51 protein-coding genes and 1 pseudogene (1 of these 52 only partly in view) are annotated in these 57,671 nt (G+C 54.7%); 20 read left to right on the top strand and 32 right to left on the bottom strand.

Annotation, left to right across the window (positions count from 1 at the left end; genetic code table 11):
• The 6 genes from AC07S6_RS03040 to AC07S6_RS03015 form a co-directional block, all read left to right on the top strand.
• Nucleotides 1-4,089: the 3' portion of a TcdA/TcdB pore-forming domain-containing protein gene (locus AC07S6_RS03040; RefSeq protein ID WP_495111658.1), read on the top strand. 2,004 nt of this gene lie to the left of the window's left edge; only the last 4,089 of its 6,093 coding nucleotides appear in the window; its start codon lies beyond the left edge, outside the window; the stop codon is at nt 4,087-4,089.
• Nucleotides 4,090-4,421: 332 nt separating this feature from the next.
• Nucleotides 4,422-5,135, top strand: coding sequence for a DUF1120 domain-containing protein (locus AC07S6_RS03035; protein ID WP_491790564.1), 714 nt, complete (start codon nt 4,422-4,424; stop codon nt 5,133-5,135).
• A 92-nt stretch (nt 5,136-5,227) separates the two neighbouring features.
• Entirely contained in the window at nt 5,228-6,016 is a 789-nt protein-coding gene (locus AC07S6_RS03030; RefSeq protein WP_491790565.1) for a fimbria/pilus chaperone family protein, read from the top strand.
• A gap of 48 nt (nt 6,017-6,064) precedes the next feature.
• A complete protein-coding gene (locus AC07S6_RS03025; protein ID WP_495111657.1) occupies nt 6,065-8,587 on the top strand; it encodes a fimbria/pilus outer membrane usher protein in 2,523 nt (840 codons plus the stop codon).
• 10 nt (nt 8,588-8,597) lie between these two features.
• Nucleotides 8,598-9,197 (top strand): DUF1120 domain-containing protein, encoded by a 600-nt coding sequence (locus AC07S6_RS03020; RefSeq protein WP_495111656.1) that lies wholly within the window; start codon nt 8,598-8,600, stop codon nt 9,195-9,197.
• A gap of 160 nt (nt 9,198-9,357) precedes the next feature.
• Nucleotides 9,358-9,978 carry a hypothetical protein gene (locus tag AC07S6_RS03015; protein WP_495111655.1) on the top strand — a complete coding sequence of 207 codons (621 nt, stop codon included), beginning with the start codon at nt 9,358-9,360 and terminating at the stop codon, nt 9,976-9,978.
• Between the two features lie 660 nt (nt 9,979-10,638).
• On the opposite strand, the gene AC07S6_RS03010 is transcribed toward AC07S6_RS03015, so the two are convergent.
• From AC07S6_RS03010 to AC07S6_RS02945, 14 genes are all read right to left on the bottom strand, one after another.
• Entirely contained in the window at nt 10,639-11,649 is a 1,011-nt protein-coding gene (locus AC07S6_RS03010; RefSeq protein WP_495111654.1) for a fimbrial protein, read from the bottom strand.
• 56 nt (nt 11,650-11,705) lie between these two features.
• Nucleotides 11,706-12,224 (bottom strand): fimbrial protein, encoded by a 519-nt coding sequence (locus AC07S6_RS03005; protein ID WP_495111653.1) that lies wholly within the window; start codon nt 12,222-12,224, stop codon nt 11,706-11,708.
• On the bottom strand, nt 12,224-14,860 hold the full coding sequence (locus tag AC07S6_RS03000; RefSeq protein ID WP_495111652.1) for a fimbria/pilus outer membrane usher protein: 2,637 nt from the start codon (nt 14,858-14,860) through the stop codon (nt 12,224-12,226). Before AC07S6_RS03000 ends, AC07S6_RS03005 begins: the two co-directional genes overlap by 1 nt.
• Nucleotides 14,861-15,128: 268 nt before the next feature.
• A complete protein-coding gene (locus tag AC07S6_RS02995; RefSeq protein ID WP_495111651.1) occupies nt 15,129-15,818 on the bottom strand; it encodes a fimbria/pilus periplasmic chaperone in 690 nt (229 codons plus the stop codon).
• 48 nt (nt 15,819-15,866) lie between these two features.
• Nucleotides 15,867-16,433, bottom strand: coding sequence for a fimbrial protein (locus AC07S6_RS02990; protein WP_495111650.1), 567 nt, complete (start codon nt 16,431-16,433; stop codon nt 15,867-15,869).
• Nucleotides 16,434-16,514: 81 nt separating this feature from the next.
• Nucleotides 16,515-17,117 (bottom strand): fimbrial protein, encoded by a 603-nt coding sequence (locus AC07S6_RS02985; protein ID WP_495111649.1) that lies wholly within the window; start codon nt 17,115-17,117, stop codon nt 16,515-16,517.
• Nucleotides 17,118-17,496: 379 nt separating this feature from the next.
• Nucleotides 17,497-17,970: a hypothetical protein gene (locus tag AC07S6_RS02980; protein ID WP_202691801.1), complete on the bottom strand. Its 474-nt coding sequence runs from the start codon at nt 17,968-17,970 to the stop codon at nt 17,497-17,499.
• Nucleotides 17,967-18,848 carry a winged helix-turn-helix domain-containing protein gene (locus AC07S6_RS02975; protein ID WP_495111648.1) on the bottom strand — a complete coding sequence of 294 codons (882 nt, stop codon included), beginning with the start codon at nt 18,846-18,848 and terminating at the stop codon, nt 17,967-17,969. Before AC07S6_RS02975 ends, AC07S6_RS02980 begins: the two co-directional genes overlap by 4 nt.
• Before the next feature lie 139 nt (nt 18,849-18,987).
• Nucleotides 18,988-20,070, bottom strand: coding sequence for a fimbrial protein (locus AC07S6_RS02970; RefSeq protein ID WP_495111647.1), 1,083 nt, complete (start codon nt 20,068-20,070; stop codon nt 18,988-18,990).
• Between the two features lie 26 nt (nt 20,071-20,096).
• A complete protein-coding gene (locus tag AC07S6_RS02965; protein WP_495111646.1) occupies nt 20,097-22,625 on the bottom strand; it encodes a fimbria/pilus outer membrane usher protein in 2,529 nt (842 codons plus the stop codon).
• Nucleotides 22,626-22,660: 35 nt separating this feature from the next.
• Nucleotides 22,661-23,404: a fimbrial biogenesis chaperone gene (locus AC07S6_RS02960; RefSeq protein ID WP_495111645.1), complete on the bottom strand. Its 744-nt coding sequence runs from the start codon at nt 23,402-23,404 to the stop codon at nt 22,661-22,663.
• Nucleotides 23,405-23,486: 82 nt separating this feature from the next.
• The gene (locus AC07S6_RS02955) at nt 23,487-24,032 is read right to left on the bottom strand and encodes a fimbrial protein (RefSeq protein WP_495111644.1); all 546 of its coding nucleotides are present in this window, start codon (nt 24,030-24,032) and stop codon (nt 23,487-23,489) included.
• 226 nt (nt 24,033-24,258) lie between these two features.
• The gene (locus AC07S6_RS02950; protein ID WP_495111643.1) at nt 24,259-24,822 is read right to left on the bottom strand and encodes a fimbrial protein; all 564 of its coding nucleotides are present in this window, start codon (nt 24,820-24,822) and stop codon (nt 24,259-24,261) included.
• Nucleotides 24,823-24,997: 175 nt separating this feature from the next.
• The gene (locus AC07S6_RS02945) at nt 24,998-25,630 is read right to left on the bottom strand and encodes a LuxR C-terminal-related transcriptional regulator (RefSeq protein ID WP_495111642.1); all 633 of its coding nucleotides are present in this window, start codon (nt 25,628-25,630) and stop codon (nt 24,998-25,000) included.
• Nucleotides 25,631-25,896: 266 nt separating this feature from the next.
• Here AC07S6_RS02945 and AC07S6_RS02940 point away from each other — a divergent pair, with 266 nt between their 5' ends.
• The gene (locus AC07S6_RS02940) at nt 25,897-26,094 is read left to right on the top strand and encodes a carbon storage regulator (protein ID WP_495111641.1); all 198 of its coding nucleotides are present in this window, start codon (nt 25,897-25,899) and stop codon (nt 26,092-26,094) included.
• Nucleotides 26,095-26,515: 421 nt separating this feature from the next.
• On the opposite strand, the gene AC07S6_RS02935 is transcribed toward AC07S6_RS02940, so the two are convergent.
• Nucleotides 26,516-27,976, bottom strand: a complete 1,461-nt coding sequence (locus AC07S6_RS02935; protein ID WP_495111640.1) for an MATE family efflux transporter — start codon at nt 27,974-27,976, stop codon at nt 26,516-26,518.
• Nucleotides 27,977-28,370: 394 nt separating this feature from the next.
• Here AC07S6_RS02935 and AC07S6_RS02930 point away from each other — a divergent pair, with 394 nt between their 5' ends.
• From AC07S6_RS02930 to AC07S6_RS02915, 4 genes are all read left to right on the top strand, one after another.
• Nucleotides 28,371-28,859: a hypothetical protein gene (locus AC07S6_RS02930; RefSeq protein ID WP_495111639.1), complete on the top strand. Its 489-nt coding sequence runs from the start codon at nt 28,371-28,373 to the stop codon at nt 28,857-28,859.
• Nucleotides 28,860-28,902: 43 nt separating this feature from the next.
• A complete protein-coding gene (locus tag AC07S6_RS02925) occupies nt 28,903-29,724 on the top strand; it encodes an MBL fold metallo-hydrolase (RefSeq protein ID WP_495111638.1) in 822 nt (273 codons plus the stop codon).
• 113 nt (nt 29,725-29,837) lie between these two features.
• Nucleotides 29,838-30,215 (top strand): SGNH/GDSL hydrolase family protein, encoded by a 378-nt coding sequence (locus AC07S6_RS02920; protein WP_047710955.1) that lies wholly within the window; start codon nt 29,838-29,840, stop codon nt 30,213-30,215.
• A gap of 439 nt (nt 30,216-30,654) precedes the next feature.
• Complete coding sequence (locus AC07S6_RS02915) at nt 30,655-31,182, top strand: GNAT family N-acetyltransferase (RefSeq protein ID WP_197900219.1); 528 nt, start codon at nt 30,655-30,657, stop codon at nt 31,180-31,182.
• Nucleotides 31,183-31,189: 7 nt separating this feature from the next.
• On the opposite strand, the gene AC07S6_RS02910 is transcribed toward AC07S6_RS02915, so the two are convergent.
• Entirely contained in the window at nt 31,190-31,396 is a 207-nt protein-coding gene (locus tag AC07S6_RS02910) for a hypothetical protein (RefSeq protein WP_034127516.1), read from the bottom strand.
• A gap of 176 nt (nt 31,397-31,572) precedes the next feature.
• Entirely contained in the window at nt 31,573-31,944 is a 372-nt protein-coding gene (locus tag AC07S6_RS02905; protein ID WP_495111637.1) for a hypothetical protein, read from the bottom strand.
• Nucleotides 31,945-32,077: 133 nt separating this feature from the next.
• Between AC07S6_RS02905 and AC07S6_RS02900 the strand changes: the two are divergent.
• Nucleotides 32,078-32,296, top strand: a pseudogene (locus AC07S6_RS02900) (hypothetical protein); the annotation flags it as partial.
• On the opposite strand, the gene AC07S6_RS02895 reads toward AC07S6_RS02900, so the two are convergent.
• Entirely contained in the window at nt 32,293-32,931 is a 639-nt protein-coding gene (locus AC07S6_RS02895; RefSeq protein ID WP_034127517.1) for an NAD(P)H-dependent oxidoreductase, read from the bottom strand. The pseudogene AC07S6_RS02900 and the gene AC07S6_RS02895 overlap by 4 nt on opposite strands.
• A 94-nt stretch (nt 32,932-33,025) precedes the next feature.
• Here AC07S6_RS02895 and AC07S6_RS02890 point away from each other — a divergent pair, with 94 nt between their 5' ends.
• Nucleotides 33,026-33,493, top strand: coding sequence for a MerR family transcriptional regulator (locus tag AC07S6_RS02890; RefSeq protein WP_256220273.1), 468 nt, complete (start codon nt 33,026-33,028; stop codon nt 33,491-33,493).
• A gap of 155 nt (nt 33,494-33,648) precedes the next feature.
• Here AC07S6_RS02890 and AC07S6_RS02885 read toward each other — a convergent pair whose 3' ends face one another.
• The 9 genes from AC07S6_RS02885 to AC07S6_RS02845 form a co-directional block, all read right to left on the bottom strand.
• Complete coding sequence (locus AC07S6_RS02885) at nt 33,649-35,508, bottom strand: calcium-binding protein (protein WP_495111636.1); 1,860 nt, start codon at nt 35,506-35,508, stop codon at nt 33,649-33,651.
• 369 nt (nt 35,509-35,877) lie between these two features.
• Nucleotides 35,878-36,495 (bottom strand): hypothetical protein, encoded by a 618-nt coding sequence (locus AC07S6_RS02880; protein ID WP_020302730.1) that lies wholly within the window; start codon nt 36,493-36,495, stop codon nt 35,878-35,880.
• Complete coding sequence (locus AC07S6_RS02875) at nt 36,495-37,193, bottom strand: hypothetical protein (RefSeq protein ID WP_073521544.1); 699 nt, start codon at nt 37,191-37,193, stop codon at nt 36,495-36,497. Before AC07S6_RS02875 ends, AC07S6_RS02880 begins: the two co-directional genes overlap by 1 nt.
• Before the next feature lie 56 nt (nt 37,194-37,249).
• Nucleotides 37,250-38,011 carry a phosphate ABC transporter ATP-binding protein PstB gene (gene pstB, locus AC07S6_RS02870; RefSeq protein WP_019817112.1) on the bottom strand — a complete coding sequence of 254 codons (762 nt, stop codon included), beginning with the start codon at nt 38,009-38,011 and terminating at the stop codon, nt 37,250-37,252.
• 76 nt (nt 38,012-38,087) lie between these two features.
• Nucleotides 38,088-38,981 (bottom strand): phosphate ABC transporter permease PstA, encoded by an 894-nt coding sequence (gene pstA, locus AC07S6_RS02865; RefSeq protein ID WP_014718563.1) that lies wholly within the window; start codon nt 38,979-38,981, stop codon nt 38,088-38,090.
• Nucleotides 38,981-39,946 (bottom strand): phosphate ABC transporter permease subunit PstC, encoded by a 966-nt coding sequence (pstC, locus tag AC07S6_RS02860; RefSeq protein WP_127881570.1) that lies wholly within the window; start codon nt 39,944-39,946, stop codon nt 38,981-38,983. The genes pstA and pstC overlap by 1 nt, the downstream gene beginning before the upstream one ends.
• Nucleotides 39,947-40,020: 74 nt before the next feature.
• On the bottom strand, nt 40,021-41,052 hold the full coding sequence (gene pstS / locus AC07S6_RS02855; protein WP_089041766.1) for a phosphate ABC transporter substrate-binding protein PstS: 1,032 nt from the start codon (nt 41,050-41,052) through the stop codon (nt 40,021-40,023).
• Nucleotides 41,053-41,496: 444 nt separating this feature from the next.
• Nucleotides 41,497-42,123 (bottom strand): isochorismate family cysteine hydrolase YcaC, encoded by a 627-nt coding sequence (gene ycaC, locus AC07S6_RS02850; protein ID WP_003191542.1) that lies wholly within the window; start codon nt 42,121-42,123, stop codon nt 41,497-41,499.
• A gap of 66 nt (nt 42,124-42,189) precedes the next feature.
• Nucleotides 42,190-42,876: an isochorismatase family protein gene (locus tag AC07S6_RS02845; RefSeq protein WP_057975819.1), complete on the bottom strand. Its 687-nt coding sequence runs from the start codon at nt 42,874-42,876 to the stop codon at nt 42,190-42,192.
• Between the two features lie 339 nt (nt 42,877-43,215).
• Between AC07S6_RS02845 and AC07S6_RS02840 the strand changes: the two genes are divergently transcribed.
• Nucleotides 43,216-44,112 (top strand): LysR family transcriptional regulator, encoded by an 897-nt coding sequence (locus AC07S6_RS02840; RefSeq protein ID WP_495111635.1) that lies wholly within the window; start codon nt 43,216-43,218, stop codon nt 44,110-44,112.
• A 66-nt stretch (nt 44,113-44,178) separates the two neighbouring features.
• Here AC07S6_RS02840 and AC07S6_RS02835 read toward each other — a convergent pair whose 3' ends face one another.
• Entirely contained in the window at nt 44,179-44,637 is a 459-nt protein-coding gene (locus tag AC07S6_RS02835; RefSeq protein WP_014718573.1) for an Hsp20 family protein, read from the bottom strand.
• A 227-nt stretch (nt 44,638-44,864) separates the two neighbouring features.
• Between AC07S6_RS02835 and AC07S6_RS02830 the strand changes: the two genes are divergently transcribed.
• Nucleotides 44,865-45,293 (top strand): glycine zipper domain-containing protein, encoded by a 429-nt coding sequence (locus AC07S6_RS02830; RefSeq protein ID WP_495111634.1) that lies wholly within the window; start codon nt 44,865-44,867, stop codon nt 45,291-45,293.
• 163 nt (nt 45,294-45,456) lie between these two features.
• Here the strand turns inward: AC07S6_RS02830 and treS are convergent, their stop codons facing one another.
• A complete protein-coding gene (gene treS / locus AC07S6_RS02825) occupies nt 45,457-47,520 on the bottom strand; it encodes a maltose alpha-D-glucosyltransferase (RefSeq protein WP_495111633.1) in 2,064 nt (687 codons plus the stop codon).
• 153 nt (nt 47,521-47,673) lie between these two features.
• Complete coding sequence (locus AC07S6_RS02820; RefSeq protein ID WP_495111632.1) at nt 47,674-48,483, bottom strand: PAS domain-containing protein; 810 nt, start codon at nt 48,481-48,483, stop codon at nt 47,674-47,676.
• A gap of 187 nt (nt 48,484-48,670) precedes the next feature.
• Between AC07S6_RS02820 and AC07S6_RS02815 the strand changes: the two genes are divergently transcribed.
• The 5 genes from AC07S6_RS02815 to AC07S6_RS02795 all read left to right on the top strand — a co-directional run bounded on the left by AC07S6_RS02815 (nt 48,671) and on the right by AC07S6_RS02795 (nt 55,203).
• Nucleotides 48,671-50,296: an APC family permease gene (locus tag AC07S6_RS02815; protein ID WP_197880620.1), complete on the top strand. Its 1,626-nt coding sequence runs from the start codon at nt 48,671-48,673 to the stop codon at nt 50,294-50,296.
• A gap of 11 nt (nt 50,297-50,307) precedes the next feature.
• Entirely contained in the window at nt 50,308-51,234 is a 927-nt protein-coding gene (locus tag AC07S6_RS02810; RefSeq protein WP_103452413.1) for a 4-hydroxyproline epimerase, read from the top strand.
• A gap of 37 nt (nt 51,235-51,271) precedes the next feature.
• Nucleotides 51,272-52,219 (top strand): dihydrodipicolinate synthase family protein, encoded by a 948-nt coding sequence (locus tag AC07S6_RS02805; protein ID WP_495111631.1) that lies wholly within the window; start codon nt 51,272-51,274, stop codon nt 52,217-52,219.
• A 162-nt stretch (nt 52,220-52,381) separates the two neighbouring features.
• Entirely contained in the window at nt 52,382-53,953 is a 1,572-nt protein-coding gene (locus AC07S6_RS02800; protein WP_495111630.1) for an aldehyde dehydrogenase (NADP(+)), read from the top strand.
• Nucleotides 53,954-53,955: 2 nt separating this feature from the next.
• Nucleotides 53,956-55,203 (top strand): NAD(P)/FAD-dependent oxidoreductase, encoded by a 1,248-nt coding sequence (locus AC07S6_RS02795; protein WP_495111629.1) that lies wholly within the window; start codon nt 53,956-53,958, stop codon nt 55,201-55,203.
• A gap of 110 nt (nt 55,204-55,313) precedes the next feature.
• On the opposite strand, the gene AC07S6_RS02790 is transcribed toward AC07S6_RS02795, so the two are convergent.
• Both AC07S6_RS02790 and AC07S6_RS02785 read right to left on the bottom strand, forming a co-directional pair.
• Nucleotides 55,314-56,297 carry a GlxA family transcriptional regulator gene (locus AC07S6_RS02790; RefSeq protein WP_495111772.1) on the bottom strand — a complete coding sequence of 328 codons (984 nt, stop codon included), beginning with the start codon at nt 56,295-56,297 and terminating at the stop codon, nt 55,314-55,316.
• Nucleotides 56,298-57,004: 707 nt separating this feature from the next.
• Nucleotides 57,005-57,613: a LysE family translocator gene (locus AC07S6_RS02785; protein ID WP_495111628.1), complete on the bottom strand. Its 609-nt coding sequence runs from the start codon at nt 57,611-57,613 to the stop codon at nt 57,005-57,007.
• Nucleotides 57,614-57,671 lie beyond the last annotated feature (58 nt).

Genomic DNA, 57,671 nt, shown 5'->3' with positions numbered 1-57,671 from the left:
GTGTTTGAGTCCGCAGGAGGTCACCTTGCAAAAGCAACCAGCCTCAAGCTCAACCTTGTCGGCTGTGCACTGTACGATGCTGCGCTCCCCATTACCGACACGCTGCCAGGGCATGTTACACAATGGATGAAAAACCAATCAGAGACGCTGGGCATTGCCCGTGACAAGTTTTCAATCGTGGCTTATCAATATCCGCTTCGGGTAACCGAAAACGGTAAAAAAGAAATCTACTTCAATGGCCAGTGGCTGGATAAAGAAGTGGCCGCCATTGAAGGCTTGCTAACCAAGGTCGAGCTGTCGTGGGACGCTAAAACGGACAGTATTACCAAGCTGCCCATTAGCATGGCGGAGATTACAGAGGCCGCTCACGGTATTGATGCAGCCATGAAATCTTTTCCACAGTTAGGCGCTGCCTCTCAGGAGCAACTTAACGTGCTCCATGAAATGAACAGCCAGCAAATACGCGAACATCTGTTCCTTCAGGACAAACCAGCGTCTTATCGAACCGATGTGGAAAAGAAAGTCATTCAAGCGTTAACCCTCACCAACTTAAGCGAAGAGTGGAACGAGGCAGCCGCTGATTTACATGCCAGCAATAACCTCGACAAAGAGTGGCATGCTACCTTTACGACGCGCCCCATAGAAACGGGGCACGAGGTGTTGTTCATTCACGAAGCAACAGGGGACCACCAGTGGCTCCCTACTCAAGAGGACATATTCGAAGAATTTGGATCGCAACATGAGCAACTCAGCGCACTGCTGGGCAGTACGCTGCAACTGGATCCGTCGTCTGGTCATATCAGTGCCAAACCTGGTATTGGCGAAGCAGAAGCTATTCACACGCTCAATGCCGCATTTTTGCTGCAAGCCATCATGGGCGAACACGACACAGCCTTGTCCTGGTCTTCTCAGTTGCAAAACTATGTGGGCCTGATTCAACCATCATTAGGCCTGCTTGAAGATGTTGCACACTTGGCCAGCTTGGTTACAGGTGCAATGAATATCGAAATCAAGCCATTAACACAAGCGCTGACGCTACTGCACGCCGCCGCACCTGCACTGAGTGTTGCTGGGTTATTTTTGGATGCAGCTAATATCGTCGGCATTATCGGCGACTTGACCAACACCAAAGATCCCGTTGTCATTGCTGCCAGCAGCACCAACCTGGTATTGGCAGGGCTGTCTTCCGGGGTGAATGTCGCCGCCATCGTTACCAGTTTTATACCGGCAGCCGCTGGTGCCAGCGCACTTTTGGGCCTCGTTGCTGTTCCATTGGCAGGCATCTCCGCGGGTTTGCCCGCAGTTGTTTCGGGGTTCAGCACTATTGCCAAGTCATGCCAGGACACCTTTGATGAATTTGACCACGTGCAAGCACAAGTCGCAACGCCGTCACAACTGCAAATAATCGGTCCCAAAGACGCCACGCAACCGCTATGGGGGTTTGCTGAAGGCGCGGTTGTTACACAGATCAACTTCCAGAACAACACCGTGCAATACGGCAACGTGACCATGATGGGTACCCAGCCCGGTTCAGGGTCGGGCCATACCCGCGTGGGGGGCTTCGACAGTTACTTGTCTGGCCCGGCACTCGACACGCGAGCCAAACTGGATGTGTATACCGGTTTAGGGGTCAATCCCAAACTACAGCCCATCAACATGGCAGACACTGCGCTGCTTTCTCTGCCCTCAGGCCTGAACAAGCACTACACGTTTGATTACGACTATTACTCCTTTCACCGGGGCGCCGCCGCACCCGCACTAAGACGTTTGAGCGCTTACCACGGCAAAGCGTTGATCTGGCATTTCAATGCGTTTGTTTCTGATTACGCAGTTTGCCACCATGCCGCTAAGACATTCGTAACAGCAATCAACGTTACACTGGATCAAAAGAATCGAACCTTGATTCTCCCGGCAATTTCAGACGATGACACACGAAGCAAACTGTCCTATCACATGGTGGGCGGCGGCGGAAAATACGAATTGATACTGGCTTATAAGCCACTGGCCATTGAGATTTCTGCCAGCCCTAACGCCAGTGAGCAATGGACTATCGATGTCGAATATGTACTCAAAGCCACCACCATCAAGGATGGCAAAGTCGTTTTAGGGGGGCTGCAGCCGGCATTACTCAAAACAATGAAAGTCAGCTCATCAGAGCTGCGTATTGGCAATCAGCGCATCACGTTTGCGACCAACCACTCGCCCAGCGAGCTATTGCTACTGTGCAGGCTAGATCTACCCGCACAGAGCCCAACTCAGCAAAAACTGCTGCAAAGCCTGAGCCTGGGTATAAACGCCAATCTCAAAACAGCCCAACAGCAAGCCTTTCTGATATTTGCAAGCGACGGTGTTCAACCCGTGCGGGCGCAGGTATTAGCCGCTGCCGCGAACGCTTTAGAATTAAGCGGTATTCTTCCAATTTTGGTCAATGGCAAAAATGGCTTGCTCAATATCAGTGAGGCAAGTGCTGCATGGGTCGCCAGTGCAGGGCCGAACTCAATCTGGTTTAGCCAACATACGGTAAGCCGTGAATTTTGCATTCCGGGCAATGTTCAACTGCTGTCCAGCGCACATGACATTTTGCTGACCACCACCTTTAAACCAATCCCTTCCCAGCAGGGGGATATGGCATTTACTTTCCAGCCTGAGTACAGCCACGCCGACATCAACTTGGTCTTCAAGAGCGCCGATGTCGATGACCACGTTGCCACCAAAGAACTCGAAAAACTGTTAGGCGCCCCTTTTGAAGCCACACATTTTGTGGGTTGGATTAACAGCATGTCCGGCACCGCTTGCAAACTAGAAGCGAGTGCATGGCGTCTAGCTGAGGATATGCCCTTGCGGACAAAAACAGCCTCAGGCAAACAACTGGCTTTTGTCTACAAAAATCAATCCGCACCGGGTAGCACAATGGGCCACTGCGTCTTGACGTCAGCCCACTGGTTAGCGCCAGACATAACGTTTACCTATTCAATGACCCCCGCCCCAGTGTTTGTTATAAACGCAACCCATGTCACTACACTCGCGCTCAGCCCAGCCGATATTGACCTTAAATGGCGCTCGGCAAACACGGAGCTGATACTGAACGTCAGTACCAAAAAAGCCACTTCAGCCCTCACATTGCCTCACGAAACAACCCTCTACTCAAAAACGCTTATATTGATGCCAGAGAACAGTACATTTGAACTGACCCTCAGCGGCATCCTATTTACAAAGGATATGTTCCAACTGGTAGGGCTTGACCTGGCGATTCAATATGGCACAGGCGGCATGCTGGAGATTGCAAATGCGATAAAACCGGGCGTGAAGTTGATCATGCACTTTGAGAACCGGAAAAATGTGACCGTCGATGACATTATCGCCGTGGCGCTCATGGACAGTGAGTTTGCAATTAAAGAGGTCAATAAATACTTCACGCTTGAAAAAATCACAACAGCTTTTGAGCGTGAAGATAAAGTCATACAGTTTACAGGCCCGTCTGGCCTGAACTATGAAATGCGGCCCAATGAGGATGAAGTGTCCATTCTCAAAGGATTTCCGTATAGGCGCGTGCTCACCGACTACAAGGGCGTAGAAAAAATCACCTTGGCCCGTGCCGAAACGTTTAATTATATTCCAGCCATTATTGCAATTGCCACGCGCCGAGCGCTGTTCAAGAAAGCACCTATATTGCAATTGCAGAGTATTGGCAACACTGGAAACCTGCAGCTGTACTGGCATAACAAACAACTTACATTCTCAAGTATTGAAATTCAATCCCTGATAAGTCGAAAGCTACTTACAGTGCCATCCAACAGCGGCTGGGTGGGCGGATCGCATGTCTATGGAGAATGCACACTTGATATCAGCGGTCTGTACGCAACGCCACAGTGCGCTGTTGATTTGATCGGTGCGCTTGAACGCGCGGAGCTCTCGGAGCTTAGCCCTGTGATTGCTAAATGGTTGGTCTCGTTGAAACTACGTCCTGCCGAAAGCGCTATCAATGCTGGTATTTTAGCCAAGCCTATTGCTTATGAAGTTAATGAGCAGCTGGCTTATCAATCAGGACAACCACCTATTCTGTCTTGGGAAACAGTCATAAAACCTTAAAATCTCTTAACCCCTCCCTCCGCGCCCGCCTGTGAAAAGGTCGGGCGCGTCTCGGCATTTAGCCTTGCCCCCTCTATTTCAAGCCTCTGGAAGCATCAACAACAGTGAATTCACATCTATTCACTCCGGGTATTAGCGTTTGCTCGTTATGCTCTGCGGTGTCACTTTCACCTTCAGGGACTACAGGGACTACAGGTCTGTGACCCGGCTCTATTTGATGCAATATCGAGAGCGGGCTTAACGTAAACGGATTGGCAAAGGATTGGCTTTCGTCACATAAGTTTAAGGTTCTTAGAACCTTGGCCAACTTTGGACACACCGGAGCTGCACACGTGAAACAGGCTTTTTTACTATCAGTGCTCGCCCTTGCTATGGGTACGTCAACCTTTGCCAATGCTGCGCTTCAACAGACAGGCTCTGATGAGAACGAAAAACTCAAGGTAAATATCAATATCCGTGCACCGGTCTGCAACCTTATCTTAAACAGTGGTGCGAATGTCGAGTTAGGCATCATCAACCCAAGCCAGCTAAGCAAAGATCACGCTTTCACGCTTCCAACACAAAAAAAAATCAGCCTTAACGTGGACTGCGAGGCCAAGGCATTCGTGTCCATGAGCCTTGTCGATACCTATGCCAATACGCTGCTTAACGGCTCATACAGGACGATGCACGGCGGTGCTGGCCCCTCTACGCAGTTTGGTCTTGTTGATGCTAACAATAAGGACAGTGTGTTGATCGGCAGCTATCGCATGCATATGACTGATGTTCGTGATACGGATAACGGTCGTCATTTCAACCTGAAAAGTGCGAACAACGGCTTCCGTAGAGACCAATTCTTTCAGTCCAGCATTAATGATGAAAACAGAGCGCCAGATATCATATTTTTTTCCGATAAAGATAAATCAGAAACGCTGCACCCTTCAAAAAATCTGGTTATCGAATTCGACCTATACCCCGAAATACTGCCCACCAGCAAGATCAATGCCGAGTTGAATACCGTCGTTGATGTTGTCGGCGAAACAACGTTCAAAATGGTTTACCTGTAAATCTTTGCAAAAAACCAACAAGCAACGTGCACGTTTGCTATCGCGTCGATGGTAAACGTGCGCATGGCCTACGCAACATCAGCCATCGCACCATGACTTATTTGCTCTTCGAGCAGATTAAGGACACCTCAACAATTAACGCTTCAACACGTCGAACGATAGGTTCCATAATGAAAACTTGTTTTAAATTCCCGTTATCTCTCACCGCGCTGTTATTCCCTGTTTTAATGTTGGGTTTTACCCAGGCTCACGCCAGCGGCATGAGCCCGGATAGAACCGTGCTCCTGATTGATGAAGGTCAAGGCGAGGCAACAATTAATGTCACCAATACGGACAAAGGGCCTTCGTTGTTAGTCAGTGCCGTTTACAATTTGGACAGTGATAACGAGGACATCATTGTGGTGAGCCCGCCCATGGCTCGGGTAGAGGCAGGAGACACACAATCGGTTCGCTTCATTTTGGAGCAAAAAGAACCCTCCACCGTACAACGCTTGCGCCGTGCGACTTTTGAGGGCATCCCGCCCAATACTGATTCAGGGTCATCAAAAGTGGGCATGACGCTGATGCATGACATGCCTGTCATCATCAGTCCAAAAGGATTAAAGAAAGACCTGACCCCATGGAAAAACTTGACGTGGACTTCGTCGCCAGGAAAGTTAGTGGTTAAAAACCCAAGCCCTTATGTAATTCGATTGCTGCCTGTTGTGGAACTGTTGCCTGGCGACCAGACCGTGACGCTGCCCAATACCTATATTTTGCCGGGCCAAACGTTGAGCCTTGATCTGCCCAAAGATCAGCGCACAGCCGCGACCCACATCAAAATTAAACCGGCCAACTTGCACGGTTACGCGGCCGACCCGTTCAGTGCACCTATCGAGTAAGTGCAGTTTCCCTTAGCAACTGACACTCGATCACTGATTAAAACCAACATGAATGCATCCGTTTACCGAGCTCTTTTGTTACGCCCTGCTGCACGCCTGATTGGGTTTGTGTGCGTCAGTACCTCGGTACAGACTGCCGTCGCCCAAACAGTAAAGCCTGACAGCGGTGCAAGCTCAGTTAAAGAAATTACCTACGACTTGGGCAGACTGAAGGGCCGGAAATTGGACCCCAAACAGGTGGCATTCTTTTCGCGTTCTGCACGCTTCCTCGCAGGACGCCAACCCGTGAGCTTATTCGTAAACAGTAGCCGCAAAGCCGATATGATCGCCTCGTTCAATCAAGAAGGGCAGTTGTGCCTAAACGCCGAATTGTTGGAAAACGCCAATCTGATAACACCTGAAGGCGCATCCGATAAGGATGCAGCCTGCGACTCAGTCGAGGGCGTTGACAGCCTTGGTTTTTTGTCCCGGTTCCCAAAAACCGTCGTTGACCTGCGCCCAGGAAAATCAGAAGTACACCTGATCGTGCCAGTCAATGCGTTGCGACCTCGCGAGTCAGAGGATCGCTATTTCAACCGGGGTGGCACGGCGGCCATGCTTAATTACGAGGTTTTTACTTCGCAGAGCGAGTCAAAAGGCAACGCCAAGTCGTACCAGAACGTGAATACCGTGGCGGGGCTCAACACCGGTGATTGGCTATTTCGCAGTGGCCAGAATTACAGCACCTCGACCTCCGGCGGCCAATGGAATCATCTGTACGCGTATGGCCAACGCACCTTCAGCGCCATCGACTCTACCGTTCAGGGCGGCCAGATCAACATTGCCAACTCGGTTTTTTCAGGAATCGCACTTTCCGGTATTCAAGTAGTACCCGAAGACAGTCTGCGACTGGGTGCAGGCGAAAGCCCGGTGCGCATCGAAGGCATGGCACGCTCGCCAGGCCGGATTGAAGTGCGGCAAAACGGCAATCTGATTCACACCTCAGTGATTGCCGAAGGCCCTTACTTATTGACCGACCTTGCGCTCAATAAACGCCTTGATGTGCTCGTCACCGTGATTGAAGACAACGGCTCACGAAGCTCATTTACATTGCCAGCCGCAAGTCTGGACGGCAGTGCGTTTGACACAACGCCCGGCTACTCATTTGCCGCCGGGCAGTATCGCTCGACCGATGACCAAAGCGAAAAACCCTTGCTAATGAGTGCCAGCGGTACTTGGCCCGTGAGTCAAAGTACTCAACTGACGGCCGGGGTATTGGGCAGCGCCCACTACCAGGGGCTCGCGTGGTCGGCAGGGTATCGGCTAACTCCAGAAACCACCTTGGCCATGTCACAGTCAGCCTCCAGCAGCACCAAACTGGGGCAACGCGGCACCCAAATCAGCGCCTCTATGTCAACCCGGCTACATAAGAACGTGTCCTTGGGACTGAGCACTACGCAACAAACCGAAGGCTATCGTGACTTTTTGGACAGCGTTTATAACGCAGACGATGTTGAAGACATTCTTGAAACCAGCGGAGCACTAAAGACTGTTGACAGCTTCAAAAGCCAAAACCGTGATCAGTACGGCCTCTCTCTGGGTGTGGGGAATACCGTTGTTGGCAACTTTAATCTGTCGACCTCTTACTCGCGCACCTTTGACAATCAAAGCGCACAAAACTTGTCTGCCTCATGGTCTGCGTCTTACAAACGTGCCACTTTCAATGCCAGTGTACGCAAAAACATCGGTAACAGCGCCTACGACAACGGCCTGACCACCTCACTAAGCGTCAGTGTTCCTTTCGGCGACAACATAAGAACCTATGCCAATGCCGACAAAAATGGCACGCGCAGTGGCGTAGCACTCAACAAAAAGCTCAACGAGAGCGTCAACTATCAGCTTCGGGCTGATCATGACGACTTCACCCACCGTACCAATTTTTCAGCGTCGACCAGCCTGTTGCCGCGCTACGCGCAAGCCAATTTGGGCTATGCCAGATCAAGCGAGGGCAGCACCAATTACAACGCACGTCTGACCGGTGCGGTGGTGGCTCATGGGAGTGGCGTGACATTGTCACCCTACCCTGTTGACGACACCTTCGGCGTGCTCTCGGTAGGCGACTTGGCGGGGGTAAAAGTGATGACCCCGCGCGGGCCAGTATGGACTGATATGTTTGGTCAGGCCATCGCCCCTAGCCTTACACCTCACCGTGAGAGTCAATTGGCAGTCAGCGGTGCATCACTGCCGCGCAATGTTGACATCAATAATGGGATAAAAAAATTGAAGCCCAGCCGAGGCTCGGTTAACCACATCAAATTCGACGTCAGTACCACACGGCGCACCATGCTGGTAGTCACAGACTCCCAAGGCACACCGTTGGTCAAAGGCCTCGCTGTACAGAACGAACACAAACAGTACGTCACAACCACTATCGGCAACGGCAAAATTTATTTCCCAACCCTAGAGCCGGGCAAAACGTTAAACGTCGTCCTCGACGAGGAACAAACCTGCCAGGTCCGTTATTCACAACCCAAGTATGCCGATCAGTCAAAAACCATCGAAACCATCAAAGCAACGTGCGTGGCTATTTAAGGTGAACACATTGAGACCAGTACTGAGCACACTCACCCCCCGGAAAGTCTTCCAACGCCTGTTGCGAGTATTGGCCGTCCTTGCGGTCTTGGGTCTTGGGGTGGTTAAGAACCCTACACATGCACAGCCGCAATGCCAGCTACAGCTCAACGAAACAACGATCGACTTAGGATCCTTTAGCCGCGACCAACCTACGCAGATCCCGGGAATGTCCTTGCTGAGCCTTGGCAAAAGAACGATCAACCTGACTGCTAGCTGCGGCACAAACACTGTAATTGCCTTGTCTTTTAGGGCCTCGCAAGGCAGCGAGGTGGGTTATCGCTTCGCAAAAAACGGTGTCTTTACCTTGAAAATCATCGACGCCCAACTGGATGGAAAACCGGTTCGGTTACGCACACTTGACACAACCACCTCTACTTCCAACCAGCCGCTTCTACGGCCTGGAGATAAACTTGCCCCCTACTCAGGGCCCGTGCTGGCATCAGGTGAACACCTGAGCCTACAAATCGAGATCGAAACGATGATTGATCGTGAAGGTACTCGGGTGAGCGCAGATGAAGAATTAGAAGGTATGGGTCGCTTTGAAGTGCATGCCATACAACCTGATTAAAATCTAAAAGCGTTTAAAAACGGGAGCACGATGACTCATTCTCGTACAATAAATTCTAACGAGCTAAACCTCTCAAAACACAAACCCCACCTGTTAAGTGGCACATTCAAATCTAAATAAATACGCGCTGCTTTAACCCCCTACCCAGAGGAAATAAATAATGATTCCAACAATAACAAGTAAAGTCACCAACGACACACGAAAATCCGTCACATCTATTCCGGACATTGATGAGAGCAATATAATTAGCCTATTAAAATGCCCAATTGAATGTCCAGACATCACACCTGAAACGCTAATACAAGAAATTGTTCTAGAAAAACGCAGTTTGAAACCATCAGCACACTGGGCAGTGTATGTGCCCTATCGAACAGGCACCCATTATGTAAAGGTAGACCTTAGGTCGGACACCTATCTACTTTTGTATCATGCAACACTGCCAAAACTCACCGACAGCATCAGAATGTATAACTTGAAGCTAGATCACCCAGTCCCCCTTTCATTTATCTATAGTGCGGCCTATGAGCTGGCCAAGAAGCACGGCGAATGGAAAGGCGGCGACGTATACAACTGCCAAGACTTTGCAATCATGCTAATGGAAAAGTTGAATATAGAGGGTAAAATGCTCAATAGGTTTAAGGGTGAACGGACTCTTGCAAAAGACATCTATCTTTGGTGTGCGAATGTGCGTGCCCAATTCAAAACTAAGGATACTTATACCAAGAGCATTGATTCCGAAGCCGATGCCCGTTACGCGAAACATGAGAGACTAAGATTCTAGTGTATTTAACACGGCTAAACGCACACACATTTCAGTATGATTCACGCCCCATAAGGGGTTCTATATTGAGTACAACGCGGCACACCCGTGAGGTAATAACTCCACGGGCAAACATCCCCATCAAGAATTGCATGTTTAGTATCACCGTCTGCCGTAGAAATATAAAACCCAGCGACAGGGTGTTTACTCGGCATTGAAGCGCTTCGAAATTTCATGGGTGTACGTCTGGGAGCGCGCCAGTGAGCACGCAAGGGCATCGGAAGCTGCACCCTATTAATGCAATAACTTAACTTCGCGGCCGGCCACACACTCACCCATCACTTTGGGCTGCTTGTGACCTGGGACACCCACAAACGTAATCAGCGCCTGGCTCATTGAGAGACCGGCCCCAAGGACAATAGACGGTAACTGAAAAGCGGTCGTAAAGTAATTGATTAGCCAAGGCTCGCGTATCGTGAATACAGCCGCATGATAGAAGTGATGAGCAGGCCTCACACTTTGCGAAATGTAGGATCCAGCTTATTCGAAGCTCTGATTTGGGTGGCTAGAATAGATCAGATCGAATGCTGACTAGGGTGACGAGCGATGAATTCGCAATTATTCACCACTCATCGAGTGGGGTTTCGCGTTTGGCGTATTGCGCAAACAGTCGGCGCTTAATTAGTCATAGGCAAACGTTATGCTCGCGACAGCATTTGCCTCCCCTGGTGTAACAACAGATTCCGTTTGAATATACTGCGCCATTAAGGTAAACGAAAAATTATTGCTGTCTATAGACGACTTGATACGCCATTGGCCTGGCCCACCGCCAACTACACTTGAGCTCGGTCCATACTGAACAATTCCGCCATCATCTTTGATAAATTGCACACCAATGCCTGAAGCCTTATTAGGTACATCTGTCAGCGTGAGCGTTGTTTTATCGCTCCCAGGGTCATTTTGATCCGTCATCATCGCGTGTACGCCGAGTCCATCGTCACACAAAAGATTGATTGTTGTGGCTGAATGCGCAGTGACCGTAGCCCCTACCCCATTAAATTGATCGAGCGGTATAACCCCCATATAAATATTCGGTGGAAAACTTGCTACACAACCCAACTTCTCATACGTAAGGGTAAAACCGTCAAGCGTAACAGCGCCTGTATCAGCACATCCCCCTGCCCCGCACATGACAGCAGTGGCAATCTCTTGGGGGGAAACTGATACGTCGCTCTGAATAAAATCTGAACTTAATGCAATGAATTTTATATTATATTGATACTCTAAACCTGACGCGACGAAGCCTCCATTCCTGAACGATTGAAATTCATTTTGCCCAACGGTGATTGCATAAGGCCCGGAAGGATGCCAAATACAAGTGAATAACCAATAGCAATCACTGGAGACAATACTCAACACAAACCCAATATTGGGCGAGCTATTTAAGGCGTATACCGTATAAGCTACACCTCCTTCAGAATAAGGTATCGCCGTCGGGCTAGCACGCATCGTTAAACCGAACTGTCCCCAGGGGCCCGTCACGCCAACAGTTCTGTATGGCGTATTGATCCAGCCGGTTATCGCTTCGCCAACAATAGAGTTGGTCAGGGCTGGTTTTTTTATTAAAATATTTTGAGCTGATACAGTTGAAGGCCTACCGTTATTAATAGCAGCTTCAACTCGGTCAATCATGCTTGACGACAGAATCGAGACTATAAGCATTACGCATGTGCTTATTGTAGCTCTCATTATTGATACTCCAATACAAAATTCGCCGTCGCGTTAGCTGCCCCAGCTGTTACAGGCCCCGTGGAACGGTATTGAGCCTGAAACTCTAGCTGGTTTGTTGCCAGCGCCGGATTAATTAGCAACTCAGAGTCCAATTGAACACCGAGAGGAATGAGCACACCGTTCATATCTAGGAATTCAACTCCAACCCCTGTGGCAAAATCGCCCTCTTGTTTGACCGCGAGCAATTTTGGATTCACCAAGTCAGCATCCCCTGTAAAAGTCACTTTCACGCCTTTCGCAGCAGGACCACAACTTTCAAGGTCAATGACAAATTTACGTTTCGCCCAAGGTATGTTTTCCGAATAAAATTGTTTAGTCGACACATTGCCAAAATCCACAGTCATGTTTTGTGAATTTATTGATACGCGGCAACCGTTATCTGCAACCGCGCCATACACATAAATCAAGGCGTCATAGGCGGCTGCACTGTGATAGAAAAACATGCCCGCAATTGCACAACAATAGCGCCAGTTCATCACAAACACTCCGCATCTAACTTACTGATGTCCTTATATTCACTGCCTTCATCCAATTGATAGTCAACGGTACATTGCCCTTCCGGACCGTCACTCCAGCGCACGTTTAACCGTCCCTCAAGAGCCAGCCCCGAGAGAAACACTTGACCGTTAGTACCCACGATATTGTCGTTTGAATGACCGATTTGGGTCACGCTGGCCCCAAAGGGAACAGGTGCACCCTTGTAAAAGATGTTCATTAATGCACGCACACCAATGCGCACATTAAACGTACTGCGCACAAGCGCACCTTGGGTTGGCACGACATAAGTAACCGGGTCATCAATCTCGATATTGTTGGCTAAAGAGTTGGTATCCAGCGCGACACGATTTTGACGGTAATTCATGCCTGATGGAATAACCGCATAACCTTGTTTATTCGTTTTTATTCCCACGCTATTTGCGATTTTTACATCTCTGGCAAGTGGTGCTTTGACGAGTATATTGGTATCTCCTAGCGGTTGGCTGAAGGTAACACCGTCAGCGTGCGCGACTATCCCTCCACTTAGCCCATAATTAAGACGGCTGTTTTCTTTGCTGTAACTATACGCGGCTGAGGCATTGCCCGTGGGGCCACGATATATGCCGTTTAAGTTACTGCTGGCCGCGTGACTTTGATCGTTGTAACTCTGCTGCATGCCGTAACTGAAATTATTATTTTCCAGGGCCGTGCCCGATACGCCTGCGTTGTAACGTGTGTGGCCTTCATCGTTGACCGTCTGACCATAGGTAGCGTACATGCCACGGGATCTGCTGTTTCTTTTACCAGACCAAGCGCCATCCCCCAGTGGCATGGATATATTCAAGGCAACGATCCGGTCCGGCTTATCAATCCATGCACCATTGTTGTAGTTGTAGGACAACGAGTAGTTAACACCTTTTATAGTATTCTGATAACCCGCTTGCAAAAGATCAGTGACTTCTTTGGTATTCCAGAATGTTTGCCGGTTGCCACCGATGTACAGTGAACCCATACCGCCCAACGGCTGGCTGATATTTAACTGAGCGCTACTGCGCTTTGGATAGTTCAGGTTGAAACGGTCAGCAAAATCGGGTTTTTGATAGATCTCGCCATCCTGAGCAATAACGATTGGGTTTCTTTCCATCATCTTGCTGGCCGTGTCAGTAAAATTGTAAAACCCGCGAGTCGAGTATTGATAGCCTGCCAACTTAAAGTTCGTGCCGGAAATGGCTAATGTTTTTGCATATAACATGCGCAGCGAATAACCGGTGTGCTCGCTGTGATCAGGTAACGTACTGTTGGCCGCAGTCACGTCAAACGATACTGCGCCCCAGTGCCCTAGATTTTGCCCTACCCCCAAGGAGTACGACTGATATTTTTCAGCATTTTGCAGACCACCGTAAAGAGTCAACCCAGCGGGCAGCCCCCAAGCAAGCGTGCCTTGAACGATGCTAGGGCTTTCCTGATAACTGTTGCCGCGCAATGTGCCAACAACCACGTCATATTTCAGCTGACCTTCGCGCTGCATGATAGGCAACGAAGCAAAAGGGACGCTGTACTCATTCACCCTGCCATCTGCTTCAGTGACACTGACTTGCAAATCACCATTCGTTGAACTTGGATATAGATCATTGATGGTGAATGGCCCAGCTGCCACATAGGTTTGATATATCACGTTGCCGCTTTGACGGATGGTAACTTCGGCATTACTGCCAGCAATGCCCCGAACCACCGGAGCAAAACCTCTTTCACTGTCCGCGAGCATACTGTCATCTGAAAACAGTCGCACCCCATCAAAACCAAAGTTGTTAAAAACAGTTGTAGACGTGGTCGCCTGCCCCAGTACCAGGCTGCCTTTTATTCCCGGAAGAGCACGCTGTACATAGCTATTAAGCGTAGTCCAGTTAACACCGCCTCCCGAGTTATAACGATTACCCTCACTGACCGTCGAATTATTCCTCAGACGCCAGGCCCCCACATTAAGGCCAGTATTAAGATTCAAAAAATAACTGTCTTTACTCGTGGTATTGGAGTCACGGGTATGGGCTCCGGTAAAATTATAATTAACTAAAAGAGCACTGACCCCGTTATCCCACTCATCAACAGGCACTAAGCCTCTGGCTTGAAATGTCAACATCGCCTGAGGCACGCTTAAATCTAACCTTAACTGTTCTAAATTCAATGTGCTTTGCGCTTGGGATATCAATTTTTCTAGTTGAATACAGGTGCCTGGAGCCACACTATCGAGTCCCACTACAGCCGCAGGATTGATATTAAAGTCAATAATTTCTTGCTGTGTAAAGCATGCCGCGAGCGTTGTAGCGCCTTCATTTATCTGAGTATTAGGTTCAAACAATACATCGCGGGCATTGACAAACACACCATTCAGATACACATCAACACGGTAAGTCCCGGGTAGCACCGCATCTACCTTTTCAAAGCGTGACAAGTCGGCCACTTTTGATTTTGTATCCGTCAAGAAAGCAGGATCAAAATATTGACTACCCTGGGCCAAACCTCCATAGATCACAAGCATCAAACAGGCATACGCCTTGGCATAACCAAAAGGCAATCGGTTAATTCGGTCACTACAACGGGGCAGCCCAGCCTTAACGAAACAGGAAACATATCGCATTTTTTACTCCATGTTTAATACGACCTTCACAACCCTTTACTGTCTTGAAGCAATCACCCCTCAAGCACCTGCTCCATCGGGCTTTTGTTGTTCAATACCCGCCTAACGCAGTAACTAATATTTAAAATGTAGCGCTCTGCCATTGCGTACGGTACACCGCAGCCTCTGGGTATGAGTGACCGCACGCCAGTTATTTGCCAAGTGATTTCGGCAACCTTAGATATTAAATATCAGCACTTCGATATTGCACCAGAGTGTCGTTATGCTCTTACTTGACTTTAACAACCCCACCGTAATCACTGACAAATGAATAGCTAATTTCTCCCGCCGCCTTCATCGGGATGTCAACCTTAACTTCAGAGTAAGGCCCGACCATCGTATTCTCAAGCTGCTGAGTACCTACCTTTAGTTGTACAAGGTTAACAAAGTAAGCAGACGGATTATTAATTAGCACCTGTTCACCCACGCGGTTAACTTTCATATTCAACGCAGCATCACGCGAATCCCCCGTTAGCCCCTGGGGCCGGTAAAACATCTTTATTCGACTCACCACGGCTAACCGAAGTTGGTTTTTCCCTTCAGTTGCTTCTTTATCTGTTGAAGGAATAGCTTTAACATTGACCCAAAATAGTGTTTCACGGTCTTCTGGCAGGGGCGGGCCGCCGTATACTAGGCGCAAGGTGTTTTCGGATTGTTTTTTGATCACAAAAAGGGGGGGGGTAATCGCAAAATCTTGAGTGACCAATCCCTCTGCACTCTCTACCCAGGATTGCAACAGAAAAACGTTTTTTTTATCGGTATTGGTTACTGCTAAAGCAGCCTGCTTAGTCTCGGCGGGATAAATAATCCGCGTTGCCCCAAGGCCGACTCCGCCAGCATAGGAGGCGCTGGAGTGTAGAGACATAAGTATCGCGGCGCATAGCGATATTCTTTTTCTAGAAAGATAGAAAATATCCAAGATCTGCTCCATATAAAACGTTAAATAACGTGCTCTGTTCAATCTGAATCACTGATAGGTCAGCGTAAAGTTTGCCCACGCATCAGCGATTCCTGGAATTGGGTGTTGTTCTGCAAGCCTATATTTGGCGGAAAAATGTAACGTGTTCACTCCTTTGTTCAAAGGCGTGAAATTGACAGGCAAGGTATTGATAGGTAAAAACTTGTTATCCGCATCAAACAGCGCCACACCAATACCTTGAGCTGCATTAGGCCCTGGGGAAATAGCCAAGACCTCAGCATCATGCTCATTTGCAACACCCACAAAACTGATGCCTATCGAATCACGAATATTTCTTACGCAATCCTCTAGCTGGATGGAAAAAGCCACTGGCTGAGCATCGCTACCCACTCCCAAAAACTGGTTACTCCTCACCTCACCCATTTGTACTACTTTGTCGGTATTGCTCGTACTGACCAAACAACCACTATTAATTACGGCGCCTACCACCGTCACCCTGCCACCAGGAACTGATACAACAGTGGTGCCCTTGGCGGCATTCGCTATTGAGTGTGCGGACATGTTGAGAAAAATAACCAACAGTACGGCCCACTTCGAGAGTCTGCAAACACTCAAATACCACACTCCTTATGTCAATAAGTGCTGCTAGATTATAAAATGCCTAACCAGGCATTTTATAATTTGACGACAGCTCTATTAGTCGTAATCAACATTAAAATTTACAGTCGCTGTCGCATCACCGACTGTAATTTGGTCTGAAGGAAGTACCGACACATAGCCCGCACTAAAAATAAATTCATTCTCACCAGGTTGCAAAGTAATGGCCTGGGTTTGAGTCAAGCCATCCACTTTAACGGGTAAGTTACTCAAATCGAAAATCTGCAACGCAACACCTGAGGAGGCTTGAGCGCCAAGCCCCGCGACAATCATCGTCCCCGCATCCGGCAGATTAGACGATAAAGCATCAGGGTCGGCTACCGCTGAAAAACGTACAGATGCGTTCGATGAAACATCCGGATTGCACCCACCTAACTTAATCTTGAAGGGCAATCTGGCTTTAGATGCGACACCGGCAGGCTTCACCGTAGCGGTAGGATCATCGCCGGTGAACTGGGCGATTCGAATTTCATTGAAGTCAACAACCAAATTTGCCGACTCTGATTCCACCGCACAGGCAGTATCAACCAAATAGCCAGTAAACTTAATCTCGCCGCCTGTGGAACTTGTCATGGCAGCACTAACTAAGCCATAAGGCGCCGCCAAGACAAAACCACAAAGAGCCAATATTTTGTTGTTCATTATGTAAATTCCATTTCAATTGATTTATTTAGCTGCTGTAGTTGCGCGATCACTTAAAGTGCGGTCAACGCGACTAAAACGCAGCTCAACGGCATCACGCTCGGTGACGGTTGCGCAAACACATGGCGCTGTTGGTTCAACACGCCCTTTGACGCCACGAAAATTTGCCACTAATCGTAATGCCCCGCAAATCAATCGCCGTGATTTCATAACTATTCACCCAAAATGCCTTATTCCACGACCACTCAATGCGCGGACACGCAAATGCCTCCAGGTTCCTCTAGGCATGGGCAGATAAATTCTAATTAATTTTTTCATCTACAGGCACCCAGAACGGGCGCCTGCGTAACATCAGAAAAGGCGTGAGGTATGCGTCAACTCAGCGCTCAATACCAAAGCAGCGTATAGCCTCTAACTCCTTAATATAAAAACACTCGCTTTTGGAGCGGGTCGTTAACTTATAAAGGCTTAATCTGGAAAAGACGTTCGAGTAATAGGCGTAATTGAAAGCAATGTCGCGATCGATGCTCAGGTTGTGCTTAAGCCATTCATTGTCTCGCTCTTGGCTAATCACGAATCGGGCGTTGCCAAACAAACTGCTTTCCTGGGTCAATGCAAAATCTTGACTGCTTTTATTGACCTCTTCAAAGTCATGCAGTTTGTAGCCATGAGACTGTAAGCGCAGACGTGTGTCATAGACGTCGCCATTACTCATGATGATCCCGCCAGAGGCGAAAAATGTCCCTTTAAATATCTGCCTGCTTGACTGGGCAGAGTAGGCGATGTGCAAAACCACCAATACAATCGCTGCAAGCGTCAAGGCAATGGTGTAGCGAATATTAAAAGGCCTCAATTGATGCACCTCTGTAATTGCTCTTCCGTCAGTTGCGATACTTTTGATTTATGGACGGTCAAAAACTGAACGGTCTTTCCTTGGTCAATGCACACTATTTCATAAAAGCCGTGCATTTTATTAAAGAGGACGGTTTCCGGTTTTTTAACATACGCGGCTAAACGGTCACGCAACGGTTGCAAATCCTGGCGTAGCTTGGTCAGCTCTTCTGGGCTCTCCGATATGTATTCAACATTCAAGTCGCCCACCGATTCAGTGTCACGGTACATCCCTTGCTGTAGCCAAAGCCCCCAGTCAACACGCCAGACCAGACTGATGGTCAACGCCACGACTAACGTTGCGAGCACATAATTAGTGTAGCCGGACAGGGCCTTTAATGAATAAACCACTTTTGATGCGCCACCCAATACTGGCGCAACGCTAACACTTGCAATACCTGCCGCTATTTCTGGGATAAGGATTTTTTCGGTGGTGACAAACGGAACCTCCGTTTCGCTCAAAAAAGCGGAGTTAAAGCGATAACCACGGCGAGGAACGGTCTGAATGATGGTGCGTTGCTCATCGTCACCCAGCACCTCGCGAATATTGGAGATCGCTTGATTAAGACTGTTTTGCCCGACCACCCTGCCCGGCCATCCAAAGGCGAACATCTCCTCACGATCGACGATCAGGTCCGCCCGGGAAATCAACAATTCAAGGAGCCTGCTTGAGCTGTAGCTCAACTCCAGTCGGGTGATAGTGCGTCCATCACCTACCAGCAAAAGATGCTGGCTGGGGGTAAATTGCGCATAGCGCGACGTATCATGAAGTTTGAGTGTCACCTGCTGATGCCCCACCGACGGTGGAGTATTGCTACCAGCGCTTTCAATGGGTTGCATTACCGTTATTACCCCGCACCCGCCTACGACATCCTGGATAGATTGCGAATACACCTAAGCAACCGGCGGCACGCTTAATGAGCGAGAGTATAGACAATTTCAGACACATTCATACGGGCCGGACGCCCGATAATTCTGACTATTGGTAGTTGATCGTAAAGGTCACGGTGGCATTCGCCGGGCCGCTTTGCGCCACTGCGTTAGCTTGCTTGATGTAACGCGCCTTGAGACGGATAAGATAACTCCCTCCTTCGTTCGACTGCAGTGAGAGACCACTGTCAAGCAAGGTGGACAGCTTGATCGGTTGAGCACTCTCTTGAGCGATTTGCACGCCAATGCCTTGCGCAGCTTTCACTGCACCCTGCAGGCCAGGCGTGAGACTCAAGATCCCCTCTTCATTGGATACGGCCGGTTGGGTGGGGTCGATTCTGAACGTCACTTTGTTGGGGTTTAACACCACACCCGGTTCACCACCCACCGCACCCGCAGAGTAATAGCCGTGAAATCCCGGACACTGATTGAGTGCGATGCCAAAGTCCTGCCACGGGGTGTAGCCGAGATGCTCAAGTTCACTGATTGGATGCCTGCCCAGATTTACCTGAACATGGGGCGTCCGGCAGGTTTGTGACGCGACTCTGAGCAGGCCAGAGAGTCGTACTTTACGCACCGGCAGCTGCTGCCCTCGGATGTCATAGCTGATAAGCACAGTGGGCAATGTTGCACTGGAAATAGCTCCCGCCTCTACGTTGGTGCTGACTTTTATAAATGACAGAGTGAATTTATCCAGACCCTGATTGCGCAAAACACACCCTTCCGATCCAGGGCAGTTGGGGCTCCTTGTGATGGATGGGAAGGGGCGATTATCCGCGTCCAGAATTTGCACGCCGATACCTGCAAGATTGGTAGGGTAAACGCTGCCCCCCGCGCGCGTTTGATAGCCGGGAATCGCTGCAGAGGAGGTCTCCACGCTACGCCTGACACTGATGTCATCTACCCCCGGGGCGCAGCGAATCGCAGAATTGCCCGCAAGATTGAACACTTGCCGGTAGACCTCGGTTCCCACTGCAATGTCGCGCCCAACGGTAATCTGAACGGCACGCAACGCCAGGGTCGATTGGATCAACCCGCCCCTCTCCACCAATTCACAAGAGGCCATGGCGTTGCCGGACGCCAGTGCAATGCCCCATGCCAATGCATATTGAATACCGATAGGGGTAAACATGTTCCCTCTCCTCAGACCAGAACGGATTAGTGTTGGATGGGTGTACATACGCCGTCTTGTGACTGTAAACCTTGCCCTTTGTCGTCTGACGCCGGGAGCATCAGCAGGCACTGCTGACTGGCCTCCCGCCCCCAACTGACCCGTACCTGATCCACGCCTTCTGGCACCCGCGCATAGAGCTGCCCTCCCTGGCCAACCATGCCCAATGGCTGTCCAGCAGAAAGGCTCACGCTCGCACCGAAAGGCAGAGGGCTGCCATCGACCAAATGCACATTAATTAACAGCGCCCTGCCAGTGTTGGTCGCGAAATCAACCGCCAACACGGCGCCAGCGGTTGGCGCAACTTTGCGACTGGACTCAGCCAAATCAACCCCACTGGATGCACCGCGAGGGTCGATGCCCACTTCGTTGAGTTCATAAGGACGCAGGTAAGGCACCACCGCATTACCCTGCCCATCCAGCCTGACTCCCGGGTAGCCCAGGACTTCTGCACCCTGCGCCCCAGTTGCACTGACCACCGCGATGGTGTCGCTACGAAACGGGCTGAGCGTAATCCCCTTCGGGTGGGCTACCAAGCTGCCACCCATGCTCACCCCCAGAGCGGCGTAACCGTCACCCTGACTCAACGATCCGCTCATAGCAGTTTTTGTCCCTTGGTACTGGCCATTCCATGAAGTACCTGTCGCACCGCTCGCACCGTCACGTTGGACACCCACACTGTAACTGTATTGATTATTCTCTCCGGCACTGCTGCTCAGGTATAAGTCTTCGCTGAGTTTGCCTTGTGCATCGCGCCCCAGGCGCGCCGACAACTGGGAATAACCGCGCTTTGCGCCGAACTCCAAGGGGAAACTGACAGTCAGCAGGTAGCTGGTGTCCATCGGCCCCAATGCCAGGCGGCTACGGTTGGCATTTAGACTCAGGCCCACACGTCCCACCTGGGTGCTGTAGCTGAGCTGATACTGCAAGTCATTCCCGGCAGCGTTCCAGTAGCGCTGGGAAGACGCACTGACACCTACCTGCCCCCAGTCTCCAACACGCTGATTGGCGCTCAGAATCACGCGATTGCTCACAAGCGAAAGTACAGAGCCACCGGATAGAGCACTCTGTTCAAGCTCCAGGCGCTGCGCGGCATCGTTGAGGTCCCGTGCTCCCGTCGCCGAGTACCAATAAGACGCCGCAGTGAAATAGCTACCGGTGGCGAGCACATTTTTGCTGTACAGCAGGCGCAAGGTCCTGCCGTCCTCTGCACCACTGGAAAACCGGGTTTTTGAGTGCGTGAGGTCTACCGCCAGTGCCCCCGCCGGCGTATTCATGGCTACCCCAGTCAACAATGCATTGTACGAGTCGCTGGCTTGTAAGCCGCTTTCGCCCGTAAACAGGTTGTTCAGGCCATGTTGAAAGGTGGCCTGGAGGAAGCTGGGCGGGTGATCAAGGTACTGGTTACGCAATTGCCCCGCCGTCAGGCTGTAACGCGAAACGCCGGGGCGCAGCAACTGGCTGACCGACGCGTAAGGTACGGTAAAGTGTTGCTCGCTGCCGTCGGCTTCAATGACGGTTACGCTCAGATCACTGCCATATCCACTGGCGTAAAGATCATCGATCACAAACGCGCCAGGCGCCACCAGGACCTCCAGCAAAACGTTGCCTCCCTGGCGCACGACTACGCGGGCGCTGGTGCGGGCAATACCACGAATCACTGGCGCATACCCGCGCAACGATTGCGGCAACATTCGATCGTCCGTGGCTATTTGCACTCCTCGATAGATCACACTGTCAAATATCTCGCCCGTGGTATTGGCTTCGCCCAGGGTTAGTTGGCTTTTAAGTGCAACCAAATCACGTTGCAGATAAGTGCTCAGGTCCTGATACATTGACCCGCTCGTGGGCTGCCAACTTACCGAGCCGTTATGGCGGGCACGCCAATTGCCAAGGTTCAATCCGGCATCAAAGTTGAGGTAAGCCGAGTCCTCGGCGTCGCCCTTGAGGTTGCGAGTGGCATTGAGGCTATAGCCAAACGTCGCCGCGGTCGCGCCACGACTCCACAACTCAGGGTTGACGTACCCCCTGGCGTCACGGCGCATCGCCACCTGAGGAACATAAACACTCAAGGCCAAGGCCTGCGAGTCGAATGCCACGCTACTGCCGTTGATGGTATCCGCCAATACCAGGCACGTTGGGTGGTCTGCTAAGGCTCCACTTAGCGTGTGCGAATCAACCCCCAATTCATCCAGCAGCACCGGTGTGAAACAGGGCACTACATCGCTCCCCTGCGCGGAAAAAAGAATGCTTTTTCGGCCGATGGGCTGATCGTTGACGAACATGTCCACCCGGTACGCTCCCGGTAGAACGACATTTCCCTTTTCAAAAGGCCTCAGATCCAAATGCCCGGACCCCTCAGGCAGGAACGCACTGTTAAAACGTACTTCAGCTGCCTGGGCCCCCTGCAAAGGCTGCATGACCGCCGTGAACATCCAGACAACGATTGGCCTGGGCAAACGTGAGGCACTCAGATACCGAGCTAATTCGGCCCTGGCATAGAAAAGGATCTTCATGGATTACTCGTCTGCGCTGTACGCGCCAATAGCGTCTAAGGCGCCAGTGGCCGTTTGATCACCACATCCGCGCCATAATCATTGATAGCGCTGAGTTCCACTTGGGCCTGAGGCCTTGGCAAATGCTTGAGCGCAGGCAAGACAAAAGCTTGGGTAGCCCCCGGCGCAATCATTTCGCTGCCACCCGCAAAGCGTTGCTCACCGTCCACCAACACCACGCCAGTCACGGTTATATGAAAACCAGTCGGGTTATGCCCCACCAATGCAATACCACCTGCTTGGCGAGCAACCCGCCATTGAACTCGCTCAATGGCGTCCGACGCATCACCCGCTAGCGTTTGGGGCCGGTAGAAAATCTTGATTCGCGAACGGAAGGCCATCTGCAAGATGTTGACCGGTGTACCGGTCTCTGGGGGGTTAGCGGGAACTTCAAGCAAGTTAAAGTAATAAACCGACTCTTTATCCTCGGGCACGCTCGCGCCAGTAAACATCATCCTCACGCTCTGACCTTTATTGGGATCCATACGAAAAACAGGAGGGGATAACACAAAAGGCGCCGTTGAATGAGTTGGACTTGACGCCGGGTCGCCGCTGTCAACCCAGGTTTGTACTAATACCGGCGACTCACCGTTATTTTTTAACGTCACGGTAATTTCTGTTTCGTGTGCGGGGTAGATCAGACGCGTGCCGCTAATCACAACACTGGCCATTGCTTGGCAACAAGCCATTAACATCATTGTTGCCACTACACCCTGGCGTATCAACGTGAAGTAAGCCATAAAGTCCCTTGTCTGGCTGCCCGGCTCCCCCCGCTGTTATCCTGATGGGCAAAGATAACGAGAGAAGCCGGGACGCTATTGCTTATTGGTAGTTGATGGAATACGTCACGGCACCGGCGAACATACCCGCTGTTGGCGTTGGATTGGTCGTCACATATTGAACGGTATAGGCCATTGAGGCATTGCCACTTGCAATTGGCGTGATGCCCGAGGTTAGCTGATTGGAGCTGCCAATGGTCACTGGGGAATTGTTAGAATCGTTGATTTGCAGTGCGATACCCGTCGCAGCACTAGAGCCGGGCGCAGTGTTAGCCACTGTACCGTTCATAGTAACACCCTGGCCGCCTTGAAAAAAGACAGACGCATTCGTCGCCGTTCCTGCACAAGCAGTCAGCGCAAAATTAAGTGCAGTGCTCCCTTTGGTCTGGTTGACTGCATTCATCCCTGCGGTCGAGACCGTAGGCAAAATAACACTAGGTGACGAACCATTGTTATTAACATTAATGGTGCACGTTTCAGCAGTAATTGCGCCCGTAAAATTGATAGTGCCGTCACTGGCAGCGGCATTAGCGAACTGAACAGACGATGCAACCATCAACAACGATACAGCGATTATTTGACGTTTCATTTTAAGAACTTCCTTGGTTAAACTTAAAAATCAGATGCAACACAACATAAAGAGCCCTTCGCACTTCTTATTGCGCAGCACAATCAGTCAATCATGGTCTACGACATTCGAACAACTCAAAAAGAAACATTCACACTTCAATTCACTACCCGATCAACGCCCTCCTCCAACGCGTAGGGGCATAACCTCCATCTATTAAAACCACTTCAAGTTACTACCCACTTCTTCATTGGTAGCTGATTGAATAAGTTACGTTCGTCGAAAATGGGCCGGAACCTACCGCATCGCTGTTAACGACATACTGAGCGGTGTATCCCAACAGACCGCCAAAGGTGGTAGCTGGCTGATTTAACTGAGAGGGGTCTCCTATCAGAATGGGGTTCATAGAAGCATCATATAACTGTAGCGCGACGCCCGTGGCCCCATGGAAAGTGATAGTGTTTCCCAGTGTGCCGTCCGAATTGACATGCGGCCCACCTTGGAAAAATACCTTCGCCTTAGTAGTACTTCCCGAACAGCTTGTCAGTTTAAACGTAAAATCAGTACCACCCTTGGTGCTGCCTTCTGCGACCATACCCGTCCGACTCACCTTGGGTAGCGCTATGTTTGATGTACTACCCACCTTATTGTTGACAGAAATGGTGCATGTCTGCGCCACCAAACTACCACCAAACAGAATTTTGCCATCACCTGCAACCGCTACAGCAGCGAGGGCAGGCTGGGCAGACATTACGAGCAGCGATACCATGCCACCCGTCACTGCCCATGCATTGCATCTATATATCATCATTCATTCGCTCCTCTACTAACGGTGGCGTTTTGCAATGTCATGTAGCCACCTCCGTTAAAGCAACTCTAGTCTCAATTCGGCGCTTCACAAATCAAGAATAATGATTCACAGATTTTCACACATAAATCCATCCTGATGGTTTACCAGACCTTGAGCGTGGAGGAGCGCCAGGCGATCAAAGCAGCTTATTGCGAACTGCTAACGCGCTTAACTGGGCCATTGACTGCAGCTGTATTTTTTCGAAAATATTGGTTTTATAAACACTGATAGAGCGACTGCCAATTTTCATTTCCTCAGCAATCTTTTGATTGGTCAATCCTGCTGCCAGACGCTGAAACACCATCAGCTCGCGATCCGTCAGCGTTGCAATTAAGCCCGCTTCACTATCAAAAGATCGCTCCCGGGTCTTTATGGGGGAATGAATAAAGTCGAAATAACCGTAACCAGAACGTATTGCTCGAAGAATGAACGCGACTCCCCGCATATCACCACACACTCTTAGCAGTACGCTTGCCCCGGCTCGCCTGTAGCGCGCTGAAAAATGGGAGGGATTTTGTTCTGTCAGGACAATTATTTTCAATCCCCGGTCCTCCTCACGCATTTGCCTGATCAGATGGATGCCCTCGATATCGAACGCAGGAATATCCAGCACTGCAATTTCAGGGCGTTTAATTCGTGCCACTTCAACAACCTTCACTGCGCACGGCGTATTAATCAATACACCGACAGACGCTTGCTCCAAAACACCGGCTATCCTATCTCTCCTTTGAGAGTGCCCGCTCAGTGCAACAGCTGTTATTTTTTCCATCGCTCATTCCGCCTGTCACAGACGCTTGTCTCTGATGTCAGTCAAGCCAAGCCAACTATAGAAGTCTCACCAGAATAATCGAACATATGGGTATTCAAATCTAAAAAACTCTATTTTTAGCTAAATGATGTCAAAGATGCTCGACAATCTGACTCACGCTTTCCGGCATGCTCTCGATCGACAACTAAATTGGTTTTTCATTATTTTTGATTTAAATTTCAGCCCGTTCACGCAGAGCATGTGCAGGCAACAACCATCACGGAGCAATGCACATGGAAATTATAAATTTGAATGTCGGTGATACCTGTCACTTGAGCTTTGAGACTAAATTGCGAGTTCTAGCCACTCGAGGTAATAGTGTTCAGTTAGGGTTCGAGGCGCCGAAAGATGTGCATATTTATCGCTCAGAGCTCATACTCTCGCCAGATAAGCGACGGGACCAGACAGGTAAACGCCGTGGTTGACTGACCTGATAGCCCCCTGGTAAAGCTCGCCAACTGAGTGCATCGCACGGGCTATTCCTGGTCTTGGGGCGCACTTCGAAGCGAGTAAAACATTGGGCGATTAATCGTGCGAAACAACCGCCTGTCAGAGCACAGATTGTCATCCGGTCGAATGCATACTTTTGATTGCTCATGACGTAGAGCGAGGGAACGCATACCCTGAGCGTTTAACGATCGGGCGTCGTGACCTGATGGCGACCTGTTCACTCAGGGCCACCTCAATACTTCATGGTTCGCCGCAATGCATTTACCGCTTTCGTCACCTCAGCATGCTCCTGGCAGGCACATGCGAACTCCAACCACCCACACGCCGTTGTCACGGCGTCTCCATTGATAACTCTGAAGCCCCCTTTATTCGATGCCCGTCAAGGTCATCGAGTTGTTATTTATTTACACCCGCACGCCGTGAGAACTGCCGACGTAATAGCGATACCACGCCCGTCGCCAGCACAATGGTCGACAGCGGCAATGCCAGTAATATGCCGTTAACCCCGAGCCAGGGCGCTAGTATCAGCAAAAACGGAATTTGAATGCACATATTTGCCAGGGTAATCATAGTCGCCCTTCTGCTGTCGCTGATCGCTTGATAATACGCCGCGGCGAGCACTAGGAATCCGTCCAGAAATAGCACAAACAAATGCAGGCGAACAGCGTCAATGGCTGCCACATCCAACGCTGGGTCTTCGTCGCTGATAAATATTCGCGTGCCAATGTGTGGGAAGATCAAAATCATCAGTACCAACACCACGCCCGTGCCCACCACCCAGCGCATGGCCAGAAAGAACACCTTACGGACTAAAGCCGATTGGCCCGCACCATGAAAGTAGCTGACCAGAGGTTGCATTCCACTGGCCAAGCCTTCGGCCAGCAGATAATAAACCGTCATCAAATACCCGGTTATGGCATAGGCTGCGACGTTCACGGTGCTGCCGTAATGCATCAACGCGGCGTTGTGCAATAACGCTGCGAAGCTGGCGTAAAGGTACATCAATAAACTGGAAAACCCATTAAGCAGAATCTGCCGACAGGATGCCGGCTGTAGGCCGAACTCGCCCAGGGCCAGGCTTAATGGCAAGGAACTGTAACGGGTGAATAGAAATACCAAGCCGATCAGTGCCGAGAGCGACTCGCCGGTGACTGTCGCAATGGCCGCCCCCTGCAGACCCCAGCCCAACAAAACGATAAATACGTAGTCCAGCACTATATTAGTGAGTGCCCCTACGAGCATCATTATCGTGGCCAACATGGGAGCGCCCAGGTTCCTGACCAGAATGGGCATGGCAATACTGGCCATTACCAACGGTGAGGACCAGCCGATAATTTGCAAATAGCCACTACCATGGCGCTGCACGCTGGCATTGGCGCCTTGCAAAGCAAGCAAGCTATCGCGCCCAGCGATAATCAACAGGCCAACGACAACGCCTAATAATGCCAACAGCCACAAGCCTTGTATGAGAAAGCCCTTGGCCCTTTGGAAGCGCCCTTCGCCCTGGGCGATTGAACAATGAGTGCCCGCCCCCGCACCAATCATAAGGCCAACACCGGCCATCAGGCCGATCCAGGGCCACGCCATGTTAATGGCTGCCAGCCCTTCGGCGCCCACTACATGCCCAATAAAGATCCCGTCGACGATCTGATACAAACCACTGACCAACATTGCCATGACCGTGGGCAAGGCATAACGCCAATAGGCTGCGGCCACGTTATCAGGCGTAATAGCGATTGAGCGCCTGTTCATAGTGCTGACCTGAGCTGATTTGAGAGTAAGGAGTTGCAGTTGCTTGCCATATGCATAGTCCAGTATTGCTCTCGTTGAAAATAGATTCACCTCAAATTCAAACAACGTAAACGCGCGGCGCACGCTACACCAATCTCGAGAAGAAAAGGCTAAAAAGTCATTAATTCACAGTTACTCACATGCCTGGCCAGCGGTGCCATTGTATACGCCGCGGCGAGACGCTTTTCATAGAAAACAGAGGCGACCATTAAAACCAAGCACAAACACCCCTATTCACCGCCAATAATAATTCTTCATAAGGTTATAGACGACAAATTAAAAACTCGGCCTAAACTGCGTATAGATCGGAGAGTTTACGGCTTACGATTTATGTGCACCCAAAAACTAACTGTAGGGCAAAAACCTCCAACCCTCGCAGTTATTACGTTGGCTCCAAAAAAGAGCAGTTTCTTTAAAGCCCTCGCCTTCGAAACCATAAATCAATGAGCAATCTATTCCTATGCCGCCACCCACCATCATTGTCAACATGGGAAAATCCGTTTCCCTGATCGGAGGGGACGCTGTCCTTTCCACCAGCGGGCTCTCTGACTGTTCTGCCTTGGCGATATTATCAAACTGGAACGGGCATACTTACCAAAGGCGCACATTGATGCATTTAGTCGGTAGCAGCCTCGACAAAGGATTATGGGGTATAAATGTTTACTATTTAATCTCACAACTTAAAATCTCACTACGCGCTGGTGGAAAAATCATTCTTGTGGGCGGCCTCAGTTCGCAATCCAATTGCGGGCTAGCGTTGACGATCGGACAATCTACAAACTCGGATAGCATGCCATTAGCGGATCTTTTAAGAACAAGAAATGTGTCAATTGTCATGGCCGGCGCGTCCTCAGTCTCAATAAGTCCCAACGGTGAGTTTGATCTGCTCGACAATGGGCGAGGTGTACTAGACGAGGCCGACGTAAAAGCTGTTTTTGATTCAATCTGACACAGGCCAAAACAACGCAATAGTCTTCAGGAGCAAACATACTATGGATACTCAAGCCAAATTGACCTGGCAGCATTTCCCTGCTGGCTTACAGGGCTTTTTCCGAGCGCCTGTTCTGATTTCCGGTGAGCGCGAGGCTATTCTGATTGACGGTGGCTTTACGCTTTCGGATGGGAAATTAATGGTTGAAGCCATTAAAAACAGCGGAAAGGTCCTGACAACGATTTATATCAGTCAAAGCGATCCCGATTACTACTTCAGCCTGCAGCCCATCAAGGCTGCGTTCCCGGAGGCCAGAGTAATCGCTGCTTCGGCGACTATTGCCGCGATCAAGGACAGCGTCGAAAAGAAGCTGGCGACTTGGGGGCCTCAGCTCAAAGAGAACGGCCCGCAAACCTTGGCAGATGTGGTGATTCCCGAAGCCTTTGACGAGCCTGCCCTTAACCTGGAAGGCCATATCATTGAGGTCGTCAAGGCCGATGGCCTTTTCAATCGCAGCTATCTGTGGGTGCCATCGCTCAGCGCCATTTTCGGCGGCGTTCTGGTATTTTCTGGGGTTCACGTATGGACCGCTGATACCAAAAATCCTGGTGCCCGTGCGGCTTGGGTGAACAACCTCAACGCCATGATCGCACGCAAGCCTCAGGTAGTCGTCCCTGGCCACTTGACCCCCAATGCTCAGGTAAACGCCTCAGCAATCCACTATACCCGCGATTATCTACTCGCCTTCGAACATGAGCTTGCCAAGGCCGCCGACAGCGCGGCAGTGATAGAAGCCATGACCCAATTGTATCCCGATGCTGGTATGGGTATTGCGCTACAACTTGGGGCCAAGGTTGCCAAAGATGCACTGGAGTGGGGTTGAGAGCAATAAGAAACCCAGGGCGACGATCCGCTATTTCACTTAGCAACGGGCGTTGGAGAAAGCAGCTTTTCTCCCCCGCCAGAAAGCTAAGCTATTTTTAATTGGAGAAATCAATGAGCAAAAAAATTAACGTACTTCTCGTCGGCTGGCACCCTAACGCAGTGGATTACAGCAAATGGCCGGGGCTGACGCACGAGAAACTTCAGGCCGCGCTGGACGCCGATAAGAACACGTTTGAAAGCCTCGGCTACGCGACTGAACTAGGCTTAATCCAAAGTGAACAGACCGCAGAAACGCTCCTTCTCAGTCTTCTTCAGGAGAAACCACGTGATTGCGTCCTGATCGGCGCAGGCGTCCGTACTGATGCAGCGTATCTAAGCCTCTTTGAACGCCTCATCAACACAGTTCATGAACATGCACCCAACGCAAGAATATGTTTCAACAGTGGGCCATTCGACTCGCTTGAGGCTGTGCAACGCTGGGTTCCTTGAGCACAACCGCCAATATGCAACGCCGCTCATTGTCATTTCCCGATTTCAATACACGCGTATTCTTCTTAGCCAAGGTCCAGCAAAGGCATTCCGAATAGGATACTTTTAGAGATAGCACTCTCAAAAACGCCCCACAAAAAAACAAGGTTTTCAATCGTTTACCGTGTCGTTCGATTCCGGGTTCGGCACCATAGATATCAAGGGCTTGCCAGGGAAACCTGGGCAGGCCCTTATCTTTTCTGCTCCGCTATTTCAGAGCCTGCTCCGCAATTCCCCATCTCCGGCGTCCTGTCGAACGAATATCGTCAACGAAACGCTGCTGTTTTGCTGTCCGCGCCATAGGGATTCCTTGAGACTTTTGTGCCTCGCTTAGGCAGGACTTGAAATAGTGGCGGGTTGCCGGTATTGGTTGGAGTCATTTGGCGCAGAGAGCAGAGCAGTGATCACGATTCGAGAGGCAACGATTGAAGACCTTCAAACGCTCCGAGACATCGGCATAAAGACCTACAAAGAGCACTTTTCTGATATCTGGACCGCCGCAGGACTACAGAACTTTCTAAGCGAGGACTTCTCAGTTTCTGAACTGCAGAAATCTATCGGATCACCTATCAATCACTACTGGCTCATTGCGTTCGACGACAAAGGCCAGGCAGTAGGCTTCTCAAAAGTCAATTGGTCCAAGCCAATCCCAATGGCTGATCATGTTGGCGCCGAACTCCAGAAAATTTACTTCCTCAAGTCTCAGGCGGGTAAGGGCTATGGGAAGCAGCTTCTTCAACTCATTCAAGACACAGCGCAAAACCGCAATGAAGGTTTCTTATGGCTAGACGTACTGAAGACCAATTCAAACGCGCAGCGCTTCTATGGGAACTTCGGATTCAGGGCGTTGGGAGAAATTCCCTTCAGTACCGATGTAGCCGAAATCGGAATGGTCGTGATGTGCCGCGACCTTTTCCCTCGGGCGTGATTCGCGATTACTTATTTGGCTCGGATTTCGCAAACATCAGGCCGAAGAAAAAACCTGCGACCATGGTCAGATAGACCGACTTGTAGCCTGCGACGTTATAGGCCAGCCAGTAGTTGACCGCACTGATGACGGCGAAAGCCACGAAGAACTGCTTACGAGAAAATCGGCTGAAAAAATGCTCTACCGCCGCATTCACCGCCTTGAGCTTGTTCATTGCGCCTCTCCTTGAAAAAAGTGAAAATCCTCGCTCAACCGTCTATTGCCCGCCATGCTGCATCCGGTATCGGAGGGCTCCGCCTGGACTGGAAGAGCCGTAAATGTAAAGTAGCGGCATGATCAGATCAGTGCCTCCATCGAAAAAAATGAACGCCGGCCATCCACTCGCTTTGATTACCGGGTCCCAACACTTGGAACCCATAAAGTGCATGCTGTCGCCGCCTGAGCAATGAGCCAATCATGCTCACGCTTTGCGAAGGGTCGAGGGATCTCATAAGAGATCCGAAGCGCAAAGTTATAGGCGCCAATGACTTCGTTTCCAGTCGGTGTCGCTTCTTTCAACTTTGTGTTGGTTTTTAGCCCTTCTACGGCTCCGTGTAGGGCCAGTGCCTGTTTGGACGTGTCTGCGCTTTCTTCCAGAATTTGTATCGCGATAAAGGCTGCATTAGAGCAGCGATCCATCTTTTCCCACTGCTTAAGCTGTGCCTCATCACCGAGCACTGCAGCCGAGGTAAGCATCATCAGTGAGCCAATCCAAATACGCATAATTTGATCCTTCAAAAAATTTGGCATTAATACCCCAACCCAAACCAAATTGCCATTAGCGTGCAATGAGCGCGGCGCCTACCTGAGGTAAACGCAATGCCCGTACTTCACCGCACAATCCACAAGATCGACAATTCGCATCGACATCACCGCAGCGATTTTTACCGAGCTGTTCATCACGCTGATCTACGGCCTGGTGGATGCCGAACAGCGCGGGCGTGCAGCCAACGCCAATTCGGCACGAACACTGGTCAGGAAAGAACACTTTCGTCCGCAAAGTCTCGGGACGCGCTGTAAGCCATGCGCCACCCCACTATGGCTGCAACACGGGGCGGCTGCACGGTTTCCCTAGTTGATTTCAGTGACGAAGTTTTCGCGAGACCGCCGTACTTTTTTCAGGTTTACCAGCCAGTCAGACTCTGCTGCCCGATACCCCAACGGCAGGAGCACCACACTGCGCAGATGCCTGGCCCCCAGTCCCAGAATCTCATCGACAGCCGAGGGATCGAAACCTTCCATGGGCGTTGCGTCGACTTGCTCGGACGCCGCGGCGATTAAAGCCGAGCCCAGGCCAATATAGGCTTGGCGCGCAGCCGCTTGATAATTGGCCTCCTGCCCACGCTCGGCGACTATGCCGAGGAGCATTTGACGGTAATCTTCCCACCCCTGGTTGACAGTAGCTCGTACAGTATTGGTCAGGTCGAACATCATGTTGACGCGCTCAGGCGTTATGTCATCCCAGGCGGCGAACACCAGTAAATGAGAGCAGTCGGTCACCTGGGACTGATTCCAACTGACCGCCTTGATCTTTTCGCGAATGTGCGGATTAGTCACCACCAGCAATTCAAATGGCTGGAGGCCGCTCGAGGTCGCCGTCAGTCGTACCGCTTCCAGAATTCGCTCCAGCTTTTCAGCCGGCACGGTCTTGGACGGGTCATAACTTTTCGTCGCATAACGCCAATTCAGTAACTCGGTTATTTTGCTCATTCTTCATATTCCACGTAGGTCAACGGTCTTTATCCAGCCCAATCCGAATACCTTCAGGATTACGCTCCGGCTTATACTGCGGATTAAAGTCAACTTGAAGGTCAAGCAAAAAATGAAGATCGGCGAGATTTCGCGACGCACAGGCCTTGCTGCTTCAGCAATACGCTACTACGAGGAGCAAGGCCTGCTGGACGCTCCCACGCGTGACGTGAACAACTATCGCTATTACAGCGAAACCACCATTAAACGCTTGGAAGTCGTGATCCACGCGCAAAGGCTGGGGTTTTCCCTCGACACCATTCGTGGCCTCTTCCTTCATGACGGTAGCTGCTCCAAATCCCTCACTCTGCAACAGATCAATGTACGCCTGGAGGAGATACAGCACATCGAAGCCACGCTAAAAGTGCAGCGTGAGGAGTTGTTGATGCTGCAAGAAGTCCTCGAAGAAAGCCTTCGTACGGGCATCGCACCTGGATTGGATTGCCCAAGCAGCGTGGAGCGATTACGACCTGATCGAGCCGTAGTCATGCGAAGCAAACACATGATGGCTACCAGCAAGTAAAGAAAGCGCAATACTGCGAGATCTGGATCTCAACCAAATACAAACCTGATGCTGCCTCTCGCACTGACAGATTGCTATAAAGCGATAAACAAGAAAAAACCCCCACAGCATCAACGATCCTGTGAGGTTTTATCACCAGCTTTACCGATCCGGCATCAAACCACGCTGATCATCTCTGCACTCAACTGCGCCGCATTGAACCCCACCAAGGTGACACTGCTGTCCCCCGCCAGAATCACGCTGTCACTTCCATGCTGGGTAGTCGCACCGAGCACAGCATCAGCGCTGGCGAACAGCGACTTGGCGAACACCAGCAGGTCTTTCCCAGTCTGATGAATGTTGAAGTCACTGATCACGTCGTGACCGAACCCGCGCTGGTCGAAAACAAACAGGTCGCTGCCCACGCCACCGCTGAGTTGGTCATTACCCTGCCCGCCGATCAAGACGTCATTGCCGTTGGCGCCATACAGCGAATCGTTACCGGTGCCACCCAGTAGCGTGTCGTTGCCGTCGCCGCCGTGCAGCAGGTCATTGCCGGCGCCACCCTCGAGCCGGTCATTGCCGTTCTGGCCGAATATCAGGTCGCGCGCGGCGGTGCCTTTGAGGGTGTCGGCCAGTTGGCTGCCTTCGATGGATCTGGCATACGCCTTATCGGCGCCGAACAGGCCTTCGAAGTCGAGTTTGCCACTGGTCACCGTATAGGCCGGCGTGAGGGCCTCGCCGATGCCACCGAAGAGCCCGCCGAGCACGGGCACATGCCCGAGGCTGTTGGCCAGGCCGGTTTCGAACTCTACATGCTCTACGCCGTGCAATTCCTTCAGGCCATATTGGCCGCTGCTGTCGTTGAGAAACAACGTGCCATCGCTGAGTTTCACCGCTTCGTAGGAAGACACAGTGCCTTTGAGGAAGACTTTGTCGTTGCCCTCACCGCCGGCGACGATATCGGTACCGGTACTCACCCGGAAACTGTCGTCACCCTTGAACCCGTCGAGGAAGTCATCGCTGCGGCCGTCCTGCAGCTTGTCCGAACTGTCGGTGCCCAGCAGGAAAGCCGGTGTGCCGTAATGGTTGGAGGTGGCGGTCTGTTTGTCGCTGACCCAGGTAAAGCTGCGGCTGATGGCGTCGAGGTTGCTGATGATGATGGTGCTGTCGCGTTCGATGTAATCGTAGAAGGTCGATTGGGCGATACGCTGGATAGGGTTGATGAAAATGCCTTCCAAGTGGGCGGCCCAGCCTGACAGGTTGGCAATCGAGAACGGACCATTGGGCCAGGTTGGCAGCGCGTAGATCGTGTCGAACAGCACGATGTTGTCAGTCGTCGAAGTGTAACTGGCGTCACTGCCTTGAAGCGCATCGATAATGGCGCTGCCCACGTTGGTCTCTTGCCCCGTGAGGCGGTGGACCACATCGTTTTCAAAACCGAAGTTGAAGATTCCGTCGCTGTTGCTGGACTTGGGCGACTCCATGCCAAAGTAGTCCGAATCCTTGAAAAAACCGTCTGCCAAAGTGTCCTTGCCGATATACATGCTGTTGGTAACGGAGCCACCCTGGCTATAGCCGGTGACCAGAACATCCTTGCCGCTCAGGTTATGGCCGGTGGCGTAATCCTTGATTGAGTTGAGCAGGTAGTCGTAGCCGTTGATATAAGAGTTATCGATCATCGCCGGCCAACCCAGCAGATCAATTGGCGAGTTGGTGCCGGCAATGGAAAAACCCATTTTGACTAATTGGCCGCTGTCATCGTATTGACCAAACACCCTGGCTTGAGAACCAAAGACGCCGTCGCCGGTAAAACTTCCAGTGATGTCGGTGTGACTGCTATCAACCTGCAGTTCGCTCGCGCCGATCTCACGCCAGCCCTTGGGCAGCGCGAAGGTGTTGCCCTCGCCCAGCACAAGCCCCGGAATATTGTAGAGCGCGCCGACGGTCGCTACACCACTGGTATAAGTGGCGAGGGTCCAGGCATCTGAAATCAGGACGCGGGCATCTTGCCCCTTGTAATCGAATATAGCCATGTCAGTACTCCTTGAGCCCAGCGATCAACACCGAAAGTCAACGGTAATACCTGATGCGTCGGGCTAAACAATATGCATTGAAGTTGTTGTTGTGCATTCTGTTCAGGCTGCTTCGTTGCTTAATATCGAGGTTGACCATTAAGGAAGCTCGTCAACACTAGCCCAGAAGTGCCGCGTTAAAGTGACCGACTATCGGATGACAAGGGTATGTACTTAGGGAGATAGACGACAAAAGCGCCATAAGCGCTGTTTGACGAACAAGAGGTGAAGTTCTGTGTTGTTCGTGACTGGCGAGTCAAAGAAAATCAAACCCTTATAGCAAGTTGTGAACTGCAATAAGGGCTCGATAAGTTCAGGTTTCACTGGAACTCAGGAAGAATAAACCTCAGCACCTTGGCATACAGGCTGCTTGAACCTGGGTAATTGCTGCCGGGCCAGTTGTGCCTGCACGCCCGCGACCGCTTCAAGCACTCGTTGCGCCCAGTGCTCATCCTGCGGGTCGACCACCACCACGCGAAAGCCGTGGTCGTTGCCTTCAAGGCGCACGCCCTCGGAATCATCCACGTGCAAATCAATGTCGAAGGCCGGCGGAAATTTCGAGGGGGTGTTCGACAGCCCATGCACCGTGAGGGCGTGGTTATGGCGCTCGCTATTGACTACGCCGTCGACACGAATGCCGTACAGCATCAGCCAACGCCTGATGTAGGAAGGCGCCCTGCCCGATGAGGTGTAGACCCAGATACTGCAACCCTGGCGCCGCAGCTGCCGCGTCAGCGAACGGGTACCGATACGCAGCGGTTCTCCCCACCAACGATGAGCGCAGGCCGGTAGCCAGCTGCTCTCGACGTCAGCGTGGTGGAGCTGGCAAGCCAATGTGTCGTCGATATCAAAGGAGATGCGTACGCGCGGGCGCTTGGCGGCACGCGTGAGAAGCGCCTGCTGGATGGCTTGCACGGCTCGGCTGGCGAGTGTTGGATACCGGCGCATTAATGGCCTCCCTGATAAATAGGCTGTGGTGCGTCGCTCAAGAAAAACGCCTTGGGATCCGGCGCCTGTTCCTCCAGGAAGGCGGCGTACTTTTTCTTGATTTTGGGCAATTCATACAACGCCTTGACCCCATGTTTGGCCGAGTTGCGGATTACCGAGGAAGGATTGAAGTAACCCTCGGCATTTTCCAGCGTCAGCACGAACGGTGGCAACCCGGCCCGCATCAGCAGATAACTGACGATCAGCGAACCACTGCGGTTGTTGCCTTCGATGAACAACTGCGGCTTGCTGAGGATGCGCACATACACACCGGCCGCACGCTTCCACACCGATTCACTGCGATACGCGCAGTACCAATTGAACAAGTCCTTGATACCGCCTTCAACGTTGTTGAAGAAGTGCTCTTCGGTGGCGGCCAGGTGCTGCGCGTATTCCACGCGGCGCGCCGGGTCGCTACCGCAGAGCACCGTGGCGTTGATCTCCAGCATCAGGTCCAGATGATGAAGGTCAAACAGGTCAACGCCCCGTGCGACATAGTCGTCAACCAGCGCATAGCCTTCAAGCACGTTGTGCAGCACTTCGTCGGTCAAGGGGTCGCGCGGCTCGGTAAATTGCGTGCTGAGCTCGGCAAAGCGGCTCTGCACTTTGCGGAGCGCGCGTTCAATCGCTGACAAATCAAGACGATGCGTTGCAGACATTGGCATTCCTGGGCTGACGGTGGCGCACCTGTGGTTTCTATCGAACATGGAGTTACTCAGCTGAACTTGCCACTGATGTAATCCTCGGTCATCTGTTCACGCGGGCTGCCAAAAATCTGCGCGGTCGGGCCCATTTCCACCAGGTAGCCGGTACGCGTGCCCTGGGAAATATCCACCGAGAAAAACGCCGTGGTGTCCGCCACGCGGATGGCCTGCTGCATGTTGTGGGTGACCAGGGCGATGGTGTAATCCTTCTTCAGTTCCACCATCAGCTCCTCTACCCGGCGAGTCGCAATCGGGTCGAGTGCCGAGCACGGCTCGTCGAGCAACAGCACTTCCGGCTCGGTGGCGATAGCGCGGGCAATACACAGCCGTTGCTGCTGGCCACCGGAAAGCGACAGGCCGCTGACCTTGAGCTTGTCCTTGACTTCATCCCACAGCGCCGCGCCTTGCAGGGCGTGCTTGACGCGGTCGCCCAGGTCGCCTTTGTAGCGGTTCAAGCGCAGGCCGAAGGCGACGTTGTCGAAGATGCTCATGGAAAACGGGTTCGGCTGCTGGAACACCATGCCGATGTAACGGCGTACCACCACCGGGTCTACACCCTTGCCATACACATCCTGCCCCAGGAAATGCACGTGGCCTTCGAAACGAAAGCCCTTCACCAGGTCGTTCATGCGGTTGAGGCTGCGCAGTACCGTACTTTTGCCGCAGCCGGACGGGCCGATGAAACCGGTGATCTTGTTTTTCTCGATCGGCACATGGCTGTCACGCACTGCCATGAAGTTGCCGTAGAAAATCCTGTCCAGCTTGCAGTCCATGACCACAGGCGATTGGGTAACAAACGGAGCGGCTATTTGCGCAGTTGAGACGTTCAAGATTCAGATGCTCCCGTTCTTAATACTTAGGCTTGCCGAAGATACGGCTCACAATATTCACGACCAGCACGATCATCACCAACACCAACGAGGCCGCCCAGGCGAGCTCCAGCTGGTTGTCGAAGGGCATGCCGGAAAAGTTGTAGATCAGCACGGCAAGGGAGGCCGTGGGGTTCATCACCGCCAGGTCGCCGTCGTGGTAGATCCAGTAGTTGCTGAACAGCGCGGTGAACAACAACGGCGCGGTTTCGCCTGCGGCACGAGCCACAGCAAGCATTACGCCGGTGAGGATCGCCGGCAGGCCGGTCGGCAAGATGATCTTCCAGATCACCTGCGAGCGGGTGCAACCCATGCCGTAGGCAGCGTCCTTCATGATCTTGGGCACCATGCGCATCGACTCTTCAGCCGTCAGCACCACGATGGGCAGCATCAGTACCGCCAGGGCTACGCCGCCTGCCGGTGCCGAGTAGGTGCCGGTGGTCATCACCACCAAGGCATAGGCAAACACGCCGGCCAGGATCGAAGGCAAGCCGGTGAGCATCTTGGCGGCAAAGCGTGCAGCGTTGGCCAATTTGCTGTCCGGCCCCAGTTCGGCCAGGAAGATCGCGGCCATGATGCCGACCGGCACCGCAATCGCCGCAGCGATACCGACCATCACAAAGGTGCCTGCCATGGCGTTGCCGAAACCGCCGCCTGTTTCGAAGCCGGTGGGCGGCAGTTCGGTGAACACCTCCAGGCTCAGGCGTGCGCCGCCACGGGTGATCAGCATGTAGAGCACGGAAATCAGCGGCACACTGGCCAGCAGCGCGCCAAACCATACCAATGTGGTCAACACCAGGCTGCGCAAGGCGCGGCCTTCGAACTTGCGCTGCAGGCTCGGTACAGCGGTGATAGGGGATGTGAGATTCGTCATCATCGGTTACCCCGTTGGGCGTAGAGCATGATCATGGAACCGATGACATTCACCAGCAGCGTGATGAACATCAAGACGAGAGCGGCGTACATCAATACCTCCACCTCGTTGGGCCCGGCTTCGGGGAAGTTCAGCGCCAACAAGGCTGCCAACGTATTGGCCGGCGCGAACAGCGACAGGGAAATGTTGTTGGCGTTGCCCACCAGCATCGCCAGCGCCATGGTTTCGCCCAGCGCACGGCCGAGGCCAAGTACCAGGGAGCCAAAAATACCGGTGGCGGCGGATGGCACCATCACCTTGAGAATCGCCTCCCAATGGGTGGTGCCCATGCCGTAGGCGGCCTGCTTGGTCTTCATCGGCACGCTGGTGAGCGCGTCCTGGGATACGGCGGCAATCGTCGGCAGAATCATGATCGCCAACACCAGCGCCGCCGGCAGCAACCCCGGCCCGCTCAGGGACGTGCCGAAAAACGGTATCCAACCCAGTTCGCTGTTCAACCAGGTGGTCAGTGGCCGAATGGCCGGGATCACCACGTAGATGCCCCACAAGCCGTACACTACGCTGGGGATGGCCGCGAGCAGTTCAACGATGGTGCGAAACACCGCGGCCAGCTTGGCCGGCAGAAAATCCTGAGTCAGGAAAATCGCCATGCTGACACCGAAAAAGCCTGCAATCATCAGCGCGATGAAAGCGCTGTAGAGCGTGCCCCAAATGGCCGGCAAGATCCCGTACTTGCCCTGGTTAACGTCCCAGACACTGCCAAAAAGCACATCGAACCCGTGCTTTTCCATGCCCGGCAAGGCCTTGCGTCCCACCTCGAATACCAAGGCTGCGACCAACGCCAGAATCAGTACCACCCCGATTCGCGCGAGCCCACGGAAGGTGCGATCGACCAGGAAGTCTTTGGCCGAGGGAGGTTGGCAGGCAGAATCCCGGTTAACCGGTACGACGAAAGGTTTGTTCATTGGCTAATTCCGGAACAGGGGGGAAACGCCCCCGGCGCGGCAAACAGCCCACACCGAGAGCGGCCTCACGGGTGTTACTGAATGTTGGCGGAGGCTTTGCGCACCTGCTCCACCACCGATGGCGGCAGCGGGATGTACCCCATCGAGTCGGCGATTTTTTGCCCCTCGGTCAGGCTGTACTCAACCATTTCGCGCATGGCCTTGGCCTTGGCAGGGTTGCCGTTGTCCTTGCGGAAGATCATCCAGGTGTACGAGGTGATCGGGTAAGACTTGGCACCGTCCGGGTCCGGCAACCAGGCCACCAGGCTTTCCGGCATCTTCACTGCGGCCAGGGCCTCGGCGCCGCTTTCGGCGTTTGGCACTACGTACTGGCCGGCCTTGTTCTGCAACTGGGCGAAGTCAACCTTGGCCAGTTTGGCGAAGCCGTACTCGATGTAGCCAATCGCGCCTGGGGTCTGGCGTACGGTGGCAGTCACACCATCGTTCTTGGGCGACTTGATGAATTTGTCGCTGGCCGGCCAGTTGACGGTGTTGCCCTCCCCCAGCGCGGTTTTGAATTCAGGGTTGATGGTGGCCAGGTGCTTGGTGAAGACCGCCGTGGTGCCGCTGGAATCTGCGCGCACCACCACGGTGATCGGCGTGTCGGTGAGCTTCAGATCCGGGTTGGCGGCGACGATCTGTGGGTCGTTCCACTTGGTGATCTTGCCCAGGAAGATGTTGGAGTAAACATCGCGTGGCAGCTTGAGGCCCTTGGGATTGCCCGGCAGGTTATAGGCCAGCACGATTTCACCGGCGGTCATTGGCAGCAGTTGCACGCCCTCGGCGACCTTGGCGATGTCTTCGTCTTTCATGGCCGAGTCACTGGCGGCGAAGTCGACGGTTTTATTCAGGAAGTCCTGCACACCTGCGCCGCTGCCCTTGGACTGGTAATCCACGGTGACGCCAGCGGTCTTCTTGCTGAAATCCTTGAACCAGGTGAGGTAGATCGGTGCAGGGAAGCTGGCGCCAGAGCCGGTGAGGCGCACGTTTTCGGCGGCGAAGGCCATGGAGGAGGCACACAGGGATACCGTAACGGCGAGTGCTGCGGACTTCATCAAGCTTTTCATTAAAAGGAACTCGTTGTGGTGACGGGCTCCCGAACTGTGAAGCAGGGTTGTTACATTTTTATGAAAATTGAATGGCGAGGGGGTGTTTTGTCCCGCTTTGCCGCCACAGCGCTGTATTTTTAGGGCATGGGTTAGTAACAAAATACGACTACAGTGTTGTCATCCCTCTAGCGGTACTGATCTTGCTCCCGTGACGGTCGAAGCTGATCCCATTGATGCTGCGCCATCCAACTGTGGGAGCTGGCTTGCCTGCGATGACGGTCTGACAGCCAACGCCTATTTACCTGGCACCCCACCGTTGGATCGCGTGTGTGTCAGGTAAATAGGCGTCGGGCGCAATGCCGCCATCGCAGGCAAGCCAGCTCCCACATTTGGACCTAGGGGTGTCAGTGAAATAGGCGCTCTTCCGTCCCCCTCAGGGCTAGCGGCAGCCTCGCGTCAGGCTTACTTGCCTTCAGTCAACGCGTTGTAGCTGGTAAACAGGTTGCGGTAGTCCGGAATGTGATTGGAGAACAACGTCCCCAAGCCCTCGATGTCGTTGCGCCAGTCGCGGTGCAGCTCACAGGCCAGGCCAAACCAGGTCATCAGTTGCGCGCCGTTGGCCGACATGCGGGCCCAGGCGGACTGTTGGGTCAGTTCGTTGAAAGTGCCGGAGGCGTCGGTGACTACAAACACTTCAAAGCCCTCGGCCAGGGCCGACAGCGCCGGGAACGCCACGCACACTTCGGTCACGACGCCGGCAATGATCAATTGCTTCTTGCCGGTGGCCTTGATGGCCTTGACGAAGTCTTCGTTGTCCCAGGCATTGATCTGGCCTGGGCGCGCAATGTACGGCGCATCCGGGAACAGTGCCTTGAGCTCGGGCACCAGCGGGCCATTGGGGCCGGTTTCGAAACTGGTGGTCAGGATGGTCGGCAACTTGAAGTACTTGGCCAGGTCAGCCAGGGCCAGCACGTTGTTCTTGAATTTGTCCGGGTCAATGTCGCGGACCAATGACAGTAAGCCGGCCTGATGGTCGACCAACAGCACAGCGGCGTTGTCTTTGTCCAAGCGAACGTAAGGTGTAGACATCGTGGTACTCCTGATAAAGAAGGTGACGCCCCGAGTGGGCGCCCCGTAAAGAACCCAGCGTGTTTACTAGCGCTGTGAGTCTAGTACTTCGTGGTTGTTTGCCACTTCCTGAGCCTTGACATAGCTCTCGATGAGAAGCTGGTAGTGCGGCATGGCCTGGGTGTAGACGTTGGCCCACTCCTGGGCATCCGGACGGTTCCAGGAGCCTTGCAGCTCCGACAGCGTGCCCATGATGTCGATCGGCACTACGCCGGCCTGGGCCAGGCGTGCAACGGTCAGGTCGGTGGCCAACCTGGAGTGGTTACCCGAGGCATCGACCACCGCGAACACCTTGTAGCCTTCATGCACCGCCGCAATGGACGGGAATGCCAGGCACACGCTGGTCAGGGTGCCGGCGATCACCAACGTCTTTTTGCCGGTGGCTTTGACTGCGGCATGGAACTGCGGGTTGTCCCACGCGTTGATTTCGCCACGGCGGGCCACGTACTGGGCGTGCGGCGCGGCTTCGTGGATTTCCGGGATCAACGGGCCGTTGGGGCCTTGCGGCACCGAGGCGGTGGTGATGACCGGTATTTTAAGCAGGGTCGCGGCCTTGGCCAGCGCGATGGCATTGGCGCGCAATTGAGGAACATCAATGTCCTTGACGATCTGGAACAGACCACTCTGGTGGTCAATCAGCAACATGGCGGTGTCAGCGGGGTCAATCGTCGGCTTTTGCCCATTGAAGTTTGCAGCGTTACCTGATGCAGTCATTTGCATTTCCTCTTGCTTGGCGATACCTCCCTGGCGTGTGCGCCGGAACTGCGCCCGGCCGTGCCTGTACTTCCTGTACAGATACGCTTGGGCAACGACCTGGACGTGTGTCAGCAGGCCCACCCCAAAAAAACAGTGGGACCACCTTAAGCATCGCGTTCAGGGTTAGGTAGTGGCTGAAACGGGCCGCTCCATCTCAAAAATGGAACAATGCAGCCGCACGGTGGCAAGGGCACTTGGACGTGCCGGTCGTTACAATGCGATCATCGGCTCCACCCCGTGGGTTTCAGGCACTTGCGCCAATCATGACCGTTCACTTATTTCCAGGCAGGTGCCTTCATGGACATCAAGCAGCTTAAATTCCTGATCGCGCTGGAGCAGACCCGCCATTTCGGTCAGGCCGCCGCGCGCTGCAACATCACCCAGCCCACCCTGTCGATGCGCCTGCGCAACCTGGAGGAAGAACTGGGCCTGGAGCTGGTAACCCGCGGCCAACGCTTCGAAGGTTTCACCCAGGCCGGCGAACGCGTATTGGCCTGGGCCAGGACCCTGCTCGCCGCACACGACGGCCTGTTCGCCGAAGCCGCTGCGTGCCGCGGCCAGTTGGTCGGTAACCTGCGCCTGGGCCTGGTGCCCCTGAGCGGCTTCAACCCGATCAGCTTTATCCAGGGTTTGTCCCACAGCTTCCCGGAACTCAAGTTCAGCCTCACCTCCATGAGTTCGGACAAAATCATCGAAGCCTTGGGCACCAACCAACTGGACCTGGGCGTGTGCTACCTGGACCACGTCAGCCCCAATTACCTGGAGTTTTTCGAGCTGGGCGAAACCCGCGTCGGCCTGCTGTACGACACCCGCCACTTCCACTTCGAAGGCACACAGATGAGCTGGGAAGAAGCCGCCCAACTGCCCCTGGGGATGATCAGCAATGGCATGCACTACCGAAAATCCATCGACTTGAGTTTCCGCAGCCGCGGTCTCGATCCCCAGCCGATTCTGGAAAGCGACTCCACCTTTCAACTGTTCCAGGCCATCCACGAAGGCTTCTGTTGCGCGATCATGCCGTTGGACAGCGGCCTGGAAAGCCCCATCGAGAACCTGGCGTTTATCCACCTGCCGGATGCCAGCGTCCTTGCGCCCCTGGGCATGGTGATGCGCAAGACCGAACCGCGCTCGGTCATTGCAGAGAAGTGTTTTGCCGAGGCCAGGCGGTTGTTTGCACCCAATACCCAGGCTTAGCCGGCCTGCGTTTGCAGCGCGCACAAAAAAGGCGCTCCGTAGAGCGCCTTTTTACCGCCGATTGTTTTACTGCAAGCTGACCTGACGCAGCTCGGGTTTGGTCTCACCACCAATCATGATGCGTTTTGGCTTGGCCTCTTCAGGCACTTCACGCAGCAGGTCGATGTTGAGCAAACCGTTGGTCAGGGATGCGCCACGTACTTCGATATGGTCCGCCAAGCGGAACGACAACCGGAACGCACGTTGGGCAATGCCCTGGTGCAGGTAAGCGACCTTATCGTCGGTTTCGCGTTTTCCGCCGGAAACCGTCAATACACCCCTCTCGACCTGGATATCCAGATCCTCCTCGGTCAGGCCAGCCACGGCGATCACGATGCGGTACGCGTCGTCACCGTGCTTTTCCACGTTGTGAGGTGGATAGGAATTCGGAGCCTCGCTGCGCAGCGCCGACTCGAACAGGTCATTGAAGCGATCAAAGCCCACCGATTGACGGAACAGTGGGGCCAACGACAGGGTAGTAGCCATTTTAAAATCTCCTGAGTTTCTCCAAGTGATTTAGTACACGACCCGGATTCGGCATCGCGTGATCAAAAATTTATGGACGCGCAAAAGGAATTCAAGAGGGCTGGAAAAAATTTTTCTTGCGCAAGGGGCGATCACCCAAGCCCAAGTGTTATGGCGTGTGCTCTAATCAAAATGCCAGGCGTGCTTTACCCCGTGAGCGCCTGAGACAGCCCTTGAGGTACAAAAAAATGAAAATGACATTCCCGGCCCTGGCATTGGGCATTCTGATCACCCAAGGGGCCCTGGCCGCTGGAGATGGTACGGCGGCGCTGGGAGGCGGTGTCGGCGGTGTATTGGGCAACGTGGTCGGCCAGCAGCTTGGTGGCTCGACAGGTGCGGCCATAGGCGCCGGCGTGGGGGGCGCAGCCGGGAGTGCAGTGGGTGCGCAGAAGGGCAACAAGACTGAAGCGGCGATTGGCGGCGGTTTGGGCTCGGCAGGCGGTTCGCTGATTGGCAATCGCCTGGGCGGCACCACCGGTTCACCCATCGGCGCCGGCGTGGGTGGCGCAGCCGGTGGCGCGCTGGGTAACAACCTGGCCGATGACGAGAGCGGTCATCGTTCCGGTGGTGGCAAGCACAAAGGCAACAAACATAAGCACAAGAACAAGCACCACTGATCGCGTGGCACGGCGCTGTTAGCCACCAAACACTAACCTGTGGCGAGGGAGCTTGCTCCCGTTGGGGCGCGAAGCCGCCCCGCTCTTTTGTTCAAAGAGGCTGGGACTGCTACGCAGTCCAACGGGAGCAAGCTCCCTCGCCACAGTTACCGTTTCGTCGCCTTTACATCGGCGTGCTGCTCACCACCCGCAACGCCAACCCTTCATAAGCGTCCAGGGTAATCGTGAACGCGCCCTCCTCGGTCAAATCGCCTTCCACCCGCTCATTGATGATATCCACCACCGGCCCCGGTGCGATGTTGGGCAGGTGCAGGGTTTCGGTGATCGGCGTGGCGCCAAAGTTCAGCGCGGTGATTTGCGTGCCCTTACCCGCCGGTAGTTCGTGCACCATGATCAGCAAGCCGGGATGCTCGACATCCGGCACCAGGATCTGGCGGCTGGCGGCGATGTCGTAGGCGCGGCGTACGGCGAGGATTTTTTGCAGTTGGGAGGCAAAGGACTCCGGGTCCTGCAGTTGGCTGTTCAGGCTGCCATACAGGCTTTTGGAGCGCGGCATTTGCCCAGCTGACAGTTCGGCGTCGGGGTTCAGGTCTACCAGATCATAGGCGCCACGGTGAATCCAGCGTGTGTCGCCATCGGCCATCAGGTGCGCCACGTCTTCGGCCGCCAACGGCAGCGCGCCCACCAGGTCCCAGCCGGACAAGGCAAACACCCCAGGTTGCATGGCATTGTACATCACCAGCAGCAAATGGATCTGGCGAATCTGCTGGCTATCCGCCGGGGTGATCGCCTCCAGGTCACGAATACCCAGGGCTGCGGTGATGATGCTGGCGGTGGTGCAGGACACGCCGTTGGTGACGAACTTGAGGTTGTACGGCGCATGCTCACCGGTCAGGCGTTCGTACATCTGTTCGCGGATATGCTCGCGCAGGATGTTGCCGGGGAAGGTCTGGCCCTGGAACAGGAAGCTGTCATGGGCGTGCAGCGTCCAGAAGTGCACCAGCTCCAGGGTCAGTTCATCGTGGTTCTGTAGCGCGTGAATCAGCGAGCCGGGGTCGATGCCGAGGCTGTGCATCTGGTGCAGCATCAGGCGCAGGAACTCGGTGTCGCCCATCAGCAATGCATGCTGGTAGGCCGGCCGGGTGATGAAGTCATAAGATAGGTCAGCGCCGCCGTGGGACATGGACGCGATGTCGTCCACAGTGAGGTTGAGTTCCTGAAAACTGAACCCGCCCGCCTTGCGAATGGCGCCGCCGAGCAACTGATTGCCGGTGATCGACAGCGGATGGCTTTCGGACCAGGCCGTGCCATCGAGCTTGCGCTCCACGCCGAGAAAGCCGTTGGCGTCCAGGCGCAGGATTTTCGCGCCCATCACATCAATGGCGTGCAGCGCATCACCGATGATCATCTGCTGCGCAGCAAACGAAGGGTCGAGCCAGTTGAGCGACGGCTGGCCTTCCTTGAAGTAATGCAGGTACACCCAGCGCCGCGGCTTGCCATCTACGCCGAGCACCACCGGAGTGGCGCTCCAGTCGGTTTCTTTGACGCCGGGCTCGAAGAAAATCACCCGCTGCAATTGACCGACGATGTAGTGCTTGTCGCGCAGTGCGTCTACCTGGGAGGGGCTGAGGTTGTGTGCATCGCGCCCGGCGGCCACGTCGGGCAGCAACGGCCAGTCTTCCTCGCGGATTTCGACCATGTGGTACAGGCCGGGATAGTCCTCATAGGCCATTTCTGCCAGACGAAAGTCCGCGCCCTTGCCGGTGTGCGACGGGATCACATCGTCGATGATCACCGCATTGTGCGCGGCAGCCATGCGCGTCAAAGCCTGCAATTGTGCCTCGGTGCCCAGTTGCGGGTCGATGTCGAAGCTGATGCGGTCGAAATTGCCGTCGATGGTCGGGGTGTGCTCGGTGCCAGACAAGCCACCGGACTTCTTCAACGGGCCGTTGTGAATGCCCTGGATACCGATTTTGGACAGGGTATGCCACAGGGTTTCGTCCCCCAACGCTTCCAGCACGGTGCCGCCTTCGCGGGTGACAATCGACGCGGGGTAGGCCGTGAACCACACCGACGACAAGGCTGAAGCGTCACGCGGCCGGGTCTGTGCATAGGGCTGCTGCCACAAGCGGCCTTGCCCCGAATAAAGCTTGGCCCGCTGCCGCGCTGCGTGGAGCATGGAATGTTGCACCAGCCAGTTCACATGGTCGTTGTTCGCCGCGGTCATAAGCTCGGTACCTGTCGTGGTGAAAAGGGTCGGTGTAAGCATATGAGGGGCGTGGGCGCCATTCGTTGCATCGACTTGGCTTCATCCAAATGTGGGAGGGGGCTTGCCCCCGATGGCGGTGGATCAGATAAAAATATCCTGACTGACACACTGCTATCGGGGGCAAGCCCCCTCCCACATTAGATTTTCATCTGGCCTGCTGCCTTGCGTCGCTTGCCGGTACTGCCTCGGGGTGAACCCGGTTGAAGATTTGAACTGCCGGGTAAACGCGCTGTGATCGGTGTACCCGCATTGCAGCGCCACCTCGGTAATTGGCAGCTCGGTATGCAACAACCGCCGGGCATGTTCCAGCCGGACTTTCTGGATCATTTGCCGAGGCGTGAGGTGAAACACGCGCTTGCAGTAGCGCTCCAGTTGCGCCACGGAAATCCCGGCGATGCGGGTCAATTCCCCCAGGGTGACGCGGCGGTTGAAGTGGCTGCGGATGTGTTCGTCCACCGCCGCCAGGCGCTGATAGGCCGGGTGGGTTTCGCTGGCAGACTGCAAGTCCACCGAAATTCCGGCCAGGCCAATGATCGCGCCGAGTTGGTTGTACAGCGGCCACTTGTGGGTCAGGCACCAGCCGGGTTCGCGGGTGCCGTAGAGGTGCAATTCGAGTTGATCTTCCAACACCAGGCCCTGCCTCAGCACACGACGGTCCTGTTCGGTATAGCCGGGGCCCAATTGTGCGGGAAACACTTCGGCGCTGGTCTTGCCCAGCAGCGGTTGCAGTTGTTTGAGGCCGCAGCGTTGCACCAGGGTGCGGTTGGCGAGCACGTAGCGAGCGTCGATGTCCTTGATGAAAATCGCAGCATTGGGCAGTACATCAAGCATCGGCAGCAACTGCTCTACTCCGCTTAATAGCTGCTCGATGCTGTGGGGTCGGCTGCCTTGGAAAAGGCTCGCGAACGCGCTTTGCAACATGACTTTCTCAGCCCCTTTATTCGTCGACAGCCAGCAGATTGAGGCATGGGGCGAGCGCTGTCGAGCGCGGCAAATTGTGCTGAATTCGTCATCCATCCCTGCGCAAAACATCAATCGTCAGCCTGCCTGATGGGTTCAGGATAGCGCCACTGCATGCCTATCCAATAACTCACAAAAAGGCGCCGCTATGTCAGGCCAAGGCAAGTTCAAGAAACAGCTGTCACTGATGGACCTCACCTTTATCGGGTTGGGAGCCATCTTCGGATCGGGTTGGTTGTTCGCCGCCAGTCACGTGTCTGCCATCGCAGGCCCGGCGGGGATTTTTTCCTGGCTGCTGGGCGGTTTCGCCGTGCTGTTGCTGGGCATTGTCTACTGCGAACTGGGCGCCGCCCTGCCCCGCGCTGGCGGCGTGGTGCGCTACCCGGTGTACTCCCATGGCCCGCTGCTCGGGTACCTGATGGGTTTTATCACGCTGATCGCGTTTTCCAGCCTGGTGGCGATTGAAGTGGTAGCCTCGCGCCAATATGCGGCAGCCTGGTTTCCCCAGTTGACCAAGGCCGGCTCCAGCGACCCCACCACCCTGGGCTGGCTGGTGCAATTTGCATTGCTGTGCCTGTTCTTTGTGCTCAATTACCGCAGCGTGAAGACCTTTGCCATCGCCAATAACCTGGTGAGCGTATTCAAGTTCATCGTGCCGTTGCTGGTGATCGGCGTGCTGTTCACCTTCTTCAAGCCTGAGAACTTCCAGGTGCATGGCTTTGCACCGTTCGGCTTGTCGGGCATCGAGATGGCCGTGTCGGCAGGCGGGGTGATCTTTGCCTACCTGGGCCTGACGCCGATCATTTCGGTGGCCAGCGAAGTGAAAAACCCACAGCGCACCATCCCCATCGCCCTGATCCTCTCGGTACTGTTGTCTACGGCCATCTATGTGCTGCTGCAAACCGCGTTCCTCGGCGGCGTGCCTACCGAAATGCTCGCCAATGGCTGGGCCGGCATCAGCAAGGAACTGGCCCTGCCCTATCGCGACATCGCCCTGGCGCTGGGCGTGGGCTGGCTGGCCTACCTGGTGGTGGCCGATGCGGTGATCTCCCCCAGCGGCTGCGGCAATATCTACATGAACGCCACCCCGCGCGTGGTGTATGGCTGGGCGCAGACTGGCACCTTCTTCAAGATATTCACGCGCATCGATGAAAAGTCCGGCATCCCGCGCCCGGCGCTGTGGCTGACCTTTGGCTTGTCGGTGTTCTGGACCTTGCCGTTCCCGTCCTGGGAAGCGCTGATCAACGTGGTGTCCGCCGCCCTGATCCTCAGTTATGCCGTGGCCCCGGTGACAGTCGCCGCCCTGCGCCGCAATGCACCCGACATGGCGCGCCCGTTTCGGGTCAAGGGCATGGCGGTGCTGGGCCCGCTGTCATTCATCATCGCTGCGTTGATCGTCTACTGGTCGGGCTGGAGCACGGTGTCCTGGCTATTGGGCCTGCAAATCCTGATGTTTGTGGTGTACCTGCTGTGCGCGCGCTGGGTGCCGACCGCGCACCTGAACCTCAAGCAACAAGTACGCTCCTCGGCCTGGCTGATCGGCTTCTACGCCGTGACCATCCTGCTCTCCAAGCTCGGCAGCTTTGGCGGTATTGGTGTGATCAGCCACCCGTTTGACACCCTGGTGGTGGCGGCCTGCGCCCTGGGCATTTACTACTGGGGCGCCGCCACCGGCGTACCCGCCCACTTGGTACGCCTGGAGCAGGAAGAGGACGAAAGCGAAGTCGTCAGCGACGCGCACTACAGCGCCCCACTGTCCCCGACTACCCACTGATGGAGCGCCTTATGAAACGACTGCATGTGATTGACTCACACACCGGCGGTGAACCTACACGCCTGGTCATGAACGGCTTTCCCGAACTGGCGGGTGCTTCGATCGCCGATCAACTGGACCACCTGCGCACCCACCACGATCAATGGCGCCGCGCCTGCCTGCTGGAGCCACGGGGCAACGATGTGCTGGTGGGCGCGCTGTACTGCGCGCCGGTTACGCCGGGGGCGACCTGCGGGGTGATCTTCTTCAACAACGCCGGCTACCTCGGCATGTGCGGCCACGGCACCATCGGCCTGGTTGCCTCGCTGCATCACCTGGGGCTGATCCAACCGGGCGTGCACAGCCTTGACACGCCGGTCGGCCCGGTCGCGGCCACCTTGCACGAAGACGGCAGCGTGACCCTGCGCAATGTACCCGCTTACCGCTACCGCAAGCAGGTGCCGGTTGATGTGCCTGGGCATGGCGTGGTGCTGGGCGACATCGCCTGGGGCGGCAACTGGTTCTTCCTGGTGTCGGACCACGGCCTTGAGTTGCAGATGGATAACGTGGAGGCCCTGACCGACTACACCTGGGCCATGCTCAAGGCCCTCGAAGCCCAAGGCATCCGTGGCGCAGACGGTGCGCTGATCGACCATATCGAATTGTTCGCCGACGACGCCCACGCCGACAGCCGCAACTTCGTGATGTGCCCCGGCAAAGCCTATGACCGCTCCCCCTGCGGCACCGGCACCAGCGCCAAGCTCGCCTGCCTGGCCGCCGACGCAAAACTGGCCGCAGGAGAACCCTGGGTACAAGCCAGCATCACCGGCAGCCAGTTCCTGGGCCGCTATGAATGGGACGGCGAACGCGTACGCCCATTCATCACCGGCCGCGCCTACATGACCGCCGACAGCACCTTGCTGATCGACGAACAAGACCCGTTTGCCTGGGGCATCTGAGCCCATTATTCATTCAACTGAAACCGGAGTTAGCACCATGAGCGACAACATCTTCACCGGCTGCATGCCCGCCCTGATGACCCCTTGCACCGCCGAGCGCCAACCGGACTTCGACGCACTGGTGGCCAAGGGCCGCGAGCTGATCGACATCGGCATGAGTGCCGTGGTGTATTGCGGCTCCATGGGCGACTGGCCGCTGCTCACCGAGGCCCAGCGCCAGGAAGGCGTGGCGCGCCTGGTGGCTGCGGGTGTGCCGACCATCGTCGGTACGGGGGCGGTGAACAGCCGTGAAGCCGTATCCCACGCAGCCCATGCCGCCAAAGTCGGCGCCGATGGTTTGATGGTGATTCCCCGCGTGCTGTCCCGAGGGGCTTCGGCCACTGCGCAAAAGGCCCATTTTGCAGCGATCCTCAACGCCGCTCCCAACCTGCCGGCGGTGATCTACAACAGCCCCTACTACGGTTTCGCCACCCGCGCTGATTTGTTCTTCGAACTGCGCCGCGAGCACCCGAACCTGATCGGCTTCAAGGAGTTCGGCGGCGCCGCCGACCTGCGCTACGCTGCCGAAAACATCACCTCCCAGGATGATGATGTGACCCTGATGGTCGGCGTCGACACCCAGGTGGTACACGGCTTCGTCAACTGCAACGCCACCGGCGCTATCACCGGCATCGGCAATGCACTGCCGCGCGAGGTGCTGCAACTGGTGGCGCTGAGCAAAAAAGCCGCCAAGGGCGATGCCAAGGCGCGTCGCCAGGCCCGCGAGCTGGAAGCTGCACTGGCGGTGTTGTCATCGTTCGACGAGGGCTGCGACCTGGTGCTGTATTACAAGCATTTGATGGTGCTCAACGGCGACCAGGGTTACGCCCTGCATTTCAACGAAACCGACGGGCTCAGCGCTGCCCAGCGCCGGTATGCCGAGCAGCAGTACGCGCTGTTCCGCCAGTGGTATGCCAACTGGTCGGCCGAACAGAACGTCGTTTGATTTTGTGTAGGAGCGAGCTTGCTGTGGCGAGGGAGCTTGCTCCCGCTGACTGCGCAGCAGTCTCCGGCGTTTATTGGGGGCGCTTCGCACCCCAGCGCAAGCAAGCTTGCTCGCCACATAAGCTCGCGCCTACAACACTCCTCTGTTTTTCTGGATGCCCCCATGACTCTGACAGGCAAGATGCTGATCGGTCAGCAATCGGTTTGCGGCCATCGCGATGCGATCCGGGCGATCAACCCCGCTACCAACACCCCACTGGAACCCGCCTACGCTGGCGGGGATGAGCAGCACGTCGAACAGGCCTGCGCACTGGCTTGGCTCGCGTTCGACGCTTACCGCGAAACCACCTTGGCAGCTCGCGCCGCGTTGCTTGAAACCATCGCCACCCACATCGAAGCCCTGGGCGATGAGTTGATCGAACGCGCCTGCGCCGAAACCGGCTTGCCTCGCGCACGCATTGAAGGTGAACGCGGCCGTACCTGCGGGCAACTGCGCGCTTTTGCCTGCACCGTGCGCCTGGGCGAATGGCTCGACGTGCGCGTCGATACCGCACAGCCCCAGCGCCAACCCATGCCCCGTGCCGACCTGCGCCAGCGCCATATCGCCCTGGGTCCGGTAGCCGTGTTCGGTGCCAGCAACTTCCCTCTGGCCTTCTCCGTGGCGGGCGGCGATACCGCATCGGCCCTTGCCGCCGGTTGCCCGGTGATCGTCAAGGCGCATAACGCGCACCCCGGCACCAGCGAGCTGGTGGGGCGCGCCATCGCCCAGGCGGTTAAAGAGTGTGGCTTGTCGGAGGGTGTGTTTTCACTGCTCTACGGCGCGGGTAACGAGGTGGGTATCGCATTGGTGCGCGACCCGCGCATCAAGGCCGTAGGCTTCACGGGGTCGCGCAGTGGCGGTATCGCCCTGTGCCAAGCGGCGCAGGCACGCCCGGAGCCGATCCCGGTGTACGCGGAAATGAGCTCGATCAACCCGGTGTACCTGTTTCCTGCTGCGCTTGAAGCTCGGAGCGAAGCCTTGGCCGAAGGATTCGTCGCGTCGCTGACCCAAGGCGCCGGCCAGTTCTGTACCAACCCTGGCCTGATGATTGCCCTGCAAGGCGCCGCTCTGGACCGTTTTATTCAGTCTGCCAGTGAGTGGCTCTCGCGTTGCCCGTCCCAGACCATGCTCACACCGGGCATCTTCAGCGCTTACGAAACCGGCCTGAAGACCCTGGCCCAGCACGCTCACATCGCCGCCAAGGGCTTGGCAGCGACCGGGCCGAACCAGGGCCAGGCCCATCTGTTCGTGACCCAGGCCGAGGCGTTCCTGAACAATCAACACCTGCAAGCCGAAGTATTCGGCGCCGCCTCGCTGGTGGTGCAGTGCCGTGATGTCGAGCAAATGCGCCGGGTGTCCGAGCACCTGGAAGGTCAACTCACCGCAACCCTGCACATGGATGACCACGACCTGCCACAGGCGCGGGCATTGCTGCCAGTGCTGGAGCGCAAGGCTGGGCGCCTGCTGGTGAACGGCTGGCCGACCGGCGTAGAAGTGTGCGACGCCATGGTGCATGGCGGGCCCTTTCCGGCGACTTCGGATGCGCGCAGTACCTCGGTGGGCACGGCGGCGATCCTGCGATTCCTGCGCCCGGTGTGTTACCAGGACTTCCCGGACGCCTTGCTACCCGCCGCCCTGCAGCACGACAACCCGCTGCAGCTGCGGCGGCTGCTCGACGGCCAGCGAGAAGCATAACCATGGCCGATCCCAATCAAGCAGACCTCGTGGTGGTCGGCGCCGGCATTATCGGCGTCGCCTGCGCCTTGCAGTTGGCACGCCAAGGCCGGCGAGTCGTCGTGGTAGACGCGCAGGCACCCGGCATGGGTGCCTCCTACGGCAACGCCGGCCACCTGGCGACGGAACAGGTGTTTCCCATCGCCGACCTGTCGATCCTCAAGCGCTTGCCCGCCATGCTCCTGGACCCCATGGGCCCGCTGCGCCTGGACTGGACCTACCTGCCCCGCGCCCTGCCCTGGTTTATCCGCCTGTTGCTCAACCTGCGACCAGCGCGTTACCAGCGCACCGTGGCAGGCCTTCGCGCGCTGAACGAAGGTAGCCTGGGCGCGTGGCAACGCTTGCTGCAATCGATGGGTCAAACGCAATTGCTGCGTGAAGACGGTTCGCTATTGGTGTTTGAGCGCGCCGAATCCCGCGCAGCGCTGGATGCAGTGCAGCACCGCATGACCCAGCAAGGTGTCGCCGTGGACTTCTGGAGCGGCGATGCGGTGCGCAAGGCTGCGCCGCAACTGAGCGACGCCATACAAGGCGGGTTGTTCTTCCCCGCTACCGGACACTTTCTGGACCCGTACACGGTGGTTGGCGAACTGGTGAATGCGGCCAAGGCTGAGGGGGTGCAATTTCTTCAGCAGCGCGTTCTGGACGGACGGCTGGAGGCTAGCGGCGTTTCCCTGATGACCGACCAAGGCGTACTGACAGCGCAGCAAGTGCTGATTGCCTGCGGCGCCCACTCGGCCAAACTCACCGCAGCTCTCACCGGCAAACAAGTGCCGCTGGACACCGAACGCGGTTACCACCTGATGCTGCCCCACGAACAACAGCGCCTGCCCTTCGCGGTCACTTCACTGGAGCGCAAATTCATCATGACGCCCATGACCGGTGGCCTGCGCCTGGCCGGCACGGTCGAATTCGCCGGCCTCGACCGCCCGGCCAATATGCAACGGGCCTGGCAGTTGCACCGGTTGAGCAAAGGGCTGTTCCAACACGACTTGAGCGACAGCGAAGCCACGCCCTGGATGGGGTTTCGCCCTTCCCTGCCCGACTCGCTGCCGATCATTGACCGGGTGTGCGAAGGCAAAGTGCTGCTTGCATTTGGTCACCAGCATTTGGGACTGACACAAGCGGCGGTGACGGCCGAGTGGGTTGGGCAGCTTGCTGCGGGTGAGCGGGTGCCGCAATTGCACCTCTACCGCCTGGAGCGATTCTGAGAATACCGAGAACCCAATGTGGGAACTGTCGAGCCCCAGCGAGGCTGCGAAGGGATCGCCTCGCAGCCCATGAAGCACCGCAGAGTCTGTATCGCCCAGGGCTCGACCTGCTACTTGACCAACCGCTTCTCCTTGGAGGGGCGATAGCCGAAATACGCGCTGTAGCATTTGCTGAAATGGCTCGGCGAGACAAACCCGCACGCCACCAGCACATCCACCTGGGATAACTCGGTGTGCTGCAACAGGCGTCGCGCCTCAGTGACGCGCAGTTCCATGTAGTAGCGCTGCGGCGTGGTACCCAGTTGTTCTTTGAACAGGCGCTCCAACTGGCGGCGGGAACGGCCGGCGTAGACGGCGAGTTGATCGAGTTCCAGGGGTTCTTCGAGGTTGGCGTCCATCAACTTCACCACCTCGCGCAACGGCGCGCTGACACAGATGTTTTCGGTGGGTTTGATGCGGCGGTAGCGCGACTCTTCGAACGCCAGGATATCTTCGATGCCTTCGACCAAGGCTTTGCCATGCAGGCTCTTGATCCAGTCCAGGGCCATATGGAAAGCCCCCGAGGGGCTGGACGCGGTGAGGCGGTCGCGGTCGATCACATAGGGTTCGCTGGTGACCTGCGCCGCCTTGGACACTTCGGCCAGTGCCGGCCGATGTTCGGGATGGATGGCGCAGCGGTAACCCTGCAACAGCCCCGCACGCCCGAGGAACCACGAGCCGTTCCACAAACCGGCGAGGCGCACGCCCGCTTCACCCGCACTGCGCAGCCATTGGATAAATGGCTCGCTGGCCTTGAGTTCGGTGCGAAAACCACCGCAGATCACCAACAGGTCCAAGTCCTGCAAGCTCGCCAGCATCAGGTTCGCATCCGGGCGAATGATCAGGCCCAAGTCGCTGATGACTTCGCCCTCGCCCCACCCGAAAGTGCGCGTAGCGAACAGATCAGGGCGCAACAGGTTGGCGGTCACCAGCGTGTCGAGGGTCTGGGTGAAGGCCGGCAAGGAGAAGTGTTCGAGCAGCAAAAAACCGACACGGGTGACCGAGGTCGATTGCTGGGGATTATCACTGAGGTAGCGCAGGTTCTTGCCTTGCATGCCACCGCTGAACTGGCGTCTTTCCATCGAGGGTCGGCCCACGCTTATTGTTGTGCAGTGGGCGCTATCTTAGGGGCAAATGCAGTGCCTGTCTCAGGTGACGCTCGAGGCTGGCAGCGGCCATTGCACTGATCTTGATAAAAATTGTTCGCTTGAAAAGCCACGGCCCAGGCGCTGCGCGGTGATCTGATACGGTTTTTTCTTTTCGATCTGCGCCTGTATTGAAAACCGCTTGAGGCGGACAATAGCCCCATCCCGACACTCCTGTCGTCCCCTTCCCCTCGGAGGCCTTATGACCAAGATGGCAATTTTCCTGTTCGGCTTTTTGGTATTGACCATTGGCATCGGCATGTTGGCGACCATCTCGCCGGTCTAATCCCGTATCAACGTGGCGAGGGAGCTTGCTCCCGTGACGGCCTGATACCCGAAGCCGATCTACCTTACGCCCCACGATCCAACTGTGGGAGCTGGCTTGCCTGCGATGGCGGCCTGCCAGCCGACATCTATCTACCTGACACCCCGCGATCAAACTGTGGGAGCGGGCTTGCTCGCGAAGGCGGCCCGGCAGGCAACACAGTTGGATTGTGTGCATATCCATTCCTGCGGTAACGGCCACTTAGGGTTCCGCCCTGACGGCAGGGTCTAACGGGGCGCTTCAGATCAAGAGCAAGATCAAAAGCGGCTCGCTTCGCATCGTGGTTACTTACTCAGCCCACAAACAGCATCGGATACAGCGACAACACCAACAGCCCGGCCATGGACCAGTTGAACATCCGCAACCAGCGCGGCTTACGCAGCAAGTTGCACAAGCCGCTGCCACACCCCACCCATACACACACGCTCGGCAAATTGACCACCGCAAACACCAGGGCGATCACCAGCACATTGGTGACATAACCCTCGGCCGGCGTGTAGGTAGTGATCGCCCCCAGCGCCATGATCCACGCCTTGGGGTTGACCCACTGGAAGGCCGCCGCACCGAGGAAGGTCATCGGCTTGCCATGTTCATCCGGGTTATCAGACATGCCGCCGGCATTGGCAATCTTCCACGCCAGGTACAACAAATACGCGGCGCCGACATACCGCAACAGCGTATAGGCCCACGGGAACAGCTTGAACACCTCGCCCAAGCCCAGCCCCACACAGATCACCAACAGCATGAAGCCGATACTGATCCCCAGCGCATGGGGCATCGAACGGCGAAAGCCGAAATTCACGCCTGAGGCCAGCAACATGGTGTTGTTGGGCCCTGGGGTGATCGAAGAGACAAAAGCGAACAGCACGAAGGCTGATAACAGGCTGGTAGACATGAACATGGCGCGGCATCCAAGCGGTGGTGATGTGCCTGCGACAGTAGGGGGTTATGGCGCGCTG

The sequence above is a fragment of the Pseudomonas sp. GW821-FHT07B01 genome (assembly GCF_059419065.1).
The sequence above is the reverse complement of the archived record's forward strand: the minus strand, read 5'-3'. Positions and strand labels throughout refer to the sequence as shown.

What these genes read in the sequence shown, in the direction of transcription:
- AC07S6_RS03030 (WP_491790565.1), top strand. Translation starts at nt 5,228, where the DNA reads ATGACTTATTTGCTCTTCGAGCAGATTAAGGACACCTCAACAATTAAC.
- AC07S6_RS03025 (WP_495111657.1), top strand. Translation starts at nt 6,065, where the DNA reads ATGAATGCATCCGTTTACCGAGCTCTTTTGTTACGCCCTGCTGCACGC.
- AC07S6_RS03015 (WP_495111655.1), top strand. Translation starts at nt 9,358, where the DNA reads ATGATTCCAACAATAACAAGTAAAGTCACCAACGACACACGAAAATCC.
- AC07S6_RS03010 (WP_495111654.1), bottom strand. Translation starts at nt 11,649, where the DNA reads ATGATTGACCGAGTTGAAGCTGCTATTAATAACGGTAGGCCTTCAACT.
- AC07S6_RS03005 (WP_495111653.1), bottom strand. Translation starts at nt 12,224, where the DNA reads ATGAACTGGCGCTATTGTTGTGCAATTGCGGGCATGTTTTTCTATCAC.
- AC07S6_RS03000 (WP_495111652.1), bottom strand. Translation starts at nt 14,860, where the DNA reads ATGCGATATGTTTCCTGTTTCGTTAAGGCTGGGCTGCCCCGTTGTAGT.
- AC07S6_RS02985 (WP_495111649.1), bottom strand. Translation starts at nt 17,117, where the DNA reads ATGAACAACAAAATATTGGCTCTTTGTGGTTTTGTCTTGGCGGCGCCT.
- AC07S6_RS02975 (WP_495111648.1), bottom strand. Translation starts at nt 18,848, where the DNA reads ATGCAACCCATTGAAAGCGCTGGTAGCAATACTCCACCGTCGGTGGGG.
- AC07S6_RS02970 (WP_495111647.1), bottom strand. Translation starts at nt 20,070, where the DNA reads ATGTTTACCCCTATCGGTATTCAATATGCATTGGCATGGGGCATTGCA.
- AC07S6_RS02965 (WP_495111646.1), bottom strand. Translation starts at nt 22,625, where the DNA reads ATGAAGATCCTTTTCTATGCCAGGGCCGAATTAGCTCGGTATCTGAGT.
- AC07S6_RS02960 (WP_495111645.1), bottom strand. Translation starts at nt 23,404, where the DNA reads ATGGCTTACTTCACGTTGATACGCCAGGGTGTAGTGGCAACAATGATG.
- AC07S6_RS02955 (WP_495111644.1), bottom strand. Translation starts at nt 24,032, where the DNA reads ATGAAACGTCAAATAATCGCTGTATCGTTGTTGATGGTTGCATCGTCT.
- AC07S6_RS02950 (WP_495111643.1), bottom strand. Translation starts at nt 24,822, where the DNA reads ATGATGATATATAGATGCAATGCATGGGCAGTGACGGGTGGCATGGTA.
- AC07S6_RS02945 (WP_495111642.1), bottom strand. Translation starts at nt 25,630, where the DNA reads ATGGAAAAAATAACAGCTGTTGCACTGAGCGGGCACTCTCAAAGGAGA.
- AC07S6_RS02940 (WP_495111641.1), top strand. Translation starts at nt 25,897, where the DNA reads ATGCACATGGAAATTATAAATTTGAATGTCGGTGATACCTGTCACTTG.
- AC07S6_RS02930 (WP_495111639.1), top strand. Translation starts at nt 28,371, where the DNA reads ATGCCGCCACCCACCATCATTGTCAACATGGGAAAATCCGTTTCCCTG.
- AC07S6_RS02925 (WP_495111638.1), top strand. Translation starts at nt 28,903, where the DNA reads ATGGATACTCAAGCCAAATTGACCTGGCAGCATTTCCCTGCTGGCTTA.
- AC07S6_RS02920 (WP_047710955.1), top strand. Translation starts at nt 29,838, where the DNA reads ATGAGCAAAAAAATTAACGTACTTCTCGTCGGCTGGCACCCTAACGCA.
- AC07S6_RS02910 (WP_034127516.1), bottom strand. Translation starts at nt 31,396, where the DNA reads ATGAACAAGCTCAAGGCGGTGAATGCGGCGGTAGAGCATTTTTTCAGC.
- AC07S6_RS02905 (WP_495111637.1), bottom strand. Translation starts at nt 31,944, where the DNA reads ATGCGTATTTGGATTGGCTCACTGATGATGCTTACCTCGGCTGCAGTG.
- AC07S6_RS02895 (WP_034127517.1), bottom strand. Translation starts at nt 32,931, where the DNA reads ATGAGCAAAATAACCGAGTTACTGAATTGGCGTTATGCGACGAAAAGT.
- AC07S6_RS02885 (WP_495111636.1), bottom strand. Translation starts at nt 35,508, where the DNA reads ATGGCTATATTCGATTACAAGGGGCAAGATGCCCGCGTCCTGATTTCA.
- AC07S6_RS02880 (WP_020302730.1), bottom strand. Translation starts at nt 36,495, where the DNA reads ATGCGCCGGTATCCAACACTCGCCAGCCGAGCCGTGCAAGCCATCCAG.
- AC07S6_RS02875 (WP_073521544.1), bottom strand. Translation starts at nt 37,193, where the DNA reads ATGTCTGCAACGCATCGTCTTGATTTGTCAGCGATTGAACGCGCGCTC.
- pstB (WP_019817112.1), bottom strand. Translation starts at nt 38,011, where the DNA reads ATGGACTGCAAGCTGGACAGGATTTTCTACGGCAACTTCATGGCAGTG.
- pstA (WP_014718563.1), bottom strand. Translation starts at nt 38,981, where the DNA reads ATGACGAATCTCACATCCCCTATCACCGCTGTACCGAGCCTGCAGCGC.
- pstC (WP_127881570.1), bottom strand. Translation starts at nt 39,946, where the DNA reads ATGAACAAACCTTTCGTCGTACCGGTTAACCGGGATTCTGCCTGCCAA.
- pstS (WP_089041766.1), bottom strand. Translation starts at nt 41,052, where the DNA reads ATGAAAAGCTTGATGAAGTCCGCAGCACTCGCCGTTACGGTATCCCTG.
- ycaC (WP_003191542.1), bottom strand. Translation starts at nt 42,123, where the DNA reads ATGTCTACACCTTACGTTCGCTTGGACAAAGACAACGCCGCTGTGCTG.
- AC07S6_RS02845 (WP_057975819.1), bottom strand. Translation starts at nt 42,876, where the DNA reads ATGACTGCATCAGGTAACGCTGCAAACTTCAATGGGCAAAAGCCGACG.
- AC07S6_RS02840 (WP_495111635.1), top strand. Translation starts at nt 43,216, where the DNA reads ATGGACATCAAGCAGCTTAAATTCCTGATCGCGCTGGAGCAGACCCGC.
- AC07S6_RS02835 (WP_014718573.1), bottom strand. Translation starts at nt 44,637, where the DNA reads ATGGCTACTACCCTGTCGTTGGCCCCACTGTTCCGTCAATCGGTGGGC.
- AC07S6_RS02830 (WP_495111634.1), top strand. Translation starts at nt 44,865, where the DNA reads ATGAAAATGACATTCCCGGCCCTGGCATTGGGCATTCTGATCACCCAA.
- treS (WP_495111633.1), bottom strand. Translation starts at nt 47,520, where the DNA reads ATGACCGCGGCGAACAACGACCATGTGAACTGGCTGGTGCAACATTCC.
- AC07S6_RS02820 (WP_495111632.1), bottom strand. Translation starts at nt 48,483, where the DNA reads ATGTTGCAAAGCGCGTTCGCGAGCCTTTTCCAAGGCAGCCGACCCCAC.
- AC07S6_RS02815 (WP_197880620.1), top strand. Translation starts at nt 48,671, where the DNA reads ATGTCAGGCCAAGGCAAGTTCAAGAAACAGCTGTCACTGATGGACCTC.
- AC07S6_RS02810 (WP_103452413.1), top strand. Translation starts at nt 50,308, where the DNA reads ATGAAACGACTGCATGTGATTGACTCACACACCGGCGGTGAACCTACA.
- AC07S6_RS02805 (WP_495111631.1), top strand. Translation starts at nt 51,272, where the DNA reads ATGAGCGACAACATCTTCACCGGCTGCATGCCCGCCCTGATGACCCCT.
- AC07S6_RS02800 (WP_495111630.1), top strand. Translation starts at nt 52,382, where the DNA reads ATGACTCTGACAGGCAAGATGCTGATCGGTCAGCAATCGGTTTGCGGC.
- AC07S6_RS02795 (WP_495111629.1), top strand. Translation starts at nt 53,956, where the DNA reads ATGGCCGATCCCAATCAAGCAGACCTCGTGGTGGTCGGCGCCGGCATT.
- AC07S6_RS02790 (WP_495111772.1), bottom strand. Translation starts at nt 56,297, where the DNA reads ATGCAAGGCAAGAACCTGCGCTACCTCAGTGATAATCCCCAGCAATCG.
- AC07S6_RS02785 (WP_495111628.1), bottom strand. Translation starts at nt 57,613, where the DNA reads ATGTTCATGTCTACCAGCCTGTTATCAGCCTTCGTGCTGTTCGCTTTT.